Here is a 55,086-nt window from a genome sequence, read left to right on the forward strand (position 1 = left end):
GCCCTGCAAGGTCAACTTCAGGACGCCGTCGATCAGATACGTCGCCGAACCGTCCAGGGACCCTTCCGAAAAGCTGAGGTAGCGGGTCGACGGCTGCTGAGGCTGCGGCTTCTTCGATTTGCCCTGGGCATTCGCCTGACCGCACAGTCCGATCAGAACAATCGTCGCCACCAGGAACCGCATGTGACCTCCCCAGGTCCGCCGATCATGTGCAGGGCATCATGCCCGACGTTGCGGTGCACGGCCACCAGATCGCGGGCCACGCATGTCGGGACAGCTTGGGGGATAGCTTGATCGGCGACCGACGTCGGTCGTCGGATCGTCCCGGATCCTGGCTGTCGGTGCGGAGAACCTCGGCCGGGAAGCGATCCGATCGAACGCCGCCTCCAGGCGCATCTCGCCGATCGACCGGCTGTAACCGCATCGGCCGAATGCTGGAGATATCATGATTTGTGATGGCTCCGACCGCGGCTATCTATGAATGTTGGACGTCGTCGCGAGACATTAGTTCTCAATCAAAGAACTTCCCATTCCAACGAATGTAGCCTCCACCTCCGCCATGGGCATCCATATGAACCTTTCGGGATGCGCTCGCGGCCTACCTTGACGTTGGCACCCAGCATATCGTGGTCCTTCTGAAGCAATGATCCGCGACGCAGATAGAACAGTACGGAGCAAACCTGCATGCCGCAATGACTGCTCCGTGACATTTTACCGGCACATCGGATCGCCTCGTGGGATATAATCAGGTCGGGCATGCCGTCGCCATCGAGATCCCGCTCGATCAGGCCGGCGGGATCGATGCGCCCTTGACGACCATCGCACCCGTCATTGATCTCCTGCTTTGCCAAGTAGGCCGCCGCTCTTGATTCCGCCATAGCCGGCGCTGCAAAGAGCGATCCCATCAGGATCACGAAAGTCAGTCTTCCCATAAAAATCGTACGTCTCCCGATATTCGTCCCAAACAGCCCGGAGTCAGCCTTTGCATTGACGCGACAAGCTTGACTTCGCCGATGCATAGCCGTCAGTCCTTACGGGCCACTTGGTGCGTTCGTCGAAGACGATGGCCGCTTTACTGCCCGAGCTCAGTAATTCATCTATGTCCGGTCGCAACGGCCAGCTGTAGAGCTCGTTATTGGTCCTCGGCGGTACGGTCAGCTTGATCTGGCGTCCGGCAGCGGAGAGGGATAGCGTATCTCCAGCGCTTAGACCGTTCTCGACGGAGTAGATCTCGAAGGACCTTTCGCCACCGCGCCGGCACGAGACGAATATGCACAGATTGGAGGAGACGCAGGAGGTGAACGCAGGATACGGAGTTCTTTTTGCCGGCTTCCACCCCGAGTTCGCAACCTGGACGCAATACAGCATGAATAGGAGGGCAACCGCACCCGATCTGGTTGACATGATATGGTCCCTACTTTGTTGAGATCGCGTCCATTTTCACGATTTTTCCCGCTGCGCCGCAGAACAGAGCCTTGATCGTCACGATGCGGCCGTCCCGGATCAATGTGGAATATCCATCGCGGGCGATCGCTTTCTGGTGTGAATCGGGAAAATAGTACAAAGCGGGTACGTTGATGTACTGCCCGCCGCCTTTTTGGCTAAGTGTGAATCCGCGTACCGTTCCCTGCTCGAATGTTAGATCGCTGATGCGGCCGCGCGAGACCATCGGAGAACAGTCCTTCGCCGGCGACAGGTTAGACATCGAGACGATTTTGCCGTCGACGGAACGATTCACCCTCATATCCGCGAGAACGACGCTGGATCCGGCGGCATATAGCAAAAATGAACCTAGATATTTTCCTATGTAACAACTTGCGGCTCCCATCGAAAGCTCCGTAGGCGCGTATTCAAAGCAAGATTTTCGATCGCGATCCACAGCGCAAGCCGTAAATTGGCACAGGACTGATAATCATTTGGCTTAGAGGCTTCGAGTGGGAGCCGGCGTCACGAGTGCGGCTGGGCTCGGCGCATGCGGTCTGGTTGGACTTGGCGGAGGTCTTCTGCCTCTCTACAGGTCTATGGAGACTGTCCTAGTCAAAGACTCGCGCGATTGGCTTACAAAACTGACTTCCGGCCTCTGACCGTCTGAATCGTCGAGGACATGTCCGCTCGAGTGCCCGCGTGGCGCAGAAGCAGACCGGCAGCATTCCACTCCTAACAGCCCTTCCGCTGCCGACCCAACTCAGCTGTACAGGCGGCAGTGAGCGCTTCCCAGAAGCGGTCGTTCGCCGCCGGACAGGCAAATTCGGCTCTTGATGGTCAGCAAGATGGCGGCTGCTGTCTGGAAGAAGACATCCGACTGCGGACGACATAGGCCGTGCGGACACCGCGATCCCGCCAACGCCGTTCTGGACCAGACCTCCTCGCTATCCGCCAAAGCCACCATATAGTAGGCTGTTAACCAAATTTGCCCAAGCGACGGTATAGATCGACGAAAAGCACACGCCGATTAAAATGTGAGCTGGAGGAAACTGGGGCATGTCAGAGCAAGAGCGCGTGCATCTTCAGGAACTGAGCGAAAAATTCGATGCCTTGAAGGAAGAAATCCAACAACTTCGGTCTGAAGTTGGCATGCTCCGATCTGTAAGGCATGGATCTGGAGTCGATCTCGTAATCCTAGATAGTATTGTTGCGTATGTTCCAACAGCAGACAATCTGTATTCAAATTTTATACCGGACAGCAACAAGAAATATGACGTTTTTGCCAGCGGTTTGCCGGAGGTGATGCTCGGCAATCCAAGCAATACGCCCGCGAAAGTTTTTCAAGATTATATAGAGATAGCGGCAAGCGATTACTCGACAATAATTCTATACGACATTGGTGCTTGGGCTGGAGACATCGCTATCCGTCTGGCGCGTTACGCCAAAGCATCCAAAATCGATTTCCGCGCCCAATGCTTTGACCCATCAACTGCCGGGTCATTGATACCGTTCAACGCACGCCTGAATAATGTAGCGGACCTTGTGGATTTTGTGCCCGCGGGTATTAGCCTCGATGGCGGCCCACTGCTGTTTAATCAAGTGCGCGGACACTCGGACTCATCTGGACTATCCATGGTCGACAGTTTTGGCCGTGATGTAGATTCGTATATTATAAATACTTATACTTTGAAAGAAATTTTGGAAAGAAACAAGCGTCCTTCACATCAAATTATTAAGATCGACGTCGAAGGAATTGATGCACTTATCGTGGCAAACAATCTTGCAATCCTGCAAGAAAGCACTTTGGTGATCGAGTTCAATCCCCGACAGGAGCAATATAAGATTATCGATCCACGAAATTTTCTGGCGCTAATGAACCGAACGCATACGATCTATGACTTATTCTATGCGCCGAACCCAACAATGGTAAATAAAATTGATGATATTGATCAATTTATGATGGATATTTTGCAAAGAAAATGGGGATATACAGATCTATTAATGGTCCCTCGGGTCTGTAAATTTCACGATCGCTTTATTCAGCGATACAAGGACTATAAAAAAGAGCCCGATAATTATGTACTCGCGAAGGCGCATCGCACCAGGTAGGTTTTTGCCGCCTCCCACATTTTCGTATGAACCAGCACCGCCTGGATAGGCTCAGCCAAGAGCGCCAGCGTTGCCTGCAAAGACGTTGGCCATTTACACACTTCTCTCAGATACTGACAATGGGTCGCGGACTTCTGACACTCCGAAGAATTCGGATTATTTAGTCCGGGGCTCGGCAAAGGGTCGCAAGCGGAAGGGGCAGCAACGTCCGCTAAAGCGCCTTCCAAATCGTAAGTAGACCGTCCGCAAACCACCCTGAGCCGACATGTGCGTATGGGTACCAAGCGTGAGATTTGGACTTCTAGATGTTCGGTCCCGGCATCCGGCGATCCGAAAGCGGACGCGTTTTCACGGCTTCATTTTGATGCTGTCATGTTCGCGGTTGGCCGCATCAATCGCCGCACCGTTGTTGAGTGCCCACGCGCAGAGCGCCTCAAAGGGCTCGCGTAGTGAATGGCCGAGCGGGGTGATCGCATACTCGACGCCGATGGGTGCGGTCGGCAGCACCGTCCGGGTCACCAAACCATTGCGCTCCAGCCGCTTCAGCGCGTCCGCCAGCGCCTTGTGCGTGATGCCGTCGAGCCGCCGTTTGATCGCGTTGAACCGTGAAGGCCGCGGGCAAAGCACCGTGAGGATCAGGATCGTCCACTTGTCGGCGATCTTGTCCAGCACCGGGCGGACCTGCGCCATGTTGGCGAGCGCGCAAGCGGACGCGGCATCGAAGTCGGTATCGTCGGCCATATCTAGTCTACCTTAAGTGCGTTCTTGATAGCAGATACACGCTGTGTATCTGCTGCGCCATTGCAGATGAAGGGATGCCCCGATGGCTCGCATGCAAGACAAGGTTGCGCTGGTGATCGGCGGGGCGAAAGGCATCGGCCTTGCGGTCGCCGAGCGGCTGGCGGTCGAAGGCGCGTCGGTCGTCTTCACCGGGCGGCGCGCCGACGAGGTCGACGCAGCCGCTGCGAGGATCGGGCGCGGTGCGCAGGGCCTCGTCGCGGACGCAGCCCAACAAGAGGATCTGCACCGCGTCGTGGCGACGGTGCGGGAGATGCATGGCCGGATCGACGCGCTGGTCCTCAACGCGGGCATCTCGGAACCCGCGACCCTGCGCGACGGGACGCCCGAGCATTTCGACCGGCACTTTGCGGTCAACGTCCGTGGGGCTGTCTTCGGGTTGCAAGCGGCTCTGGGCGCAATGGGGCGGGGTGGGGCCGTCGTGCTGATGGGGTCGATTGCCGACGTCATGGGCGTGACGCCCTACGGGACCTACGCCGCGACGAAGGCAGCGCTGCGCTCCTACGCGCGCACATGGACGGCGGAACTGGCCCCACACGGCATCCGCGTGAACGTGGTGGCCCCCGGTCCGACCGATACCGCCATGATGGCGAGCGTATCTGAGGACGGGCGGGCCGCACTCATCGCGCCGATCCCGCTCGGCCGCATGGCGCGTCCCGAGGAGGTGGCAGCGGCCACGCTGTTCCTACTGAGCGACGAGGCGAGCTTCGTCGCGGGGGCCGAACTGTGCGTCGACGGCGGGATGCAGCAGGTCTAGCGTCCCGATAGCAGTTTCAGGGTGTCCGCTTCCGCCGGTTTGCATCCCCGAAGCGGACCATCTTGAAGCCACCCATTTTGGACGTTCAGATGGGCGCGTCGTGGTGGCAGATGCTGGCCGAAAGCGGAACAATCGCTTCGGAAAAGGCCGACCAGAGATGCGGACGGCCTTCAATCGATCCGGATCGGAAAGGAACGGAGCGAAACGCGTCACTCATAAGCTGATGTCCCGGCCTTGACCGAGAGCCTCCGGTTCCATCCCGGCGGCTCGAGCGGCCAACCGGCATAAACAAGCGTTAACCCTTAAGACAGATGTGGCGGACCATACCTCAGGTCACTGTCGCGGTGTCTTGCCAGACTGCGCCAAGGACCCTTCGCGCGCTTGCATAAGCCACCTGCAATCTCCGGCGTGAACGCAATAGAATGGCCGAGATGTTCGTCGATGAAGCTCTCGATCGAGCCAACGCCGATATCCAAGCGGGACGGCGCCAAGAAGCCAGAAATCTTCTGGAGGCGATACTCAAGGTAGAAGACAGAAACCCGCGAGCCTTGATCGGAATTTCGGTCGTCAGCTTCCAACAAGGCGACCTGCCGAAGGCGGTCAACTACATCTCGGCAATAGTCCTAGAGAATCCATTCGACAGCGACCTCCTCGGCACGTGCTCGGCCCTTCTGCGGAGCTTTTCCGTCGAGGAATTCGCCGATCGTGTCGAAGCGATAAGTGATGACGCCAAGAAGGATGCGCGGACAATAACGGCGTGCCTCGACGGTTTTCTCAACATGGCGGATTTCGGATCCTCGGGCGAGGCGATCGTGCGCGTCCCATCCGAGATCGCTAGCGCGATCCACTTCATATCGCTCGACGCTCTGTCTGTAGGCTCCAACAGATCGAAGTTCGGTCGGTACTCGCCTATCAACTGCGTCATCGCTCCTACCGCGGGAGACTATGAATTCCGCGAGAAGCACTTCATCTACGCGTCCTCACTGCTGGAGGACAAGCAGGAGATCCTTGAGGCGTTCGGCCTCCGGGATCTGGCACGGGTCAAAGCGGTTCACAAGGTCAAAGCGAAGCGCATGTCGGATGCCCTCGATGAAATCGGGGTCTCAGGTCTCGACTATTTCAAGAGCGATCTGGAGGGCATAGACGGCTTGGTCCTGCGCGACGCCCGGCAGCACATCGCCGGGGCCGCCGTCGTACAGGCCGAGCTCCGTTTCATGCCGGCCTACGAGGGGGAGCCGCACTTCGACGAGACCGTCGCCTACATGCGCGGACAGGATTTCGAGGTGCTGCATCTGACCAATGAGAATTGGCGGTACGCGACCCGGCACAGGGAGCACATGGCCAGAGGTCGGACGGTGTTTGCGGATACCGTGTTCGTGAAGAACATCGACACGTATCTATCGCTTCACGGACGCTCGACCGAGGCCGTGGTTCGATATTGCCTCGCCTGCGGCGTGTCCGGCAACGCAAACTATGCTGAATTCATACTCGAGAAGCACAAGGCACTCGTCCCTTGCGATCTCGGCGCCGCTCTCGTCAACTAACTGATACCGAAGGCCCGCTTCGGTCAGCCTCAGTTCGCCAAGACCCGACTCGGCCATGTCGCCATGTCGTGACCGGAATTCCAGCCTCACGCCCTGTAAGGCTGCGGCGGCGGGCCATCCAGGGCGATCAGATCGACGTTCCGCGCCTTGAGGACGCCGAACAGGCCTTCCAGTTCGCGATCGCAGGGATCGTCCACGATCGCGGCTTCCGGCGTGTCCTCCTCCAGCCACGCCTCCGCATCCTTGTTGGAGGAGAAACCGAGCGGGTCGTAGCCGAGTCTCTCGAGCATTCGGCACGCCCGTCGCCGCCGTGCGGCGCTACGGGAGAGGACCAGGGCCGGAGGCCGGAGCGGACGAGCGGCCATCACGCGGCCTTCCGCGGCTTCGAGGACGTCGCCTTGCCCGCGCCGCGGGTCGAATTTAGCCGCGACCGCTTCGAACCCGCCTTCTTCCGGGCAGCGGCCGGCTGAGCGGAGGATCCACCCTTCTCGGAGTCGATGCTGCGCCTGAGGGCCTCCATCAGGTTCACGACGTTGCCGGAGCTCGGTGCCGCCGCCTTCGATCGACCCTTGCCCTTCTCGGGCTTCTTCGCCTTGCCCTTGACCAGCGCGATCAGCGCCTCCTCGTAGCGGTCCTCGAACTTCGACGGATCGAACTTCCTCGTCGACCGGGCGATCAGCTCCTCGGCCAGGGACCGCATCTCGTCGGTCGGATTGCCGTCCGGCATGTCCTCGAAGTAGGCGGTGGGCGACCGGATCTCGTCCTGGTACCGCAGCAGGGTCGCCAGCAGGCCTTTGCCGTAGGGCTCGATCAGGACGATGCGCTCCCGCTTGTAGATGACGATCCGGCCTAGGCCCGCCATCCCCTTCTTCCTCATCGCATCCCGGATGACGGCGAACGCCTCGCGCGACACCTTGTCCTCGGCCGCGAGGTAGTAGGGCTTGTCGAGGTAGCGCTCGTCGACCTCCTCGCGCCTGCAGAACGCCTCGATGTTGATCGTATGCGTGCTTTCCAGCGCGATCTCGCTGAGCTCCTCGTCCTCGACGGGGACGAGGTCGTCCTTGGCGACCTCGCAGCCCTTCACCTGATCGTCGCGATCGACGGTCTCGCCGGTCACGGAGTCGACCAGCAGCTGCTTCACGCGGTTGCCGGTCTCACGGTTGATCGTGTGGCACTTCAGGTCCCGCGACGAGCTGATCGCCGGATATAGTCCGACGGAGCAGGAGACGAGTGAAAGTCGCAGGTGCCCCTTCCAATTGGCGCGCGATGCCACCGCAGCCTCCAAATTCGCACAAGTATTCGTCGCCGGCGATGAGTCGATGCGATGCCGACCACGAATTCGGCGACTCAACGAGAGTCGCTCTCGACTCGTTCCTGCACAGTTCGTCCTGTGGATAACTTGCGAGATCTTGTCTGCCCCCGCATTCGAAGCGGCATCCCGGAACCGGCGATCGGCCGCGGCGGTTTGCCGGAAGTCATGTCCGAGCTCCTCAAGCCGTACCGCGAGAAGCGGGACTTCGAGGCCTCGCCCGAGCCTCGTGGGCGCCGTGGCCGGAAGGCCGCCAAGGCGCGCTTCGTCGTCCAGAAGCACGACGCCCGACGCCTGCACTACGATCTGCGGCTGGAGATGGACGGGGTGCTCAAGAGCTGGGCCGTCACCCGCGGGCCGAGCCTATCGCCGGCCGAGAAGCGGCTCTCCGTCCGCACCGAGGACCACCCCCTCGACTACCTGCGCTGGGAAGGGGCGATCCCCAAGGGCCAGTACGGCGGCGGAACCATGATCGTCTGGGACATCGGCTCCTGGGAACCGGTCGGCGATGCGGCCGCCGGTCTCGAGAAGGGCCACCTCGAGTTCGTTCTGCACGGAGAGCGGCTCGGCGGCCGTTGGCATCTCGTGCGCATGAAGGGTCGCGGCGGCGAGAAGAGGCAGCCGTGGCTGCTGATGAAGGCCGAGGACGAGCATGCCCGCCGCGAGGGCGACATCCTCGTCGAGCACGATGCGTCGGTCCTGTCGGGCCGGACCAACCGCGATCTCGCCGCCGGCGGCGAGATCAGACCCGACCACGCGGCACGTGCGAAAGTCGCCTTGACGCGAGTGACGAAGACCGCCTCGGCCCGGTCCCCGCGCGCCCGCAAGGCCGTGCTGCCGCCCTTCGTCGAGCCGGCCTTGGCGATCCTCGTCGACGCGGCGCCGACCGGAGAGGGCTGGCTGTACGAGATTAAGCACGACGGCTACCGCATGCAGGCGCGCATCGACGGAAGTGCCGTGAAGCTGTCGACGCGATCCGGCCTCGACTGGACGGCGAAGTTCGAGCCGATCGCGAAGGCCCTGCAGAAGCTGAAGCTGCCCTCCGCCCTGATCGACGGCGAGATCGTCGTCGATAACGCGAGCGGCATCTCGAGCTTCGCGGCGCTTCAGCAGGCCCTCGCCGACGGCGACACGGGCGCGGCGCTCTTCTACGCCTTCGACTTGCTCTACATCGACGGCAAGGACATCCGCGCCCTCCCCCTGACCGAGCGCAAGGCTCTGCTGCTGCAGAGCCTGGACGATGCGGGGTCCGCCGACCGGATCCGGTTCAGTGAGCATCTCATCGACGACGGTGCGGCCATGGCCCGCCATGCCTGCCGCCTCGGGCTCGAAGGCATCGTCGCCAAGCGGGCCGACGCGGCCTACCGCTCCGGACGAAGCGATCTCTGGCGCAAGGTGAAATGCACCGGCTCCCAGGAGTTCGTCGTCGCGGGCTTCATGCCCTCAGGCACGGCCCCGAAATCCGTCGGCTCGTTGATCCTGGGAACACACCAGGATGGCACCCTCGTCCACGTGGGACGGGTAGGTACGGGGTTCGGCGACGCGGTCGCGCGCGAGCTCTGGGTGAAACTGGAGTCCCTGCGGATCCCAGCGCCGCCGTTCGACGCCGAACTGCCGCCCCTGGCGCGCCGCAATGCACGATGGGTGGAGCCTCGTCTCGTATGTGAGGTGACGTTCCGCGGATGGACCGCCGACGGTCAACTGCGGCATGCGTCGTTCAAGACCATCCGGACCGGCGTGGCGCCCGACGAGGTCGTCCGGAAGGCGGCGCCGGCGCGCTCACGGGCGCCGAAGCGGAGAACCGCGGAGTCGACCATGACGCTCACGCATCCAGATCGCGTGCTCTGGCCGGACGTCGGCCTGACGAAGGAGGGCTTGGCCGGGTACTATGCCGAGATCGCCGACCGCATCCTGCCGCACGTGATCGACCGGCCTCTGTCGCTCGTCCGGTGCCCGGCTGGCCTCGGCTCGTGCTTCTACCAGAAGCACGGCTGGTCCGGGATCGACGAACGCCTTCTCCGCGTCCTCGAAGGCGGGACCGGGAAGGCGGTCGTGATCGGCGACCCGGATGGCCTGCGCGCCCTGGTCCAGGCAAGCGTCCTCGAGATCCATCCCTGGGGCGCGACGGCCGCGGACCCGGATCGGCCGGACCGCTTGGTCTTTGATCTGGATCCCGGGGACGGCGTGGGCTGGACCGACCTCGTCGCCGGCGCGCTCGAGGTCCGCGAGCGTCTGCGGATCTCGGGGTTCGGCGCCTTCGTCAAGACGACCGGAGGTAAGGGACTGCACGTCGTCGTCCCGGTCGAACCGAAGGGTGGGTGGGATGAGGCGAAGGCGTTCTCGAAGGGGCTCGCCTCCGAGATGGCCAAGAACGCGCCCGACCGCTACGTCGCGACCGTGTCCAAGAAGTCCAGGGACGGCCGCATCTATATCGACTATCTGCGCAACCAGCGTGGTGCGACCGCGGTTGCGACCTTCTCGACCCGCGCCCGCGCGGGAGCGCCGGTCTCGGTGCCGGTCGGCTGGGACGAACTCCCGTCCCTCGGTTCCGGATCGCGCTTCGACGTCGCCACCCTGCCCGGTCGCTTGGCGGCGCTCGGCAAGGATCCCTGGGCCGGCTTCGAGCGTGCCGCGCGGCCTCTGGAGGCAGCCGGCAAGCGCGGGCGTCGACGAACCTGACTGGCCTGTCTGTATGGACTTGCCGTCGGCTCGTGCGCGGTCAGCGCGGGCCGGGCAGGCGAAGAGCGAGATAGCGGACGGTCTTGGCTCCGCCGTGAATGGTGGCTGCGCCGACCTCCTCGAAACCGAGCCGGGCGTGGAAGGCGTCCGAGCCCAGGTTGGGCGGCATCGAGTTGACTTCGCACACGATCAGGTCGTGACCGGCCTCGCGGGCCTTCCGGAAGAGATCCTCGTAGAGCCGCCGCGCATAGCCGAGGCCGCGGGCAATGCCGGCGACCACGACCCGGTCGACGTACACGAAGCGCGGGTAGCGTCTGCGGAACCATAGGTAGTTCGGGCTCGCATAGGTCGGATGCCGCTCATCGAGGGCGATCAGGAAAGCGTCGTTGCGGCCAATCCGGCGTGCGTGGAAGCTCCCCGCCACGAGCTCGGAGAGACCTTCCTCGTCGAGCAGGGAGAGCTCGGCCGCGTGCGTGTTGTTGAGGGCCAGGATCGGACTGGTGTCGGTCGATGAGATCTGCAGCAGCGATGTCATGCACTCTCGCGTGTCATCGACCGAGTGTTGTACGCCATCCCGACTGCAATCTGGATCAAGGCAGCCGTTGTGGCCCCAGCGCGGATCGCAAGCTGGGTGGCCGGGATTCGGGAGTTGCACCTCTCGCTCTGGCATGCATTATACCAGTGGCCTGACGCATGGGTCGTCCTCAACGCACCTCGCGCCCTCGTCAGAAACGTCGGGGGCGTTTTTTCTTGGGAGCGGTACGGCCGGCAGCTTCGGATGGAAGCTCGACGAGGTCTGCAGCGGCGGTCCTTCGGCCAGGAAGGCGCGATGGACGCTCTCGGTCGCCGGCGACACGATGATCGCGTCGATCGCACGCGGCTTCAAGGCCGGCGAGCCGTTCACCCTGAAGCGCTGCGCCACGAGGTAGCCGGGAAGCCGAGCCTGAGGCCCGGCCGGCTATCGCTTCCCGCCGTTCGGGTCCATCCATGGGCGGGCACGCCCCTCCCCCTGGGTGCGAAGGAGCTGCGATGAGCCCGCACGACTACACGTGGCTCCTGTTTGCGACGCCCGCGGCCGTCGCCCTGCTCGGCGCCTTCGTCTATGTCGCGATTGGTCTTCAGGACCGGATCGACGGCCGCTGCGACCGGTAGACCGGGCCGCTGGCCCTGCCCACGAATGGTGCGCCTGTGCCGGGCGCATGGGGCGGCATCCCCGGGCGGAACCCGAGGTTCCGGATCCTGTTGTGGGATCGGCGAGCGCAGATGCCACTTGGCCCATCGGACGCCCGCCCTTCGGAAGGATCCAGATCGGGCACCTCGGCACCATGAAAGCAATCGTCTGTCTGTCCGCCGTCGTCGTCGCATCGACGCCCTTCGTCGGCACGCCCGCCAGGGCCGACGATGCCGAGGCGGCGCGCCTGTGCCGAGGAGACGCATTCAAGCTCTGCCTGAGCGAGATCCCGGACCGTGACCGGATCACGGCCTGCATGGTCCGGAACAGGGCGCGCCTGAGTCCGGGCTGCCAGACGGTGTTCAACAAGCCGTCCCGGCCAGCCACCGTCGAGGCCGCCAGCCACACGATCCGCTGAGCAGATGACGGTGGAGGGTATCCTCCGAAGGTCAGCACCTGCGGCCGTAGGATCGTGACGCCCGCCTCCCCGCCCATCCCATGGCTGGATCGAAGCTGGAACTGTCGATTACCGAAGCGCGCCGCATCGCGCTGACCGCCCAGGGCCTCGGCATGCGCCCGCTATCGGACGGGATCGCCGTCTCGCGGATGCGTCGGCAGATAGGCCGCCTGGGCCTGCTCCAGATCGACAGCGTGAACGTCCTCGTCCGCGCCCACTACATGCCGCTGTTCTCGCGCCTGGGGCCCTACGACCGCGGCGCCCTCGACGCCCTGGCTGTCGCAGGCTCGAAGCGCTTCTTCGAGTACTGGGGTCACGAGGCGTCCCTCCTGCCGATCGATCTCCAGCCTCTGCTGCGCTGGCGCATGGACCGCGCCCGCCAGGGCCACGGCGTATGGAACCAGCTCAAGGCGTTCGCGGGCGAGCGGCGCGCGGAGGCGGACGCCATGCTCGCCCGGATCGGGCAGGAGGGCCCGCTGGCTGCCTCCGACGTCTCGGGCCCGAAGGCGTCCAAGGGCATGTGGGTCTGGAGCGATGCCAAGCACGCGCTCGAATGGCTCTTTTGGGCAGGACTCGTGGCGTCGACGCATCGGAGGGGCAGCTTCGAGCGCGTGTACGACCTGCCCGAACGGGTGCTGCCCCGCTCCGTCCTCGCCCGACCGACCCCGGCTCCGGTGGACGCCCGGCGCGAACTCGTCGCGCGATCCGCGGAGGCGCTCGGCGTGGCGACCGCGAACGACCTGCGCGACTACTACCGCCTTTCGCCGACCGAGGCGCGCCTGCCCATCGAGCAGCTCGTCGAGGAGGGCGTGCTCATTCCCGTGACCGTCCGCGGATGGCAGCAGCAGGCGTACCTGCACAGGGATGCCCGGCCCGGCCGCCGTCACCGCGGCGCGGCCCTCCTGTCGCCGTTCGACCCGCTCGTCTGGCACCGGCCACGGACGGAGCGCCTCTTCGGATTCCGGTACCGCCTCGAGATCTACACGCCCGCCCACAAGCGCGAGCACGGCTACTACGTGCTGCCGTTCCTCATGGACGGCGCGCTGGTAGCCAGGGTCGACCTGAAGGCGGATCGACGGGCCGGGGCGCTGATCGTCCTACGCGCGCATCAAGAGCCGGGTGCGCCGGCGGCTACGATGGAGCGGATACTCGCGGAGTTGCGATTGATGGCCTCGTGGCTCGGCCTGTCCGACGTCGTGATTTCGTCGACAGCCGGGCTGGAGAGCCGCGATCACCGGGTCAGTTCCCGGATGAGCGACCGGGCGGCGATGGAATAGCCGGCGGACCCCAGGCTACGCGTTGCGCCGGGCCGCGGACACCGCCTCGGCCAATGCCGGGAAGCCGCCGCGCAGATCGGCCGCCGTCATCCAGTAACCGGACCGCCCGAAGACCCGATTCAGTTTGGCCCTGCGGCGCGCCCCCTTCGTCCAGGACAGATGCGCGTCGGCCGTCGGGTCGATCTCCAGCACCAGCATGCGCTGCCGCTGGATTTGCATCGGGGTCACGCTGCGGATCGTCTCCCAGGGGATCCAGTCGGTCGACAGCCTGCGATCGTAGATCCCACGCGGCCCGACGGACACCACCGGTTTCGACTGGAACAGCTTGGGGAAGATCAGCACCGTGCAGAGGCCGAAGAACGCGACGCCGGCATAGGCCTCGAACTCGGCGAAGCTTCCGGGCGTCACGGCCGTGCGCCCGATTGTCGGGTGCGCATAGATCAGCCAGCCGGCGAAGGCCGCGAAACCGACGGAGGCCAGGAAGAGGCCGATGGTCCGCCACGGCGAGCGATGGATCTCGACGACATCCACGTAGGCGAACTCCGCAATGCGATGGGCTGACCTGCGCCAGGTCGCTCCTCGGGAGAGCGACTATCGCGCGCCCGAAGGCGATACCGTAGCCGATGTTGGGCGACTTCCTGCATGACGCGGTCCCAGAACGCCTCAGCGCGGGCGCGTTCGGGTTGATTCTCCACCTTGTTCAGGCAGGCCCGAATGAAGACGCATCCGCCGCGACGGCCTCAGCGCGGATCAGCGGGGCGGCATTCCTGGCCTGGATCTTCTCGACAATCGAGAGCAGGTGCGCGCGATCCACCGTCTTACGCGTGGCGCTGCCGGAGCGTCCGCTTCGGAGAACACGGCGGTGTACCCCGAATGGCCGGGTTGAGCGCGAAGCGAAACGGTCGGTCCTACGTGCCCCGACGATCCGGCGAGACGTAGTCTGGCCGTAAGCGGCCGATCCGCTTCAGAGCATGCCCGCTGTGGAATTGGACACTAGCGACAGGAGCGATGTCACGACCGCGTGCCGAAGTCGCAGCCCGTGTTTATTGGCTTTGATGACAGAGGTCTTTCAACCAAACGCGGCTTGCGGAGGGAGAGAATAGCCATTCCGCCGGTGGCAAGGACGAAAGCGACGAGACCCGTCGAGACGGCGAGACCGCCCGTCAGGCTCGTGAAAAATCCGAACGCGATTGGCGCCGCCAGGCTTCCGACCTGCCCCATGCTGCTGATGAAGGCGAGACTTCCCACGGCTTCGGCTTCGGTCAGGAAGCGCACCGGTATGGTCCAGAACAGGGCGGTCGCCGACAGATAGCCGATGGCGAGCAGGGCCAGGCAGGCGATGGCCGCCGCAACGTTCTGCGCGACGAGGGAGATGGCGAGGGCGGCCGTCGCGGCCAGGAAGGCGGATAGGGCGAAATGCCACCGCCGCTCGAGCCGCCGGTCCGAACTACGGCACAGCAGGAGCATGCCGACGGCACCCACGGAATAGGGGATCGCCGACAAGAGCCCGACGCTGAACACGTCGGCTACGCCCGATCGCTGGATAATCGTCGGCGCCCAGAAGTTCAGAACGGTCCCCGCCCAGGTGATGGAGAAATATCCGAAGGTCGCGATCCACAGCTTCGGATTTCGCAGGGCCGACAGGAAGGCCCTCGCTGGCGCGTGTCCCTGTTCGAAGGTCCCGGATGAGAGATCGGCCGCCACGATCGCCTTCTCCCGTGGCGTCAGCCAGGCGGCATCCGCGGGTCGGTCACTCAGCACAAAGAACGCGCCGACTCCGACGAGTACCGGCAGCGCCCCCTCTACGAGAAACAGCCATTGCCAGCCCTTGAAGCCGGCCGCGCCAGCGAGGTGCTGGATGATCCAACCGGAGGCTGGTCCGCCTACGATGCCCGACACCGCAATGGCGAGGACGAACAGCGACATCACCCGCCCGCGTAGGCGATGGGGGAACCAGAAGGTGAGGTAGAGGACGATGCCCGGGAAGAAGCCAGCTTCGGCCGCACCGAGTAGGATCCTGGCCAGGTAGAAGGTCGCCGGGCTCGTCACAAACGCCATCGAGCAGGACACGAGGCCCCACAGACACATGATACGTGTCAGCGTCTTGCGCGCGCCAATGCGGCCAAGGAGAAGATTGCTCGGCACCTCGAAGAGGATGTACCCGACGTAGAAGATGCCGACGCCGAAGCCGTAACTCGCGTCCGACAGGCCGATGTCACTCTGGAACGTCAACTTGGCGAAGCTGACGTTTACACGGTCGATGTAGTTCAGGACATAGCATAGAAAAATCATCGGGATCAGCCGGAGGCTGATCTTCCGATAGATCCTGGCTCGTTCGTTCTCAGACGCTTGCTCGATAGCAACGCGCGTCTTGGACGCATCGGCCATTCCAAATCCCCCATCGCGAGCTTGGCTTCCGCGGCGCGATCCTGTTCGAATAATTCGCGTCGTCCCGACCGAGCCAAATCTCGCTACGAAGCATAGCAGGCCATTTTGCAGTGTTGCGATGATATATTTTCGTCGTTTCAATCGATGCCATCGATCGATGATGCCGGCAGATCTGTCGCACGCCCTGCGAGGGTGTGCCGATCAATCGGCCATGAAGTCCGGAGACATCGACACAGTCCGTCCCGCTTCGGTCAAAATCACCGACCTCGGAATCGCCTGCTCGAAGGTCGCTCCAAGATCTGTCAGACGTTGAAGCAGCTCAGGCAACCGGACGAGGCATCCAGCCTCGATGTCATGAATGACCACGACACTCCAGTCCTGCTCCCGCACCTGGGCCATCGCGGTCTCGACCCAGCCGTCCGCGTCCTTCCAGTCACCGGGGACGCTGTTCCAGGTGATCGTCGTGTAGCGTTCGGCGAGGAGGTGATCGAGCGCCGCCCGACTCAACAGATGCCGGCCGATCAGTCCGTCGTTCCCGTAGGGGCGGAAGAGCTTCTCCGGTCGCGTCAGCGAACCGATCCTTTGCTGCGTCTCCTCGATCTCTCGGAGCGCATAGTCCCGGTCCGTCCGGTCCCCGAGTGCCACCGAATGCGTAAAGGTGTGATTTCCGATCCAATGCCCCGCTGTATGAGCAGCCCGCATGAGATCGGCTGCAGCGGGGTCGTCGAGCCTCTGCCCGATCACGAAGAAGGTGGTCTTGATTCCGGCCCGGTCTAGGATCCCCAGGATCTGATCCGTCACATGTGGTGTGGGGCCGTTGTCGAAGGTGAGGGTGACCTGCTTGGCTGCCATATCTGACTCCAATTCGGGCTCGTTCGCCGTAGCGGTCGTGGACACACTGGCGAGCTCCCGCGACGACATCCCCGCTACAACCGACGCGACGAATGAGAAGTCTTATCGCAGGCTCGTCGGAGCGTGTGCAGGAAGGATGCGACGTGCGGAGGCAGGACCTCGTTCCGGCGCAATAGCACGCCAGGGCTCCGCATGGGCGTGGGAGTTTCGAGAGGAACCGACAAAAGCGTCCCATCCTCTGGGACGGCCTGTCTCGACAGGATCGCGACGATGTTCATACGCCGAACGAGGCCGAGGATGGGACCGATCGTGTTCATCTCTGCGACGAGGTGCGGGACGGCGCCGCATTGCCGGAAGCAGTCATCCAGCAGCCTGCGGGTGGTGAATTCCGGTGAGAGCAACACGACCGGCTGATGGTGGAGTTCCGCCATGCGGACCCATTTCCGGGCTGCCCACCGGTGTTCAGGCGAAAGCACGAGATCCAGAGGCTCGTCATAGAGGGGTTCGAAGGCGAGATCCTGCTGGTGGTCCGGCCTGTAGGAGATACCGAGATCGAGGGCACCGGCCAGGAGCCGCTCCTCGATCACGCTAGCGGCGAGTTCCTCCACGACGACGCGCATCGAAGGATTGCGGGTGAGGAACTCGGTCAGGCAGGCGGGGACGAGATTGACGTTAAAGGTGTGCGTCGCGGCGATCCTAAGCCAACCGGTCAGGACCTGATCCTGGGGGGACAGCGCCCGAAGGCCCTCGTCCAGTTCGCCAAGGGCCCGTAGGACACGGGGCAGCAGGTTCTGCCCGGCTTCAGTGAGGAACACGCGCTTGCCGACGCGGTCGAACAGGCGTTGCCCGACCTGATCCTCCAGTTGCCGGATCTGGTGAGACAGGGTCGATTGGGTGATGTGCGTCTGCCGCGCGGCCCGGGTGAAGCTCAGGTGCTCAGCCAGAGCCACGAAGTAACGCAGGTGACGGAGTTCCATCGGTCTGCCCGTTCGATCGACGGCATCGATCAATTGAATGCATCGATATCATTATATCGATGCAACCCGGCGCGCTATACGATGCTGACGCTGGGCTGACGGCTTCTACCTTCACGGTCCGCCACTCCGCGCAAACGCCCTGATTGGGAGCTCGAAGTGCCGAGGATTGGGAACGCGAGCCGGGCCAGCGTCGGACCAGATCACCAGGGATTGTTCGACCGCCTGGAAGCGCTGCGGGGAAAGCCGGTCGAGAACGTCTTTCTCGCCGTCGCCAACGCGCCTGCGCTGTGTGACGGGGTTCTCGCGATGGCGATGTCGCTGCGCCAGAGCACTCTGCTCGACCGGCAACTTCGCGAACTAGCCGTCCTGACGGTCGGGCTTGAGACGCGGGCTGACTACGAGGTCGCGCATCACTGGAACTCGGCGGTGAAGGCCGGGCTGTCCCAAGCCAAGCTGGAGCAGCTTGCGCAGTTCGAGACGGATGACCGGTTCACCGCTTCCGAACGCGCCGTCATGCGCTTCGCTCGCGACGTGACGCGGACCGGCCGTGTCGATGACGGCCTCTGGGCCGAATTGTGCGGGTTCCTGGACGAGCAGGAGCGACTAGAACTGGTCCTGACGACGGCTTGGTACAACTGCGTCGTTCGCATCCTCCTCCCCCTCAATATCGAACTTGAGGACTGGTTCTCACGTCTCTGAGGGCGAGCGCGAGAGAACTTGCGCCCGGCGTGCCTTCGAACCGGACGGAAGTTCCGGAACAGAATAGGGAGATCATGAAAATGGACGTGACGCCCGGAGGTGATCCGCCCGTGCTTGGCCGACCGCCGGCTAAGTCATTCGAGACGGATGATGTGGATAGCGCCGCACTCTATCGAAAATTGCAGTGGCGGCTGCTGCCGTTCCTCTTCGCATGCTACGTGGCTGCCTATCTCGACCGGGTGAATATCGGCTACGCGCAGTTGCACATGCGCGCGGAGCTGGGCTTCAACGACGCGGTTTACGGCCTCGCCGCCGGACTATTTTTCGTCAGTTACTTTCTGTGCGAAGTCCCGAGCAACTTCGTCCTTCAGCGCGTCGGCGCCCGGCGAACGCTGGCGCGCATCCTAATCCTGTGGGGGCTCGCCTCCTCGGCAACGATGTTCATCACCGGGCCCCATTCGTTCTACGCGCTGAGGCTGATCCTGGGAGCGTTCGAGGCGGGCCTCGCCCCCGGGGTGATGTACTATCTGACGCTCTGGTATCCGAACCGCCGCCGGGCGGAAATGACTGCAATTTTTCTGAGCGGCAGCATGCTCGCCGGTGTGATCGGTGCACCTATCTCAGGCTTCATCCTCGAAGGCATGCAGGGCGTCCTCGGCCTCAGGGGCTGGCAGTGGATGTTCCTTCTGGAGGGCATGCCGGCCGTGCTTCTCGGGCTCGTCGCGCTCCGGATCCTCGTCGACAAGCCTCAAGATGCTCCCTGGCTGACATCATCCGAGAAGATGCTCCTTTTGGCAGAGATCAACCGGGACGGGAACTTGGCTGCCGGCGGCCATGCATTCGGTGCGGCGTTCCGCGACCCACGAATCTACGTCCTCGCGCTGGCGTACTTCACCCTCGTCTGCGGGCTCTATGCGATCACCTTCTGGATGCCCGTGATGATGCAGGCCGCCGGTGTCCAGGGAGCCGCCGCAATTGGCCTATGGTCCGTAATCCCCTATGCGATCGGCGGCATCGGCATGGTGTGGCTGTCCCGACGCTCTGACCGACGGCAAGAGCGGCGGTGGCACTACGCCGTCTGTGTCGGTGTCGGTGCCTGCGCGCTGATTGGGGCGTCCCTCGCCGGCGCGAACCTTCCAGTCGTCCTGGCACTGCTCTCCGTCGCGACCGCGACGCTCTTCGGCGCGATGCCGATCTTCTACGGCATCCCGATGGCCTATCTCCCCGAGCGTTCGGCCGCGGGCGGCTTGGCGCTGATCAACTGCCTTGGCCTCACGGGTGGCTTCGTGAGCCCCTTCCTGCTGGGCTGGATCCGGAACGCGACGGGGAGCCTGACGCCCGGCCTGTGGTTCATGACTGGCCTGATGCTGACGGGCATCGTGGTGCTACTCCTGGCGACACGCCGCCCGTTCACGCGAGTCACGCCCCACCCCGCCAACTCCGGGCTCAGTTTCGGGTCGGAGGCAGGCCGGTGAGCCTCGATAGCTTGGCCCACCGCTGGTATGCGTCGGAAGGGAGCCGATCGCCGCTCCTCCTGCTGCACGGCACCGGAGGTGACGAAGACGAGCTTGTGCCCTTTGCCCAGGCAGCGGCCCCCGGCGCGCCGATGCTGGCCGTCCGCGGAGCCGTATCGGAAGGTGGCAAGCTGCGCCACTTCGCTCGCCATCCGGACGGTCGTTTCGATTCATCCGAGGTCGTCCGCCGAGCCGATGAACTGGCGGCCTTCGTCGCGGCCGCCCGCGACCGTTACGGTTTCGGGCCCCCGCTTGCCCTCGGCTTCTCGAACGGAGCCAACATCGCGGCCGCACTCATGCTTCTGCATCCTGCTCTTCTGACGGGCGCGATCCTGTTGCGCGCCGTTCCACCGCTGACTGGTACCGCGGCCGCTGCCCTTGTCGGGCAGCGCGCCGTCGTTGTCTCGGGCGAGACGGATACGATCGCGCCGCCGGCACTCGGGGCCGATCTGGCACTTTGCCTGACCGAGCTGGGCGCCGAAGCGACCCACCATGTCCTACCCTGCGGCCACGACCTGACACCGGCCGATGTGCCCCTCGCCCGCGACTGGCTCAGCTCTCTCGCCGAAGGGGCACCCGCTGGACCGGCTTCCTCCCACTTGATTCGCCCTTGATCCGGAGATGATCGATGAAGCTCTGTCGTTACGGTGAGGTTGGGTCCGAGCGGCCTGCTCTGGTCGATGCTGCAGGCGTCCTCCGCGACCTCTCGTCGATGTGCCGTGATCTTGGTCCGTCCGAACTCGCGCCCGACGGTCTCGCCAGGATCGCACAGACGGATCCGACGCGGCTGCCCCGGGTAGAAGGAAGCCCCCGCCTCGGCGTTCCCTTCACAGGCCTCTCGAAGTTCATCTGCATCGGGCTCAACTACTCGGACCACGCGGCCGAGGCCGGCATGGCCATCCCGAGCGAGCCAATCATCTTCCTCAAGGCTCCGAGCGCCGTCTGCGGGCCGAACGACGACACGATCCAGCCCCGCGACTCAACCAAGCTCGACTGGGAAGTGGAACTCGGCGTCGTGATCGGATCGACGGCGCAGTACGTCACCGAGGAGCACGCCCTCGATCATGTTGCCGGATACTGCGTCGTGAACGACGTCTCGGAGCGGGCCTTCCAGCTTCAGTCCAGCCAATGGGACAAGGGCAAGGGATGCGATACGTTCGGTCCAATTGGACCCTGGCTCGTGACAAAGGACGAGATCCACGATCCGCAGCAGCTCGACATGTGGCTCGACGTGAATGGAACCCGCCGTCAGACGGGCAATTCGCGCACGATGATCTTCGGCGTTCGCGAGATCATCGCGTACTGCAGTCGGTACATGACGCTCCTGCCGGGCGACATCATCGCGACGGGCACGCCGCCGGGCGTCGGCATGGGGATCAAGCCCAAGCCCGTCTGGTTGCAGCCGGGCGACACGGTCTCGCTAGGGATAGAGGGCCTCGGGCAGCAAAGCCAGCGCATCCGGCGGACCGATCACGGCTAGGGCGCCTGTCGGCCGGCTCAGGGTCGGGAGGGCGACCCGCCATCCAATCCGGGCTGAGCCGGCGGCCTGCTCGGATCATGCATTTCGCAGAATCGCGATCTTAGGCCCGTAGGTCCGCTTCAATGTGCGGCAGGTGCAGAACTTTGCAACGGCATTGCACGTGCTGACCACGAACGCAGTGAAATGCGGAGCACTACGGGCTGTGTTGGCCAATTCGCCGTGACGCGGGAGGTAGTGGCCGAAGATGGCGTGGCATAGCAGCATGATTTAGGCCTCACACCTGAACGAACAAATGGCGCTCACCTCAAGCAGGCCAATGCCTGGCTTCCCTCGTGAGTATGCATGTGGCCGACGTTCGCTTTCATGCCTTGCTGGCCGAAATTCGATAGACAGAAAACCACTCATCGAAGACGTTCACAGAAGTGCTTCGTGATGGAAAATGCTGGCCGGAAGCGGAAAGGCGATTTGCGGAAGTGCGGGACATATAGCGGACGTGGCGTTTCCGCCTCTCGCAGAATCGCGAACTGAAGATGTGCTTCTGTTGTCGGAGACAGCTCCGTCATTCATCATAGCGCCGTCAGGATTGTGTAGGTCCTTAGCCTGGTTCGTCTTTCAGGACATACTCGACGAAAGCCGAGATGAGAGCGACCGTGTCCGCGAAAGCTTCGCGATGTGGTTCATGACCGACACCCGGCATCTCACGGACTGTGAGCAGGCTGGGTGGACATGATCTGCGGGCTGCAGCGATCTGGGCTTGCGTCCCGTAGGCGTCCTCGGTTCCCTGTATAAGTGTCACGGGGACGGTCAGGCGTGTCAGCGCAGCCTCGATCGTCCATCCGCGCCGGGCCGGATCCAGCCATGCGTCGTTCCAGCCACGGAAGGCCCCTTCGACATCGGTGTGCCAGCGGCCGAGGCGGGTCCTCAAGAGCCCCCGCTCGTAGGCGGCTCGGGTTCGCCGGATCGCGGACAGCGTGACCTCCTCCACGAAGAAATGCGGTGCCATCAGCACACCGCCCCGCAGGCGGGCATCGCCTTCCGCCAAGGCGAGAGCGGCGATCGAGGCGCCGTCGGAGTGGCCGATCATCACGCCGCTCCTGAAATCTGCGGCGTCGAGTAACCGCGGGAGGACTGTGCGGGCCTCGTGCTCGAGATAATCGGCCGGGCGAGGCAAGGGCACCGGGCTCGACGCGCCATATCCCTGGCGGGAGACGGCCAGGACACCGCACTCTGTCGTTTGGGCGAGGGTCTCGGGCAGGGCGCCCCATTGCATCGCCGAACCGAGGCCTTCGTGGAGCAACACAAGCGTGGGGGCCACCTCCGGCTGTCGACCGACGAAATGATATTCCAGTCGACCATCGCCGAGATCGAAGAAGCCGGAGGATTGCAGACGAGCCATTTCATCGCTCCCACCGGGATTCGACCAGCACGTATCGTCCTTCCCTCGGAATAGGGAAGGACGGACTGGTCAAGGGCGTGCAGGCGGAGGACCAGCAGAACGCTCGCCCTGGGAGGTGGCTCCGCCTGCATGGGGGGCCGTCACGCCCGGTCGAGGTTGCCCTGCGTCTCCGGAGTGATAACGGCGCCAACGAGATAGACTAGCGTGACGCATGTCATCACGACCGTCAGCACCATCGGGATCTGCGTCGGCCCATCGGCGATGAGGGAGACGAACGTCGGCAGCATGCCGCCCAGCGCGAAGCCGATATTCCAGGTCAGGCCCGTCCCCGTGGCCCGTACCGCCGTCGGGAATTTTTCATTGAGGAAGATCAACAGCGGCGCGTAGCTGGCGTTGGCGATGAGCGAGAGAAGGAAGGCACAGGCCGCGACCCCCATGAGGCTCGTCGTGTTCGCCATGGTCAGGAAGAGAACGGGAAAGGCGAACAGGCGGATGACTCCCATCAGCAAGAACGACCGCTTGCGCCCGATATGCTGGCTCAGTTCGCCCATGCCGCAGGCGCCGATCGCCGCCGCCACGTTGGCGCCGATCAGGATCATCGAGGCGGTGGCGTTCGGTACGCCGTTCACGAGCTTGAGGAGGGTCGGCAGGTAGCCGGACGTGAGGTAGTAGGCCGCGCCGCCGCCGAAGGAGATGAGCGTCGCGACCGCGAAGCTTCCCCGGTTGGACGGCGAGAACAGCGAGCGGATCGGCGAGGCCTTCGTCGGAGCACCCTCCCGGAGCGCGGCCTTGCGGGCCTGCAGTTCCTTGAAGATCGGGGATTCCTCGAGGTTGCGGAAGAGGATCAGGCCGATCACCGAGGTCAGTAGGCCCGAGAAGAACATCACCCGCCAGCCCCAGTCGGCGAAGGCCTCGCCCGGCGCCATGAGCGAGACGAGATAGAAGACCAGGGAGGCCAGGAGGCCGCCGATGGCCGAGCCCCCGCTGCCGACCGCCCCGGACATCAGCCCCCGCCACCGCTCCGGCACAGATTCCGTACCGATCGTGTGGGATGCCGCAACGACACCGCCGACGAAGACGCCCTGGACGAGGCGGAAGAATAGGAAGATCGCGGTGGCGAGCCATCCGATCTGGCCGACCGTCGGCAGGAGGCCGAAGACCGCCGTCGACAGGCCGACGCCGATCACCGCCACCATGAGGGCGCGGCGGCGGCCGAAGCGGTCCGCATAGGAGCCGAACAGGGCGGAGCCGAGGGGCCGGATCAGCAGCGTGACCGCGAAGGAGGCATAGGCTCCGGCCAGCGACAGCATCGGCTTGTCCGCCGGGAAGAACAAGGTGCCGACGACCGGCGCCACGTAGAGCAGAATGAACAGGTCGAAGAGATCGAGCCCCCAGCCGAACAGCGAGGCCATGGCGGCCGTCGCCGTCTGCCGACCGGTGGGCCTGGCGAGGGCGGGGGGATCGGATGCGAAGGTGGCGGCGGTCTGCATGGGGTTCCTCCGGGGGATGCGGTCGTTGCCGCGGTGGGGCCGGTTCGGGCTCTGGGTCTGGATGGGAGCCATTCGGGCGCGCGCCGTCGTTTCCCGCCTGGGCGGGATCGAAGCGATGCGGTGAAGGTCACGGGATGGGGGGAGCCGCTATGCAGCCCCCCGGCGTGGCCGGGCTATGAGCCGGTGAAGCGCGGCGCGCGCTTGGCGTGGAACGCTTCGACGCCCTCGCGGAAGTCATCGGCCTGCCGCAGGCGGCTGTAGCAATGCCCTTCGAGCTCGATGGCGATGGAGAGGCTCGCATCCTCGGTGTCGTTGAGGAGCTTCTTGGCGGTGCGCTGGGCGATGGGGGAGAAGGCGCGCAATTCGTCGACCAGCGCGTCGGTGGCCTTCTCCAGGTCCGCGTCGGCCACGCATTCGGTGGCGATGCCCCAGTCGAGGGCCTGCCGTCCGGGGATGCGCTTGGAGCGCATCACGATGTCCTTGGTCCGGGTGATGCCAACGATCTTCTGGAGACGGGCCGAGCCGCCGGAGCCGGGAATCTGCCCGAGCTTCTGCTCGGGCAGGGCGTAACGGCAGGTCTCGGAGACGATGCGGAAGTCGCAGGCCAGCGAGATCTCGAAGCCGACGCCGAACGTATAGCCCCGGTTGGCGGCGATGACGGGCTTCGAGCAGCGGGCCGGCGCCGCCATGTTCCAGGCGAGCTTCGAGACGTGCTCGGGCGAGGCGTCGAGGAAGCCCTTGATGTAGCCCCCCGACGAGAAGTGTTCGCCCTCCGCCCGCAGGACGATGACCCGCACGCGGGGATCCTCGTCCAGCGCCTCGAACACCTTACGGATCTCGTCGCGCTGGGGCATCGCAATGACGTTCATGGGCGGCCGCGCCAGGATCACGTCGGCGCGCTCGCGCTCCGAGTCGATCTCGACGCGGAACCCGTCGAGGTTCGTCAGGCGCGGGTCGATGGTGTGGGTGTCGCTCGTCATGGGTTTGGTCTCTCGCTTGTGATTCGGAGTGGGGGCGGGACCGTCAGGCAGCCTCGTGACCTTCGGCATGGGGCTCGGCCCCGCCTTCCAGGACGTACTCGCCGGCCACGAGTTGGCGGCGCAGCAGCTTGCCGACCGGCGATTTCGGGATCTCGTCCACGAAGACGTAGCGGCGCGGCAGCTTGTGACTCGGCAGGCCGCCGGCCCGGCAATGGGCGTCGAGCGCCGCCGCGTCGGTGCTGCCGCTCCGCTTGATGAAGGCCGCGACGATCCGGCCCCAGCGCTCGTCGGGCAGGCCGACGACGGCGACTTCGGACACCGCCGGATGCAGGGACAGGCGGCTCTCGATCTCGACGGGCGAGACGTTCTCGCCTCCGGTGATGATCATGTCGTCCACCCGCCCGGTGACGTAGAGGTCGCCGTCGGCGTCGGCGAAGCCGGTGTCGCCGGTGAAGTACCAGCCGTCGCGGAAGGCCTTGGCGTCGGCCTCGGGGCGATGCCAGTAGCCCTCGAAGGCTTCGTCGCCCTTGGCGATGACGGCGATCTCGCCCTCCTCGCCCGGCGCGGCGGTCCGGCTAGGATCGCCCCCCAGGGACACGACACGTACCATGGTGTTGAGGCCCGCCCGCCCGGCCGAGCCGGGCTTAACCGCCGCCTCGTGGTTGATCGTGAAGGTGTAGACCTCCGACGAGCCGTAATGATTGACGAAGAGGTCCGGCCGGAACGCCTCGGTCAGGCGGGCGAGCAGGCCGTCCGTCATCGGTGCCCCGGCGAAGCCGAGCTTGCGCACGGAGGTCGTGTTCGTCGCCTGGAAATCCCGGTGGTGCACGAGGTCGTGGTAGAGGGTCGGCACGAGGTAGAGGTTGGTGATCCGCTCGGCCGCGATCAGCCGCAGCGCCCCCGCCACATCGAACCGGGGAAGGCAGACGAAGGTCCCGCCGATCAGCGACATGGCGAGGAGCGAGCGCACCCCCATCGTGTGGTAGAGTGGCATCACGCCGAGCGTGCGCTCGCCGCGCCCGTAGAGGTTTTGCGCTACATGGGCCACGGCCGCCGCGCGCTCCGCCCGGTGTCGCCGTGGGACCCCCTTGGGCTTGGCGGTGGTGCCGGAGGTGTAGAGCATCAGCGAGATCGCCTCCGCGTCGGCCCGGGGCGTCGCCGACGGCTCCTCGGTGGCGGCGAGGTCGGCGAAGGCCGTCTCGCCGGGGCCGGGTGGCGTGCCGACGGCGATGCGCGGGATCAGCTGCGATGCCGCGCTCTCACGCAGGCTCGCGGCCGAGACCGGTTCGTAGGCGATGGCGCGGGCTTCCGCGTTCTCGATCGCGAAATCGATCTCCTCGGCCTTGGCCCGCCAGTTGATTGGCGTGATCACGACTCCCGAGAATTGGCAGGCCCAGTGCAGGGTCGCCGCCTCGTGCCGGTTCTGAAGGACCGTGACGAGGTGGTCGCCGGGCTTCAGCCCGAGCCGGTCGAGCCCGGCCACGGTCGCGGAAATGACCCCGAACCACTCCGCGTAGGTCAGCCGGGTCTCCCCGTCGACGAGGGCCAGGGCCCAGGGATCGCGGGAGACGCTCGCGAGGAAGCTGGTGCCGAGATCAAGCATGGGCGGCCTCCGGGGATGACGGGGCCGGGATGTCGCCCCTGAGTTCCGCAGCCGCCTCCAGGGCGGCCTCGATGATCGGCGCGTAGCCGGTACAGCGGCAGAGATGGCCCCCGATCACTTCCGTGATCTCTCGTCGTGACGGGTTCGGCCGGAGCGCGAGATAGGCGTCGAGTGACATCAGGATGCCGGCGGTGCAGAAGCCGCATTGCAGGGCGTGCCGCCGCCGGAAGGCCACCTGCAGCACCCCGAGGCGGCCAGGCTCCGGGGCCAGACCCTCGACGGTCCGCACGGCACAGCCCTCGACCCCCACCGCGAGGGTCAGGCAGGCCCGGGCGGGAACCCCGTCGATGGACACCGTACAGGCGCCGCAGACGCCGTGCTCGCAGCCGACATGCGTGCCCGTGGCCCCAAGCCCGTGGCGCAGGGCGTCGGTCAGCAGGGTGCGGGTCTCGACTTCGACCGCGGTCTCGCGCCCGTTGAGGGTGAAGGCGACCGTGTGACGGTCCTGCGCGTCTAGCTGTGGCATGGCACGGCCTCCTGATGGGTGTCGCCGCGGGCGACCTTGGCGGCTTGTTCCAGCACCCGGCGGCCGAGGCTGCGCACGAGGTCGCGGCGGTAGCGGGCGGTGGCGTGGAGGTCGTCCCCCGCGCCGAGGTCCCAGGCGAAGGCGTTGAGGGCATCGTCGAGCGCCGAGCCGTCGAGGTGGGGGAAGTCGCGGGCTGTGGGCCGGTCGGCGACGCCGCCGACAGCGAGCCGCATCCGGGTGCCGTCCACCACGGCGGCGCAGGCGACGATCGCGTAGTCGCCGTGTCGCCGCCCGATCTCAGCGAAGGCCGTGCCGGTGCCCTCCCGCCGCAGCGGATAGGCGATGGCCTCGATCATCTCGTCGTCGGCCCGGTCAGTGGCCATCATGCCAGCGAAGAAGGTCTCCGCCGCGACGCGCCGGACCTTTCGCCGGTTGCGCAGATGCACCTCGCCCTGGAGCGCCACGAGGCAGAGGGGAATCTCTGCGCTCGGGTCGGCATGGGCGACGGAGCCACACAGTGTCCCCCGTGCCCGGGTCTGGATGTGCCCGACCCACGGCAGGGCGGCGGCCAGCAGCGGCAAGTCCCGGGCGAGCCCCGGCCGGTCGAGCAGGATCGCCTGCCGCACGCCCGCCGGGATAACGAGGGCCCCCTTGTCGAGGCGAGGCTCCTTGAGAGCGGGGATGCGCATCACGTCGACGAGCACGGCGGGCTTCGTCAGCCGCATGTTGAGCATCGGCATCAGGGACTGGCCGCCCGCGATGATCCGGGCCTCGGGGCCGTGCTGGCGCAGGGCTTCGAGGGCGTCGTCCACGGACGTGGCGCGCAGATAGGCGAAGGGCGCGGGTTTCATGCGGACACCCCCAGACGCGCGAGGAGCCATCGCAGGGCGGCCGGGAGGCGGAGCCCGCGCTTGCCGGACCCGCCGGCTCGCCGGGCGAGGGCCGTGAAGAACCCGCCGATGATCACCCGCGCGGCCCCGTCGAGGAGGCGTCCGCCCACCGCCGCGACCTTGCCGCCCACCGCCGCCTCGTAGACGTAGGCGATCCGCGTGCCCCCCGAGCCGTCGGGCTCCAGGGTCAAACGGCCGGTGCCGCCGCCGCTGCCGAGGCCGCCCGTCACCGTGCCGGTGAGCGTCACCGCCCGGGGCTCATCGAGATCGGAGAGGATCACCTCGGCCTTGTAGCGACCCTTCACCGGACCGACGCCGAGGGTGACGTCGGCCCGGAACCTTGTGTCGGAGAGCTTCCGCACCCCATGCGAACCGGGAATGACGGAGGCGAGCACGTCCGGGTCGAGGAGCATCGCCCAGACCGTCTCCGGCGGGGCAGTGACGGTGGCCGCGCCGTCGCCGCGCAGGGTCCGGTCGCCCGCCTTCGCGGCGGCCTTCGCGGCTCGACCGGCCGGCGGCGCCGGCTCGTCGCCCCCTGCCGCGAGGGCGGCGAGCTTGGCAGGCGTCAGGGGCAGGTCGATGGCCTCGAGGTCGAGGGCGTCGGCCACCGCGTTGGCGAGGCAGACCGGCGTCGACATGCAGTTTCCCTCACCGACCCCCTTCGCGCCGAGCGGCGTGAAGGGAGACGGGCTCTCGACGTGCAGGATGCGCAGGTCCGGCACCTCGGTCGCGGTGGGCAGGAGGTAATCGGCGAAGGTGCCGGACAGGAAGGCGCCGTCGTCGCCGTAGGCGAGTTCCTCGTAGACTGCCGCGCCGAGCGCCTGCGCGAAGCCGCCGCGCACCTGGCCCTCGACCATGCCCGGGTGCAGTACGCGCCCGCAATCGTGCATCGAGACGTAGCGGTCGATGGCGATTTTCCCTGTGACCCGGTCGATCTCCAGGCCGCAGATGTCGAAGATGAAGCCGTGGCAGAGGGAGGAATTGATATGGTCCTCCGCGTCCGGAGCGGTCAGCTCCGGGGGCGTCCAGAACACCGTCTCGCGGATCACCGCGCCGAGATCCTCGGGCACGAGGCCCGGCGACCAGTGGCTCGTGGCGGCCACCCGCGCGAAGGGCAGGCCTGCATCCGGGTTCAATCGCGAGGCGATGCGCCCATCCGCGAAGAGCAGGTCCTCGGGACGTAGGTTCAGCTGCGCCGCCGCGATCCGCGCGAGCCTGTCGCGCAGGCGGGTGGCGGCGAGGTGCGCGACCCCCGCCACGGCGGCGGCGAAGCGGCTCGCATAGTTGCCGGAGGCAATGGACCATGCGTCCTTGGCGGTGTCGAGGTCGGCCGTGACCCGGACCTGCTCCATCGGGAGGCCGAGGACGTCGGCCACCACCTGGGCCAGCACTGTCCGGTGCCCTTGGCCCTGCGGCACCGAAGCGACCTGCACCGTCACCGAGCCGACCGGATCGAGGGTGATGGTGGCGGTCGATTGCGCGCCGTTCTTCGGCCCGGCCTTGGTGCGCTCCTCCGCCGTCAGGACGGTGGTGATGTAGCCCATGTTGGAGACGCTGGGCTCGACCGCCGCCGTCAGGCCGATCCCATAGAGGCGGCCCTCGGCGCGGGCGGCGTCCCGTCGCCGCTTCAACTCGACGAGCCCGCCATCCCGGGCGGCTTCGTCGAGGGCGCGCTGGTAATTGCCGGAATCGTAGAGAGCGCCTGTCGCGGTGCGGTAGGGAAAGGCGTCGGCCGGGATTAGGTTTGCCCGGATCACCGCGAAGGGATCGAGGCCCAGCGTCACGGCGATGCGCTGCATCAGCCGTTCGAGCGGATAGTAAACCTGCGGCCCGCCAAAGCCGCGCACGAGGCCGGTCGGGGTCTTGTTGGTGAGCACCACCCGGTTGCGTACGGCGACGTTGCGGATGGCGTAGGCGCCGGTGAGGTTGCCGTGCATCCGGTAGAGCGTGGCGGGTTCGGGCGCCCGCAGGTAGGCGCCGCAATCCTCGACCTGATCCCAATCGAGAGCGGTGACGCGCCCGTCCGCCTCGAAGGCGGCCCGGAGGGTCGTGACCCGGTTCGTGGCGGAGACGGAGGCCGAGAGGTGCTCCAGCCGGTCCTCGATCCACTTCACCGGCCGTCCCACGAGGCGGGCCGTGGCGGCGATCAGGACCGCGTAGGGGGCGACGCCCTGTTTCACCCCAAAGCTGCCGCCGGAATCCGGGGGCGTGCGCAGGCGCAGGCGGTTGCCCGGCACCTTGAGCGCCCGGGCAACGACCGCGTGAATGCTGAACGGCCCCTGGAAGTTCGCGAGCACGTCGTAGGAGTCGTCGGTGGGGTCGTAGGAAGCGACGACGCCGTAGGTCTCCATCGGCGAGCCGGTGTTGCGCGGGTAGCGCACGGTCACGGACAGGCTGTGCGGGCTATCTGCGAAGGCGACCTCGGGGTCACCGTAGCGGAAACGCCGGTCGCTCACGAGATTCGCGCCGACACCCTCGTGCAGGATCTCGCTGTCGGGGGAGAGGGCCGCCAGCGGGTCGACCACCGCCGGGCGGACCCGGTACTGAACCTCGATCAGGTCGCAGCCGTCCTCCGCGAGGTAGCGGTCGCGGGCGACGACGATAGCCACCGGCTCGCCGACATAGCGCACCCGGTCCACCGCGATGGCGCGGGCATCGACGGCCGCCCGCAGGGCGGGGACGAGACCGGTGGTGACGGCATCAAGGTCGCGGCCCGTGATCACGGCGGTGACGCCGGGCAGCGCCTTGGCCGCCTGGACGTCAATGGCGAGGATGTCCGCATGGGCGTGGGGCGAGCGCAGGATCGACGCGTGCAGCGTGCCGGGCCGCGTGCCGAGATCGTCGATGTAGCGGCCGAGCCCGGAGAGCAGGGCGGCGTCCTCAACGCGCTCTACGGACCGTCCGACATAGCTCGTTGACACGATGCCCAAGCCGCTTCCTCCACCGGACCTCTCGATGGGGTCCTTGTCGCGGGCAGAGTGACGGATCCGGGCGGGCGCCACGATGCCGAGGCATCTCGCGACTTACCCAAACGTCTCATTTTCGACGTGGCGGAGGGCCTTTGGCTTCACACGGCGGGTTGGCCGCTTCGCCGGACAATGCTGCGGAATACGCTTGGGGGCACGCTGACATGATCCCGGAAGAAGCGCGAGAAATGGGCAGGCGCGGCGAAGCCGAGGCGCGTGCCGATCGCCGCCAAGGATTCCTCGCTGCCCACGATCGACTCGACGGCCTGCTCGATGCGGATCGCGTTGAGGAAGACGTGGGGCGGAGCTCCGGTGGATTGCTCGAACAGGCGATAGAATTGCGCTCGGGAAAGGCCCGGCTCACGGGCCAGGGCCTCGATCCCCAACGTGGCACCGGGCTCGGCGCGCACTCGCGCGATAGTCCGCCGGATGCGCCAATCGCTGGCGTTGCGCCTGGCGGCGGCGCGGAGCGACTCGGCCTCCTCACGCCACGCGGTGAACCGCTCGATTACCGCGATCATCAGGCCCGACAGCAACTGATCCTGAATGTGCGAGGAGTGCGGCGCGTAGACCATCTCCGCAGCGAGGTCGTGCGCGAAGCGGCGGATCGTCGGGGTCACGCCGCCCAAGGGCTTTCCAAAGAAGCCAGGCGCCCCGCTCGCCGCCCAATTGCGCCGGAAGGCCCCCAGCCAGTCCGGCTCGATATAGAGGGCCAGGATCATCGCCTTGGCGCGGCGCGGATCATGGAGATAAGCGTGCGTTTCCCAGGCATTGACGAGCACGGCCTGTTCGTCGGTCAGCGCAACGACACGGTCCCCGACGAGGAACTCGGTGTCGTCCCCTTCGACCTTCAGAAGAACGTGGCAGTGCGGATGCGCGTGCCGAACAAGGCTCCGGTCCATGTCGAGGAGCGCCACGCGACCAAAGGTGCCATGAGCAATCTCGAGAGCCTCAGACATGCCTGCAAGTAGCATGATTCCGACGGCACAACCAGTTTCTGGCCGGCCGGCTGATCGCATAAAATACGCCGTGTCATCGCTCCGACGATCTTACGGGATAGCTGATTTCCGTTCCGAGCCTACCCATCAGTGCTATGGCACCATCGACTTTCAGGACATGCAATGTTCTCCGGCGCCAGTATCGATCGCTTCATTGCGGCAAACGACAGTTCCAGTTGATGCCGACACTGTCTGCTTGCCGCGAGGCAGGCAGCGCGCTCCAGCGGCGGGTATGGGCGCCAAGCCGAATGTCTGGTTTTACCCGCGATTGCGATCCAGCGTGTCGTAGTCTGGCCGATAATGGAACGGCTGCTTTGGAAATGGGGGGCAGAGAAAGCAGATGGGGTGGATGGCTCCCGCTCCGACTGACGGCATCTCGGTGCCAAGATGTGGTCGCTGTCGAAGCAGCAGCCACGCTCATGCAGGAGCCATCCCCATGGAGATCACCACCGTCGGCATCGATCTGGCCAAAAGCATCTTTCAGGTTCACGCCGTCGATGCAGCTGGGCACGTCGTCGTTCGGAAGGCGCTGCGGCGGGCGCAGGTCACGCCGTTCTTCGCCAAGCTGCCGCGGTGCCTGATCGGCATGGAGGCGTGCGGCACAGCGCACCACTGGGCCCGGGAACTCATAAAGCTCGGCCATGACGTGCGGCTGATGCCGCCGGCTTACGTGAAGCCGTACGTCAAGCGCGGCAAGACCGATGCGAACGATGCCGCTGCCATCTGTGAGGCGGTGACGCGCCCCAGCATGCGCTTCGTGCCCGTGAAGGCGACCGAGCAGCAGGCGGCGCTGGCGCTGCACCGGACGCGCGACCTGCTGGTCAAGCAACGCACGCAGCTGGTGAACATGATCCGAGGCCTGCTCGCCGAGTTTGGGATCGAGATGGCGCGGGGCCTGCGGCACGCGCTCGAACTGGCGGCCCGGCTCTCGGCCGGAGACGCGGCCGAGGTGCCGCCGTTAGCCCAGCGCGTGGTGACCGGGTTGGCCGATCAGATCGGTGCCTTGCAGATTCAGCTCACCCGACTGGAGAAGGAGTTGCTCACCTGGCATCGAGACAGCGACCTGTCGCAGCGGCTTGCGACGATCCCGGGTGTCGGCATCGTGTCGGCAACCGCGCTGGCCGCCTCGGTGAGCGAGCCCGAGCGCTTCCGTTCCGGTCGGCAGTTCGCTGCCTCGTTGGGCCTGACACCGCTGCAGAACTGCAGTGGCGGCAAGGAGCGCCTGGGCCGGATCTCACGCATGGGCGACCGCTACCTGCGCCGGCTGCTCGTGGTCGGCATGACGTCTCTGATCCGGCGCGCGAAGACGACACCGACCTCGGTCGACCCGCGGCTGCCGGCGCTGCTGCAGCGTAAGCCAGTGCGCGTGGTGACTGTGGCGGCGGCCAATCGCACGGCGCGGGTCGCCTGGGCGATCATGACCCGCGGCGGCACCTACCGCGCACCGGCGGCCACGGCCGCCTGACAGCACGTAGAGGAGACGTTTCCAGGTTGCGAGGACGATGAGAGTTGATGGCGAACCGGTCAGACCGGGAGCCGGGACACCCCGCCGGCTGTCCAGGGCGTCATAGCCCGCAAAGCAGAGTGGGACCCAGCTCACGGATACCATCAGGGCCAGCAGTCAACATGAACGACTGCATCGACAGGCCGGACACAAGACTGCACCCGACCAACGCGTCAGAAGCTCAATTCGCCACTTGCAATGCGGGAGCCATCCACACAAGACGGCCGCCGACGCGACGAGTGCCTGAACGCGAACTGCGTCCCTGTCGCTGGCCGACATGAGGAACAAGATCGAGACGAGGCGGCGGCACTACAACGAGAGCGGTCCTCAGACCGCCCTGGGGTGGCCAACGGCCCAGGAATGGCCCGGGAAACGGCCTTGCAAGCCGCCCAATGAGACTTGGAAGCTCACCTTCCGGCCGGATCAAGATCTGGGCGACCCTCAGGAACGTCGTCGCCCATGTTAGGCAATTTGTGATGCATCCCGGCCCGATTGCAAGCGAGATGGTCGACGATCTTTAAGCGTTTGCAGCGCCTTAGCTAATTGGTGGTGGGCCCGGCAGGACTCGAACCTGCAACCAGACCGTTATGAGCGGCCGGCTCTAACCATTGAGCTACGGGCCCGGGAGGCGCCGACGGATAGCCGATCTCCGGCCGGCCGTCACCCGGATTTCGCCGTGCCGCGGGGGCGCCGGGCCCAGGGCGCCGGTTCCGTTCGGGTCGGCAGGTCCGCCGGTAGGTCCGCCGGTGCGGGCGCCGTGTCCTTGATCCGCCACAGGTAGCGGGCCAGGATCGAGCGGTACGGCGCGAAGGCGGCCGCCACCGCGGCGGTGTCGGCCTGTGCGGTGAGGCGGCGCAGGCAGCCCACCGCCGCCACGTCGCCCGCGGGCCAGATGTCCGGGTCGTGGAAGTGGAAGATGCCGACCATGTCGGCCGTCCAGGGGCCGACGCCGCGGATGCCGCACAGGATCGCCGACCGCTCGGGATGCGGCAGGGCGGCGAGGCCCGGCCCGAGGAGGCCCGCCGTCTCGGCCGCCACGATCGACTGGAGCGCCCGCACCTTGTTGCCCGAGATGCCGCAGGCCCGCAGCAGCGCCGCGTCCCCGGCCTCGAACAGGCCCCTCGGGCTCGCGCCCACCGCCGCTGCCGCGGCCTCGATCCGGGCCCAGATCGCCGCCGCCGCCCGGACGGAGAGCTGCTGGTTGACCACCTCGACGAACAGGCGGTCGGCGACGCACGGATGCGCCGAGGGCTCGATCCGGATCGGACCGGCCCGCTCCAGGGCGGCCCGCAGCGGCGGATGTGCGCGCGCCGCGTTCAGGAGATGGGCATAGATGGCGGGATCCAGCATCGCCGCAGCCTTACCGGCCCGTGCGGCTTCCCGGAAGCGGGCCCGAGTCGGGCTGGAAGCGGGCCCGAAGCGGCGGTGCGGCCGCGCGCCCCGCGCCGGCCGGCCTGGACGGGACGCGCCCGCGGCCCAGGTCTCGACACCATGGCGATCTTCTTCACCGCGGACACGCATTTCGGCGACCCGCACATCCTCCGCCACCGCGGTGCGCGGTTCGGCAGCGTCGAGGCCCACGACGAGGCCTTGGTCGCCGGCTGGAACGCCGTGGTCGGCCCGGAGGACGTCGTCTGGCACCTCGGGGACTTCGCCGCCCATGCCAGCCGGGCGCACTGCGCGGCGATCTTCGCGCGGCTGAACGGCACCAAGCGCCTCGTCCGGGGCAACCACGATTCGAACCGTGTCCTGGACCTGCCCTGGGCCGAGCCGCCGGTGGAGAGCGCCCGCCTCTCCGTCGCGGACGCGCGCGGGCGGCCGCACCGCCTGTTCCTGTCGCACTACGCGCACCGGGCCTGGCCGGGCCTGTGGCGGGAGACGCGCCACCTCTACGGGCACAGCCACGGCTGGCTCGCCGACACTACGCGCTCCTGCGATGTCGGCGTGGATGCCTGGGACGACCGCCCGGTCACCCTCGACGCGATCCTGGTGCGCCAGGACGCGGCCGCTTGCGTGCCGGAGGAACTCGCGGCCCACGGCCTGCGCTGATGGGCGGGGACCGGCGCGCTATATCGTGCGCCGGAGCATCGACAGCCCGGCAGGAGGCCGCATCGCCATGACCGACATCCCCGCCCCGCCGCCGGGCCCGGCCGACGCCGCGACCCGGGCCGCGACTCAGGCCGCCACCGAAGCCGCCACCGAACTCGGCCTCGGGACCGACTGGGCCGCCCTCGGCGCGCCGGACTGGGACCGGGTCTGCCGCCGGGCCGGCGCGATCCTCGTCGGGCAGGGCCAGGCGCCGGCGCCCGGCTGGGACGGGGCCCTGGCGCGGGCCCTCGGCCGCCCCGATCCCGCGGCCGCGCGGGACGAGCTGGCCCGCGACGCGGCCAACACCGTGCTGGCCGAGAAGGGCGAGGTCTTCGCCCCGGAGGACGATGCCTGAGGCGGACGACGAGACGCCGCCGGTCGTGCCGCCGGTCGTGCCATCGGGCGGACCGGTGGTTGCCGCGGCGGGGGTGCGGGCCGATGTAGGAGGCATGCCTTATCCCGAACACCGGCCTGAACCGCGGCCCGAGCACCGGCGTGCCGCCCCGAGACCGACCGAGCGCTACGCCCCCGGCGCGGCACCCGCCGCCCTGCGGGTGATCCCCATCGCGGGCGGCCCGACCCTCGACGCGCAGACGCGCGTGCGGCTCGGCCACCAGATGCGGGCGATGTATGATCCGGTGATCGACGAGGCGCTGGATCCCCGGCTGGCGGAGCTGCTGCAGCAGCTCGATGCGGATCGGGGCGGCTCGACCTGAGATCGGGGGCGGGGGTGTCCGGCCCGCACATCCGCTGCGGCTTCCGGTGAAGAGGCTCCCATCGGTGGATCGGGGGGGTGTCACACCGATGGGAGCCCGGCCGAGTCGACGGATCGACCCAACCCGCCCCATATCGCCCAGGCGGCGGCCCGGGCGCTTTCACCTAAGTCAATTTGCTTGCGAATACGGCCGTCGAAGTGTCGAATTGGCGTATTCGATCGTGAGAATCGTAGCGATCAGGCCGAGGTGCCGGTCACCGAGAGCATGACCCCGTCGCTGCCGATCTCGTCGCCGCCGTAGCCGAGCATGCGCGCGAGTTGCTCGCGGGCGCGCCAGACCCGGCTCTTCACGGTGCCGATCCGGCAGTTCATGACGACGGCGGCCTCCTCGTAGCTCAGGTTCTCGATCGCCACGAGGACCAGCGCCTCCCGCATCACCGGCGCGAGCCGATCCAGGGCCGCGCGCACGTCCTGCAGGTCGAGATGGCCCCCCTGCTCGGGGATGCTGGTCAGCCGGTCGGCGTAGCTGCCGTCGGTGTCGGCGACCTCGCGGCCCTGCTTGCGGTGCTGGCTGTAGAAGACGTTGCGGAGGATCGTGAACAGCCACGCCTCCAGGTTGGTTCCGGGGGTGAATCCGCCGCGGCCGCGCCAGCCGCGCAGCAGGGTGTCCTGCACGAGATCGTCCGCCGCGGCCGGGTCGCGCGTCAACGAGACCGCGAACCGGTGCAGCGCCGGCACCACCTGCAGCAGGCCCGCGCGGAACGTTCTGTCGCGCTCGCCCTCGGCCTGCGCGAGGGCGGTCTCCAGGCGCGCGAGCAGGTCGGCGAAGGGGTTCGCATCCCTGTCCGAGTCGAGGTCGATCCGGTCGTAGGCGCGACCGAGGAGCGTGCCGAGATGGGCGCGCACGGCCTCCGGCAGGCCGAAGCGGGTCTCGTCCCCGGCCTCCTCTGCGACATCCGCGATGGGATCGAGGAGCGATGGGCCTTCGGTGTCGGGCATTCGGTCCGGTCGTCGGCGGGCGGGCCGGTCAAGCCCAGAAGACCGGTTGTGGCGCGCCCCGGCCGCCCATGCCGCAACATGGGTTAACGCCTGTCCCGAACAGGGCTCAGCCGCGGGCGCCGAACCGCCGCGCCGCCGCGAGACCGGCGAGGACGGCCGCGCAGGCCCCTGCGGCGGTGAGCCCCGTGCCGAGGGCCGTACTCAGGGTTCCGGCATCGGGGACGCCCTTGCGGGCGCGCCAGCCGCCGTCGGCCCGCGTGCCCTCCGGCGTCGGCGCGCGCAGGGCCCCGTGCGTGCGCGGCCCGGGTTCGGCCCGGTCGAGGGCCCACCGGAACCCGGCACCCATCAGGTGCTCGGTCGGGTACGGAGCCAGCGCGTAGCCGACCTGCGCGAGGCGGGCCGGCCAGCCGACCGCGACCTCGTCGCGCGGGTGGCGCGTGAGGCGGAGATAGGTCTCCGCCACGGCCTCGGGCGCGTAGTACAGGTGCCCGGGATTGAGCCGCCGGCCGCTGACATTGGCGCCGTGCTCTAGGCCCGGCGTGTCGACGATGGCGGGAAATACGGCGCAGACGCGGATGTGGCGGTGCCGGGCGAGTTCCTGGCGCAGGCTCGCCGAGAAGCCGCGCAGGCCGAACTTGCTGGCCGTGTAGGCGGCGGCGAAGGGCGTCGGCGCCCAGCCGCCCATCGAGACCGTGTTGATCAGCGTCCCCCGGCCGCGGTCGAGGAAATGCGGCAGCACCGCGTAGGCCCCGTGCACGGCGCCCAGCAGGTTCACCGCGATCGTCTGCCGGTGCAGGTCCAGGGGAGCGTCCAGCAGGGGGCCGAACACCCCCACCCCGGCATTGTTGATCCAGACGTCGATGCCGCCGAAGGCCCGGAGTGCCGCCCGGGACAGGGCGTCCACCGCCTCGGGCTCTGTGACGTCGGTGGGGACCGCGACGGCCTCGGCGCCCGACGCGCGCAGGTCGCGGGCGATTCCGTCGAGCACGTCGGCCCGCCGCGCCGCCAGCACCACCCGGGCGCCCCGCGCCGCGAAGGCCTCGGCCGCCGCCCGGCCGATGCCGCTCGAGGCCCCGGTGATGACCACCGTCCCGCCGTCCAGGCGTGCCATGCCGGTTCTCCGCGTCGTGTGTCGTCGAGTTGCAACTGCACGGCGAACCCTTCCCCGCGCCGCGGCGTTCCCCCTCGCAGCTGCGGCCATTCGGACGCGCCGTCCCGGGCGCGCCGACCCGGACGCTGCGACGCGCGGCCCCGAAGGCCCGCCCCCGTCTGCCCGAACCCTGCCGAGGTCGCCGATGCCTGCCCCCGATCCAGCCCCCGCCAGGGCCGCCGCGCCCGAGGGAGGCGCCTCGACGGTCTGGACGCTCGCCCTCGCCACCGCGCTGATCGGCCTCGTCGCCCTCCCCCGCCGGTCGGCGCGCGGCGCGGTCGGTGCCTCGGTCGACCGTGCGCCCGGCCGGTCCGCCGACCGGGACGGGGCGCGCCGGACGTCGCCCGCGCATGCGGGACGGGAGGCCCACGCCGTGGCCCGGGCCGAGGCCGATCGCGGGCGGCAGGCCTCGACGCCGACCGAGATCCCCGCCAAGGGCTGGAAGGACATCGCGCTGCGCGCCTATCACGACATCGGCGAGAACCGCCTGTCGCTGATCGCGGCCGGCGTCACCTTCTTCACGCTCCTGGCGATCTTCCCGGCGGTGGCGGCCCTGGTCTCCTGCTACGGCCTCGTGGCCGACGCCTCGACCATCAACGACCAGCTCGCCAGCCTCCAGGGCATCCTGCCCCAGGGCGCCCTGGAGATCGTCGGCGACCAGGTGAAGCGGCTGAACGAGCAGGGCAACACCACCCTCGGGTTCAGCCTGCTCATCAGCATCGCCCTGTCCGTGTGGAGCGCCAATGGCGGCGTGAAGCACGTCTTCGACGCCCTCAACCTCGTCTACAACGAGCGCGAGAAGCGCAACTTCCTCGTCCTCAATCTCGTCTCCCTCGCCTTCACGGCGGGGGCGCTCCTGTTCCTCCTCCTGGCGCTGGCCGCGGTGGTGGTGGTGCCGGTGGTGCTGGAATTCGTCGGGCTCGGCGCGGACGCTTGGTGGCTGGCGCTGCTGCGGTGGCCGGTCCTGCTCCTGGCGGTGCTGCTCGGCCTCGCCCTACTCTACCGCTACGGGCCGAGCCGGGACGCGCCGCGCTGGCGCTGGGTCACGCCCGGGGGCGCCCTCGCGGCCGTGTTGTGGATCGTCGCGTCGCTGCTGTTCTCCTGGTACGTCGGCCATTTCGGCAGCTACAACAAGACCTACGGCTCGCTCGGCGCGGCGATCGGCTTCATGACCTGGATCTGGCTCTCGACCATGATCGTGCTGGCCGGCGCCCAGGTGAACGCCGAGATGGAGCATCAGACCGCCGAGGACACGACCGTCGGCGAACCGCAGCCCCTGGGTACGCGCCGGGCGCGGATGGCCGATACGGTGGGCGCCGCCGCTGAGTAGCGCGGCGCCCGGACCTCACCCGGGGCACGGCCTCCTGAGCGAGGGGGGCTCGCGGAGCGCGTCGCCGGCGAGAACGCCGACTTAACACAGGTTGGCGCGCGTTTTTCTGCTGCAGGCACAAGCCGATCAAGAAGATCCGGACTTCGATGTTCGGGCGACGGTTTGGCCCCCTGCCGATAGAAATATCCGTGCCTCATTATTTGACCGATACCCATGGCGGCGCCGTCGTTCGGGACGCTTCGGATGGGCGCGACGTCGCCCGATCCCCCATGGCCCCCCGCTTCGGCGACCTCCCCGGCGCCTGTCCCGGCGACTGCCCGGCCGCCGGCACGCCGGCGCCCCGGTGATCTGACCGGAGGCGGACGTGGACAACCCGTTCGTACGGAAGATGGAGCGGCATGTCAGGCTCGCGCCCGAGGACCGCGCGATCCTCGACGGGTTGGGGCGCCTGCATGTCCGCCACGTCGCGGCCCGGCAGGATATCGAGGGGCAGCAGAGCGACCCGTACCACACGCACCTGATCCTCGACGGCTGGGCCTGCCGGTACAAGCAGTTCCCGGACGGGCGGCGGGCGATCGTCGCGCTGCTCCTGCCGGGCGACCTGTGCGACCCGTTCGTGTTCCGCCGGGCACGCATGGACCACGCCATCGGCGCGCTGACGCCCGTCACCGTCGCGCGGATCGCCCCGGAGCAGATCGGCGACGCGGTCCGCGGCCGGCCCGCCGTCGAGGAGTGCCTGTGGCGGGAGCTGCTCGCCGCCACGGCGATCCACCGCGAGTGGATCGCCAGCGTCGGCCGGCGCTCGGCGATCGAGCGGCTGGCGCACCTGTTCTGCGAGCTGCACCTGCGGTTGACGCGCGTCGGCCTCGCGGACGGGACGACGCTGCCGATGCCGGTGACCCAGCCCGACCTCGCCGACGCCCTTGGCCAGACGAGCGTGCACATCAACCGCACCCTGAAGGAGCTGCGCACCGGCGGCCTCGTCGCCCTGCGCAGCCGCCGCCTGACGATCCGCGACCTCGACGGGCTGCGGGAGCGCGGGCTGTTCGATCCGGCCTACCTGCAGCTCTCCTGAGCGGCGCGGGCGATACGCCGCGGCACCGGAGGCCGCGTGCGCCTTGCCGCGGGGCGGCCGCGGCCGATCTGAGGCGGACCCGTCACCCGCCACCGGCGCCCGCGCGACACACGATGCACATCCACCTCGACGCGCTCGGCGGCGTCGCCGGCGACATGTTCGCCGCCGCCCTGCTGGACGCCTTCCCCGAGCATCGGGCCGGCGTGTACGCCAGCGTCCAGGCGGTCGACGCGCGCATCGCCTGCGCGGTCAGCGCGCACAACGATGGGATCCTCACTGGCGCGCGCTTCACCGTGTCGGCGCCCGTGTCGGAGCCCACGCCGCACCGGCACGCGCATACCGGGCACCACGACCATCCGCATGCTCACGATCACGGCCACGATCATGCCCACGATCATGCCCACGACCACGGCCACCGTCCCTGGTCGGAGATCCGCACCGCGCTGGAGGCGGCGGATCTCGCGCCTTCGGTGCGGGCGCACGCGCTCGGCATCTTCGGGCATCTGGCCGCGGCGGAAGCCCGCGTCCACGGCATCGCGGTCGACGCGGTGGCGTTCCACGAGGTCGGCGCCGCCGACTCGATCGCCGACATCGTCGCCGCCGCCCACCTGATCGCCGCCTTGGAGGCGCGCAGCTGGAGCGTCTCGGCCCTGCCACTGGGCTCCGGCCGGGTGCGGACCCAGCACGGTCCCCTCCCCGTCCCGGCCCCCGCCACGACGCTGCTGCTGGCGGGCTTCGCGACCCTCGACGACGGGATCCCCGGCGAGCGCGTCACCCCCACCGGCGCGGCGATCCTGCGCCACCTCTGCGGCGACGATCCCGGGCGGGGTCGCCCCCGGGGGATCCTCGGGCGCACCGGCATCGGCTTCGGCACGAAGGTCCTGCCGGGCCTGAGCAACTGCCTGCGCGCCCTCGTGCTTGAGGACGGCGCCGCGTCCCGCCCGGGCCAGCGGGATCTCGCGGTGATCGCCTTCGAGGTCGACGACCAGTCCGGCGAGGATCTCGCCACGGGCCTCGACCGGCTGCGCGCCGAGCCCGGCATCGTGGACGTCGTGCAGATGCCGGTCATCGGCAAGAAGGGCCGGATGATGGCCCGGATCCAGGTCCTGGTCCGTCCGGAGAGCCTGGAGGCGGCGGTCGCGGCCTGCTTCCGGGAGACCACGACCATCGGCCTGCGTTACCACCCCGTGGAGGGCGCGGTGCTCGCGCGCGCCGCCCGCACGGTCGAGCACGAGGGCCGGTCGATTCGCGTGAAGATCGTGGCGCGACCGGGCGGGCGCACCGCCAAGGCCGAGGCCGACGACGCCCGCGACCGTCCGGACCACGCGGCCCGGGCCGCCCTACGCCGCGAGGCCGAGCGCCTCGCCCTGGAACAGGAGCAGGAGGAGCGGTGACGCGCCAGCATCTGGAATCCGTCCTCGCCGGGCTCGGCCCTGTCGCGGTGGCGGTGAGCGGCGGGGTCGACAGCCTGACGCTCGCCACCCTCGCCCACCGGCTGGCGCCAAGCGCTACTCTGGTGGTCCACGCGGTCTCGCCGGCCGTGCCGGAGGAAGCGACCGCGCGCGTGCGCGCCGAGGGCGCCCGCGAGGGTTGGTCCTTACGGGTGATCGAGGCCGGCGAGTTCGCCGACCCGGCCTATCGGGCAAACCCAGTCAACCGCTGCTTCTTCTGCAAGACCAACCTCTACGGCGCGGTCCGGCGCGTCACCGACCGCCAGATCCTGTCGGGCGCGAACCGCGACGACCTCGGCGAGTACCGCCCCGGCCTCGACGCCGCCCGGGAGCACGGCGTGCGCCACCCTTACGTGGAGGCCGGGTTCGACAAGGCGTCGGTCCGGGCGCTCGCCCGCGACCTCGGCCTCGGGGCCGTGGCGGAATTGCCGGCCGCGCCCTGCCTGTCGAGCCGGGTCGAGACCGGCATCGCCATCGAGCCGGAGACCCTGACCTTCATTCACGCGGTCGAGCGGCTGGTCGGCGGAGCGCTGGCGACCGACGGAGCCGGACGGGCCGTCCGCTGTCGGGTCCGCGCCGAGGGCGTGGTGGTGGAACTCGATCCGGCGAGCCTCGCCGCCCTCGACGCCGAGGGTCGCGAGACGCTCGGGGCGGGCATCCGGGACATGGCGCCGGCCCGTCTCGCCGGCCCGGTCCGCTTCGCCCCCTACCGGGTCGGCAGCGCCTTCCTGGTCGAGCCGCGGGAGGGCCGGGCGTGAGCATCTCCGAAGAGTTCACCCTCGATTTCGCCCGGCCCGAGCGGATCGGGCTGGAGGAGGCGATCTTCTGCGCCGGCAAGAGCCCGGAGCAGATCGACGCGATCCTGGACGCCGCCCGGGCGCGCAGCGCCTCGCTGCTCCTCACCCGCCTCGACCCGGAGAAGCGCGACCGGCTCCGGGACGCCGCGCGGCTCGACTACTGCCCGGTCTCGCGCACGGCGGTGTTCGGCGAGGCCCCCCGGATCACCGGCCCGGCCCGGGTCGCGGTGGTGGCGGCCGGCACCTCGGACGTACCCGTCGCCCGCGAGGCCCTGCGAGTGCTGGCCTATGCCGGACGGGCGGCCTCGCTCTTCGCCGATGTCGGCGTCGCCGGCCTGTGGCGGCTGACGACGCGGATCGAGGAGATCCGGGCGCACCCGGTGGTGATCGTCGCCGCCGGCATGGACGCGGCTTTGCCCAGCGTCGTCGGCGGCCTCGTGGCCGGCGCGGTGATCGCGGTCCCGACCTCCGTGGGCTACGGCGTCGCCGCGGGCGGGCGCGCCGCCCTCGACGCCGTGCTGGCGAGCTGCGCGCCGGGCATCACGGTGGTCAACATCGACAACGGCTACGGCGCCGCCTGCGCCGCCCTGCGCCTGCTCCACGCGGCGGGACGCCTCGCCACGGGGACCGAACGATGACGCGGCCCGACGCATTACCTCCCCTCACCAGGACATCCTCGAACGGAGACAGCCGATGGAACGCCGCAGCTTCCTCCAGGGCGCCGTGCTCGGCGCGGGCCTCGCTGGCGCCGGCAGCGCGGGTGCAGCCGTGAACGCCCCCGTCCTCCCCGGCAACCGCCCGCAGGACCCCGCGGACCTGCCCTTCGTCACCGATCCCGGCGAGCGTCGGGGCGAGATGCTCTACCGGTCGTTCGGGAAAAGCTCCGAAAAGATCTCGGCGATCGGCATGGGCGGGTTCCATCTCGGCAAGAGCGCCGTGACGGACGACGAGGCGACGCGGCTGATCCATGCCGGGATCGACCGCGGCATCACCTTCCTGGACAATTGCTGGGACTACAACGACGGTCGCTCCGAGCTGCGCATGGGCGCGGCCCTGGCCCAGGGCGGCTACCGCGACAAGGTCTTCCTGATGTCCAAGATGGACGGGCGGACCAAGGAGGAGGCGCTCAAGCAGATCGACCAGTCGCTCCTGCGCCTGCGCACGGACCGGATCGACCTCGTCCAGCACCACGAGATCCTGCGCTACGACGACCCGGACCGGGTCTTCGCCGAGGGCGGCGCCATGGAGGGCTTCCTAGAGGCGAAGAAGCAGGGCAAGCTGCGCTACATCGGCTTCACCGGCCACAAGGACCCGCGCATCCACCTGCAGATGCTGGAGGTCGCCGCCGAGCGCGGCTTCCACTTCGATGCCGTGCAGATGCCGGTCAACGTGATGGACGCGCATTTCCGCTCGTTCAGCCACCTCGTCCTGCCCTACCTCGTGCAGAACGGCATCGCGCCGCTCGCCATGAAGACCTTCGGCGACGGGGTGATCCTGAAGGCGGTCGCGCCGATCAAGCCGCTCGAGTACCTGCACTTCTCGCTGAACCTGCCGGTCTCGGTGGTGATCACCGGCATCCAGAACCAGCGCGACCTCGACCAGGCCTTCGAGGCGGTGAAGACCTTCAAGCCGATGGACAAGGCCACGGTGGCCGAGCTGCTGTCGCGCTCGAAGCCCTACGCGCTGGAGGGCAAGTACGAGCTGTTCAAGACGAGCGCGACCTTCGACGGCACCGCCAAGAACGCGGCGTGGCTCGGCGAGGACGTGGCGAGCGTGAAGAAGCTCGCGCCGACGATGGAGTAGTCGGCGGGCAAGCGCGTCCGATATTCCCCTCCCCCTTGCGGGGAGGGGTTAGGGGTGGGGGTGGTTCAGAAGGAACCGCCGAGCCCTTTCCGGCCCCACCCCCACGCGGGATCTGCGATCCCCAAACTCCTCCCCGCAAGGGGGAGGAGAGTCAGCCCCTCACGCCACGTCCTCCAGCCGGATCGGCAGGCTGCGGATCCGGCGGCCGGTGGCGTGGTGGATCGCGTTGGCGATGGCCGCGTTCACCCCAATGATCCCGAGCTCGCCCAGGCCCTTCAGGCCCAGCGCGTCGACCTGATCGTCGGGATCGGGCACCAGCAGCGCCTCCACCTCCGGCGCGTCGGCCGCCGTGGGGACGAGGTACTCGGCGAGATCCGGGTTGCGGTAGGCGGCGCCGTCCACCACCGTCTCTTCGAGCAGCGCCGAGCCGAGGCCCCAGATCATCCCGCCCGTGAGCTGGCTCCGCGCGGTCAGCGGGTTGAGGATGCGCCCCGCCGCGAAGGCGCCGGTGAGCCGGGCGACGCGGATCTCCCCGGTCTCGGCGTGGACGTGGACCTCGGCGAACTGCGCGCCGAAGCCCCAGGAGACGGCCTTCCCGCCCCCACCGAGGGCGAGCCCGATATGGCCCTGCCGCAGGCCCGCGAGCGCCTTCTCCCGGTCGCCGCCCTCGGGCACGAACTCCGCGACCGTCTCGACGCCTTCCGGGCCGACGACCTCGCCGAGCGCGATCCCGGCCCCGTCCGGCGCCGCGAGCCGGCCGCCCGCGAGGCGCAGGCTGCCCGGATCGCGGCCGGCGAGGCGCCCGCCCTGCCCGGTCGCGGCCTGCGCCAGGCTCTCGCGGATCTGGCGGCAGCCGAGCGCCAGGGCGCTCATCAGGCTGGTGGTCGTGCTCGACCCGCCCGAGATCCCCGCCGCCGGCAGGTCGGTGTCGCCGAGCCGGACGGTGACCCGCTCCACCGGCACGCCGAGACCGTCCGCCGCGCCCATCGCCAGCAGCGTGGTGATGCCGTTGCCGATCTCGTGGTGCGCGCAGGCGACCTCCGCGGCGCCGTCCGGGCCGAGCCGGACCCGCAGGGTCGCGGCCGCGATCTTGGTGGGCCGCACCGAAGTCGCGCAGCCGAGACCCACCCGCCAGGGCCCGTCGCGCATCGCGCCCGGGCGCGGCACCCGGCGCGACCAGCCGAAGGCCTTCGCGCCGGCGTCGAAGCAGGCAATCAGCGGCCGGGTCGAGAACGGTTTTCCGGAGACCGGATCGACCGCCGTGTCGTTGAGGCGGCGCAGCGCGATCGGGTCCATGCCGAGCGCGACCGCCATCTCGTCGACGGCGCTCTCCAGGGCGAACAGGAACGGCCCCTCCGGGGGCGCCCGCATCGGCCCCGGCGTGTTGCGATCGACCCGCACGGCCCGCTCCTCGGTGCGGATGTTCGGGCAGGCGTAGAGGCTCGCCGTCACCTCCGCGCCCTCCATGACGAAGGGATCGAAGCGCGACGTCACGGTCTCGGCCTCGTGGACCAGGGCGGTGAACCGGCCCGTCCGGTCGGCGCCGAGTCGGATGCGGTGGCGCGATTCCGGCCGATAATTGGCGATGGTGAAGCACTGTCGCCGGCTGGGCACCAGCGAGACCGGCCGGCCGAGGTGCCGCGCCGCGAGCGCGACCAGCGCGGTGTGCTGCGACAGGGCGAATTTCGCGCCGAAATGGCCGCCGATCAGCCCCGCCACCACCCGCACCTGCGCGGGATCGAGCCCGAGCTGCGCCGCGAGCCCGTGCTGCACGGCGCCGACGTAGCGGGTCGGCTCGTGGACGGTGAGCCTTTCGCCGTCCCAGGCGGCCCGGGTGGTGAACAGCTCGATCGGGTTGTGGTGCTGGACCGGCGTCGCGTAGCGCGCTTCGACCCGGACGGTGGCCTCCCGCAGACCCGCCTCGGCGTCGCCCCGGGCGATGTCCGCGTGGTGGGGCTTCAGGTCGGCGAGGCGCACGGTCTCGGCCCCGGGGGCGTCGAAGCCGCCGGCGGCGGGCTCCTCCGCGTAGGCGACCTTCACCGCACCGGCCGCCGTATCGGCGGCGCCCAGGGTCTCGGCGACCACGAGGGCCACGATCTGGCCGGCATAGGCGACGGCGTCGGAATCGAGCGGACGGTGCGAGCTGTTGGCGTACCCGCCGGCCATCAGGTGCTTCACCGGCGCCACCGCGCCCGCGAAGTCCCGGTGGGTGAAGATCCGGAGGAGTCCCGGCACCCGCGCGGCCGCGGCGAGGTCGAACCCGGTGATCCGGCCCCGGGCGATGGTGCTGGTCACCAGGGCGGCGTGGGCCGTGCCCCGATCCGGGCCGGTGAGGTCGGAGCTGTAGAGGGCCCGGCCGGTGACCTTGTCGGGGCCCTCGACCCGGGGGTGGGAGCGGCCGAGATGGTCGTCCGTTTCCAGCGCGCCCGCGTCCATGCCGCCCTCCCCGTCATCGGCCCCTCGGGCCGCATCGCAAAGGAAAAGCGCCGTGGAGACTTTACGGCTCCCCGAACGGTGGAGCGACAGGATGCAGCAACCGAACGGACCCAGGCGTCATCGCGAGCGGAGCGAAGCGACCCAGGGCAGCGCGCCCTGGATAAGCGTGGCGCTGCCTGGATTGCTTCGCTCCGCTCGCAAGGACGGAGCGGGCTGCGGCAGCCTTCACCGCCGCAGCCCTAGATCTCAGTTCAGGACCTTGCCGTCCGGTCCGACCTTGACCTCCTGCTCCTTGTCGGCGCCGGCGACCTTGATCTCGTACTGGACCGAGGAGCCGTCCTTCTCGACCTCGGCCTCGTAGGCCTTGCCGCCGCCGGCCTTCTGCTCGGCGATGGCCAGCGCGTCCTTCAGCGAGGTCTTGGCGTTCTGGAAGTCGGAGGCCTTCAGCCGGGTGAAGTAGCGCTCGAACGGCTGGTTCTCGGTCTTGTAGAGGGCGCCGGTATCGGCGTTTATCCCGTACTCGACGAGCTTGCCGCTCGGGTAGACGACCTTGATCGCGTAGTGGGCCGGATCCTTGCTGCCGGCCTTCTCGAAGTCGGCGTCGATGGCGCGGCCGCCCTTCTCGTCGCCCTGCGACTCGGCGGTGGCCAGCGCCTGGGCGAGGCCGACCTTGGCGACCTTGGCGACCTGCCACTCCTTCATCTTGCTGTCGGCCTTCGTGGCCGGCTCGGCGGGCGTCGCGGTGGGCGTCTGGGCCAGGGCGAGGCCGGTGGAGAGGGCGAGGAGGCCGGCTGCGGCGGTGAGACGGGTGATCATGGCGGTGTGTCCCTTCGCGGGTTCGTTCACGGATGCGTGAAACGTCGGGTCCGGAAATCCGGTTGCCCGCGATCGGGAAAAAATTCGGGTCCCGTCGCCCGGGCGGGGCCGGGTCGGCGCCTGGGGCTGCGCGGGGTCGAAGCCCGGCGAGACGGACGGCCGGCGCCCCTGTATGACACGCGGGCGATCCGGCGCGCCCTCGGGGACGGCGGACGTCCCCCCGATGGAGCAGGCCATGACCGCGCACGAGCCCGAGCCCCTGGACGAGTTCACCCGCCTGCACGCCAAGCTGTCCGCCCTGGAGATCGTGCTCGGCGTCCTGATCGGTCGGCTCTCCGAAGAGAACCCGGAGATCCGCGAGGACGTGAAGCGCGACGTGGCGGCGATCCTGTCGGACCTGCCGATCGACGGCCCGAGCGAGGAGATGATCGCCGCCGAGGTCCGCCGCGCCGCCGAGGTGCTGACCAGCGTGTCGATCGGCTGAGCCGTCAGCGCGGCGGCATCCGCAGCGCCCCGTCGAGCCGGATCGTCTCGCCGTTCAGCATCGGGTTCTCGCAGATGTGCCGGACGAGGTCCGCGTATTCCGACGGGCGGCCGAGGCGCGGCGGGAACGGCACGCTCTGGCCGAGCGTGTCCTGCACGTCCTGGGGCAGGCCCGCCATCATCGGGGTCTCGAAGATGCCCGGCGCGATGGTCACCACCCGGATGCCGTGCCGGGCGAGCTCCCGGGCGATCGGCAGGGTCATGGATACCACCCCGCCCTTCGAGGCCGCGTAGGCGGCCTGCCCGATCTGGCCGTCGAAGGCCGCGATCGAGGCGGTGTTCACGATCACGCCCCGGGCGCCGGCCGCGTCCGGCGCCTCGCGGGCGATGGCGTCGGCGGCCAGCCGGATCATGTTGAACGTGCCCACGAGGTTGACCGAGACCGCCCGCGCGAAGGTCTCGAGCCGGTGCGGCCCGTCGCGGCCGACCACCTTCTCCCCCGGCGCGATGCCGGCGCAGTTCACCAGCCCGTGGAGGTGCCCGAACGCGTCGAGCGCCGTCCGGACCGCCGCCGCGCCGTCCGCCTCGCGGGTGACGTCCGTCTCGGCGAAGCGGGCCTGCGCCCCGAGGTCCGCCGCCACCCGGGCGCCGGCCTCCCGGGCGATGTCGGCCACGACCACCCGCGCCCCCGCCGCCGCGAGGCCCCGCGCCGTCGCCTCCCCGAGGCCCGAGCCCGCGCCCGTGACGATGAAGACCCGGTCCCTGATCATCGCGCTCGCCATCCTGGCTCCCCGCCGCTCCCGGGCGGCCGACGGCGCCCCGCGAGTCCCGAGGTAGCGCGGCGCCGCGGCCGCCGGAAGGTGTCCGGCCCGGCACATGCGCCCGATCGCGCCCGCGCCGCGATTGACGTGTGATTTTTTCCCACATATACGAGGTGAAGATGATCCGATGTACGGGATCATATCAACGCGTGTATCTGCGAATTTTATCCGGTGATCCGTCGCGCGGCGGCAAGTCGTTCGGCCGCGCGTGACCTGTCGTCCCCTGTATCCGGGCTGCGGACCGGCCCGCGCCCGTCATCCTCCGGTCCCGGCCGTCCGGGAGCGGCCGCTCCCTCACGCCTGATCAGGACAGCCATGGGCGCCCACTGGATCGAGAATGCGGCCCGGCACTGGCGGCACGGGCGGATCGTCGGGCACCGCTTCGCCGAGCGGCGTCCCGGCATCCGCGCGGCCCTCCGGGCGGCCGCGCCCGGCAGCGTGCTGCTCGCCGGCAATTCCCACGCGGAGCTCGTCGGCGCGCCGGATCTCGGCGGCCGGCCCTGCATCAACGTCGCGGTCGGCGGCAGCACCGCGGCCGATTGCGGCCGCCAGCTCGCGGCGCTGCGCGTCCCGGTCCGCTGCGCGGCCGCGGTGCTGATCATCGGCACCAACGACATCCAGCGCTGGCGCCATCCCGAGCGGGCCCGGGTGGTCGACCGGTTCGAGGCCGATGTCCGGGATATCCTGCGCCGCCTGGAGGCCTGGGCCGCGCAGGTCTTCGTCGCGGCGATCCCGCCGATCGGTGCCGGGGCGACCGGGCGCGATCCCGCCGCCGTCGCGGTCTTCTCGGATCGCCTCGCGGCACTCTGCGCCGCGGGGGGCCGCACCTTCTTCGACCCGTTCGCGCCGTGGCGATTCGGCACCGGCGGCCTCGCCGGTCCGGGCCTCCACCGGGACGGCGTGCATCTGGCCGACTACGCGCCCCTGGCCGCGGCGCTCGCCAGCGCGGTGGTGCTTGATGCGCTCCCGCTCGCGCCCGTCCGGAGGCCCGTGCCGGCCGCGCCCCTGCGGATCCTGCGCGCCGCCTGGATCGGCCGGCCGTGAGGCTCCGCGCGCGCCTCGCCGCGGCCCTGCGGCCGCCCGCGCGCGCCGGCGTGCAGCACCTCCCCCGGCGTGTCTGGCCCGGCGAGGAGGCGGCTTGGCGCGACGAGAACGGCGTCCGCCACCCGCGAGCGGTGCGCCGTGCCCTCGCGGCGCTGGCCGCCCTCGAACCCCGCGGTCGCTACGGCGCCCGGATCGAGGGACGGGGCAAGGTCGTGACCGGTCCGGCCAGTGCGCTCGTCCTGCGCGACGCGGAGGCGGAGATCGGGTTCGTCCTCGGCCTCACGCCCGACGGGTACGGCGCGGAGCTGTTCTGAGCGGGTCCGGATCAGGGCGGGGTCGTGCACAGCAGGGTCGGCGCGCAGGCCGTCCGGAAGCCTGCCCGCGCGTAGAGGGCCTCGGTCCTGCCGTCGGCGGGGCATTGCAGGAAGACCTGGGCGGCCCCCCGCGCCCGCGCCTCGCGCAGGGCAGCGACCGTCACGGCGGTGCCGAGGCCGCGGCGCTGCCGGTCGGCCCGCGTGCTGACATTGTACAGACCCGCCGTCTCGCCGCGCAGGTAGAGGCTGGCGCAGGCCGCCGGGCCGGCGGCGTCGCGCAGGACGAGGTGCAGGGTCACGAGGCCGTGCCGGCCCCGGGCCGCGCGCCGCGCCGGGATGTAGTAGCGGCGCAGATGCGTCCGCACGCCCGGCGCGTCGGACAGGTGGGCGAAGACCCTCTCGAAATCCGGCCCCGGCGCGGGCGTCGCCTGCACGGTGACGGCGCTGCCGGCCGGGGCCGGCGCCGGAAGCTCCCGCGCCACCATCCAGCGCGCCGGGTAGAGGATCGCGGGCTCGAACAGGGCGCGCAGAAGCGCGATCTCGCCGTCGTCCCGGGCCAGGAAGGCCGGCGCCCGCGCGCGCCCGAGGGCGGCCGCGCCCGCCCAGGCGAACTGGTCGGGACGGTGCACGCCGAAGGCGAAGTTCACGGTCGGGTCCGGGATGCTGCGCGACCAGACGTAGCCGGCGCCCCCGGGGCCGTGCTCGACGCCGTCGATCAGGGAGCCGGTGAGCGCGGCCACATGGGCGTCGCGCAGGGTCTCGAAGGTCGGTTCGGGCGCCTGCATGTCAGGCGGCCGTCCGAGCGGAGGCTCGCGCGGGGGACGGCGCCCGGGCCTCGGCGGTGTCCCTGGCTGTGTCCCCGGCCGTGCCCGGACTTGCCTCCGCAGCCGTGTCCGCGCCCGCCTCCTGGCCGTGCCTGTCCATCCGCTCGCTCCTGCGCCGCTCGGGCTTCGACGGAGTGACGGTTGAGGCGGGGCGCCGTTCATGCTGTCGCACCCGGTGCCGGCGGACGGCGCCCGCACGAAACCTCTGAACGCCGGACGGGCCCATCCGTCAGGGAGGTGCCGGCGACGCGGAGGTGCCGGCGACGCGCGGAGGACGGATGACGGACGCTTCGAGCCAGCGGATGCGCGACGCGGGGGCGCATCCCCCGAAGCCGCGCGATGACGGGGGGCTGGAAACCGCGCGGGACGCCGCGCCGGTGTCCCTCACCCTGGAGGGGACCCGCGAAGTGCCGGTGATCCGCCTCGCCGAGCCGGTCGCGCCGGCGGCGGCCGCGGAGGCGATCCTGGCGCGCGCCGAGGCGCTGACCGCCCAGGACATGCAGGTCCTGCGCATCGTCGTCGCGGCCGATCCGGCGACGTCCGGACGGCTGCTCGACCTCGGCGCGGCCCGGGCCCTCGGTGACGGCGACGGGGTCGAGATCCTGCCGGGGCTCCTCTGGCAATGCGCCGCCCGCTGGCTCCCGCGGGCCCGGCCGCCCTTCCCCGAGCTGTTCACCGCCACGGCCGGCCGCCGCCACCCGCTGCGGCCCCGGACGCCCGCCGGCACGGTCTACGCGCGGGCGATCCCGTGGCTCGATCGGCGTCTGAGCTTCCGCACGATGACGGAGCCCGGCGACGTCGCCCTGTTCTCGACCTGGATGAACGACCCCCGCATCGCCGCGATCTGGCAGGAGACCGGTACCCTGGAGGCGCACGCCGCCTACATCGCCGGGCTCCAGGCCGACCCCGCGACCCTGCCGCTGTTCGGCTGCCTCGACGGCAGGCCGTTCGGCTATTTCGAGCTGTACTGGGCGCGGGAGAGCCGCCTCGGGCCGCTCTACGAGGCCGGCCCCTACGACCGCGGCTGGCACGTCGCGATCGGCGACGCGTCCGTACGCGGGCGGCCCGCGCTCTCGGCCTGGCTGCCGTCGCTGATGCACTACCTGTTCCTCGACGAGCCGCGCACGCAGCGCGTCGTCGGCGAGCCGCGGGCCGATCACGCCCAGCAGATCCGGAACCTCCACGGCTCCGGCTTCGCGACGATCGCGACCATCGACTTCCCCCACAAGCGCGCGGCCCTGGTCGCGCTGTCGCGCGGGCACTTCGTGCGCGACCGGCTCTGGGTGCCGGGGGCGGCCGCCGCCGACGCCGTGCCGCGGCCTCCCGCGGTGCCCGCCTAGACCGCCCTCCGCGAACAGGGATGAGCGTCCGGTGACGCCCCCGCCCCCGCCTACGGGCCCGTCGCCGGCGGGCTGATGATCGCCTGCGCCGGGCCGCGGCCGAGGTCCTGGCCGACGGGCGCGGTCCGGCGCCGCTGCCGGCCTGGGGCCTCGGCGCGCGCCGGGCAGGCGGCGCAGCGCCGGTCGAGGGCCGCGAGGCAGTGCAGGTGGCCGCGGCGCACGAGGCCGCATACCAGGGCGCGCGAGACCCCGAGCCGGGCCGCGATCTCGATCTGCGGCACGCCCTCGACCCGGTGGAGCTGGAAGGCCGTGCGCACCGGCTCCGGCAGCTCGGCCACCGCGGCCTCCACCTGCCGTAGGGATTCCCGCGACGCCGCGGCCGCCTCGGGAGTGCCGGTGCCGGGATCGGCCGGGTCCGGCGCGGCGTCGAGGCCGGTGAACAGGCGCCGCTCGAGGCCCTGCCGCCGCGCCCGGTCTAGGGCGAGGTTGCGCACCATCCGCCCGACATAGGCGGCCTGGATCGCGGTCTCGGCCGGGGGCGGATCGGCGATCAGCCGGAGCAGCACGTCCTGGACGACGTCCTCCGCCTGGGCCGGGCAGCCCAGGATGCGGCGCGCCCGCGCCAGATAGGCCGCGCGATGGCGCTCGAACGCCGCGAGGTTCCATGATCCGCCGGGCGGAGGGCGGCCGGGCCGGCCCGGCGGGACCGCGGCGATCCCGTGGCCGGAGGGACCGGCGTCGCAGTTCCAGGTCGCCACTGTCCCGCTCACAATGTCCCATCGGCACGGCGCGTGCGGGTGGGACGCGTAACACGCGGCTCTTCTGTGTAACAACGTCTATCTTCGTGGATTGGAATTATTAAAACTCGAAATATCGACCTCCGTTCGAGGGAATAGATGAAAGATCTGGACGTTCGCCCCGGCGCGGGGCGGGAAATCGTTCCGGACTCTGCATTCCACGGTGACACGCCCGAGATCGGGCCGGCGGCCGCGCCGGATTTCCGGTCGCGCCAGGGTCCGTCGGCGCGTGTATGCTGGCGCTTCCTCGATTCGGCGCGCGGTGCGCGCCGCCGAACCCGTCCCCGCAGGATCGCGGCAGGAGAGCCAGGGCCGCGATGCCGTCCGTCGATACGCTCGTCCCGGTGGGTGCCTTCGCGCTGCTGGTCCTGGCGTTCGCCGTGAAGCACCTCGCGGCGGACTTCTTCCTTCAGACCAACTGGATGGCGCAGGGCAAGCAGCGGTCGTCCGCCTGGCTCGCGCCCCTCTGCGCCCATACCGGCCTGCACGGCCTCGGCACGCTGGCGATCGCGCTGGCGGTGAAGCCGGCCCTGTGGTGGCTGGCGCTCGTTGATTTCGCGATCCACACGGGGATCGATCGCGGCAAGGTGCTGGTCGGCCAGCGGACCCGCCTGCCGGCCACGGACGCCCGGTTCTGGTGGCTGATCGGCATCGACCAGTTCCTGCACCAAGTCACCCATCTCGGGCTCGCCGTGGTGCTGGCGGCGGCCTGACCCCTGACCGGGAGAGCGGGCGCCGCCGGGCGCCTCACTGCATCTCGGCCTCGAGCAGCCGGTTCGTGTCGGAGACCTTGCCGGCCAGTTCCAGGATCAGGAAGCGCTGGAAGGCGAGCGCGAGGTCCGGGCGCTCCCGCTCCATCCGCGCGAGGGCGGCACGGTCGATGACGACCACCCGGCAGGGGCTCTCGGCGACGGCGGTGGCGGTGCGCCGCCCGCCCTGGACCAGCGCGATCTCGCCGATCACCGTGCCGGCCGTGGTGGTGCGCAGGCGCAGGTTGCCGCGGCCGGGGACCTC

At 68.7% G+C, this 55,086-nt stretch carries 54 protein-coding genes, 1 tRNA gene and 1 pseudogene (2 of these 56 cut by a window edge); 27 read left to right on the forward strand and 29 right to left on the reverse strand.

The genetic code is table 11. From position 1 onward, the window contains the following. The 3 genes from ACX9MN_RS18495 to ACX9MN_RS18505 all read right to left on the reverse strand — a co-directional run. Window positions 1-183: the 5' portion of a hypothetical protein gene (locus tag ACX9MN_RS18495; protein WP_354456020.1), read on the reverse strand. Its footprint begins 1,014 nt before the window's first position; 183 of the gene's 1,197 nt are visible here — the first part of the coding sequence; the start codon lies at window positions 181-183; the stop codon falls past the left edge of the window. Window positions 184-515: 332 nt separating this feature from the next. Beyond that, window positions 516-914 (reverse strand): hypothetical protein, encoded by a 399-nt coding sequence (locus ACX9MN_RS18500; protein ID WP_489725029.1) that lies wholly within the window; start codon window positions 912-914, stop codon window positions 516-518. Between the two features lie 500 nt (window positions 915-1,414). Beyond that, window positions 1,415-1,738, reverse strand: coding sequence for a hypothetical protein (locus ACX9MN_RS18505; protein ID WP_139237873.1), 324 nt, complete (start codon window positions 1,736-1,738; stop codon window positions 1,415-1,417). 743 nt (window positions 1,739-2,481) lie between these two features. Here ACX9MN_RS18505 and ACX9MN_RS18510 point away from each other — a divergent pair. Beyond that, entirely contained in the window at window positions 2,482-3,534 is a 1,053-nt protein-coding gene (locus ACX9MN_RS18510) for an FkbM family methyltransferase (protein ID WP_489725030.1), read from the forward strand. 348 nt (window positions 3,535-3,882) lie between these two features. Here ACX9MN_RS18510 and ACX9MN_RS18515 read toward each other — a convergent pair whose 3' ends face one another. Continuing rightward, window positions 3,883-4,275: a winged helix-turn-helix transcriptional regulator gene (locus ACX9MN_RS18515; protein ID WP_020096271.1), complete on the reverse strand. Its 393-nt coding sequence runs from the start codon at window positions 4,273-4,275 to the stop codon at window positions 3,883-3,885. Between the two features lie 82 nt (window positions 4,276-4,357). On the opposite strand from ACX9MN_RS18515, the gene ACX9MN_RS18520 reads away from it, so the two are divergent. Further along, window positions 4,358-5,089 carry an SDR family NAD(P)-dependent oxidoreductase gene (locus ACX9MN_RS18520; protein WP_020096270.1) on the forward strand — a complete coding sequence of 244 codons (732 nt, stop codon included), beginning with the start codon at window positions 4,358-4,360 and terminating at the stop codon, window positions 5,087-5,089. 422 nt (window positions 5,090-5,511) lie between these two features. Continuing rightward, window positions 5,512-6,633: a tetratricopeptide repeat protein gene (locus ACX9MN_RS18525; protein ID WP_489725031.1), complete on the forward strand. Its 1,122-nt coding sequence runs from the start codon at window positions 5,512-5,514 to the stop codon at window positions 6,631-6,633. An 86-nt stretch (window positions 6,634-6,719) separates the two neighbouring features. On the opposite strand, the gene ACX9MN_RS18530 is transcribed toward ACX9MN_RS18525, so the two are convergent. Continuing rightward, entirely contained in the window at window positions 6,720-6,923 is a 204-nt protein-coding gene (locus ACX9MN_RS18530; RefSeq protein WP_091980590.1) for a hypothetical protein, read from the reverse strand. Between the two features lie 74 nt (window positions 6,924-6,997). Further along, a complete protein-coding gene (gene ku, locus ACX9MN_RS18535; RefSeq protein WP_091980592.1) occupies window positions 6,998-7,906 on the reverse strand; it encodes a non-homologous end joining protein Ku in 909 nt (302 codons plus the stop codon). Window positions 7,907-8,110: 204 nt separating this feature from the next. Between ku and ligD the strand changes: the two genes are divergently transcribed. Continuing rightward, the gene (gene ligD / locus ACX9MN_RS18540) at window positions 8,111-10,621 is read left to right on the forward strand and encodes a DNA ligase D (protein WP_354456022.1); all 2,511 of its coding nucleotides are present in this window, start codon (window positions 8,111-8,113) and stop codon (window positions 10,619-10,621) included. Window positions 10,622-10,661: 40 nt separating this feature from the next. On the opposite strand, the gene ACX9MN_RS18545 is transcribed toward ligD, so the two are convergent. Next, entirely contained in the window at window positions 10,662-11,156 is a 495-nt protein-coding gene (locus ACX9MN_RS18545; RefSeq protein ID WP_489725032.1) for a GNAT family N-acetyltransferase, read from the reverse strand. A gap of 494 nt (window positions 11,157-11,650) precedes the next feature. Here ACX9MN_RS18545 and ACX9MN_RS18550 point away from each other — a divergent pair, with 494 nt between their 5' ends. From ACX9MN_RS18550 to ACX9MN_RS18560, 3 genes are all read left to right on the forward strand, one after another. Next, complete coding sequence (locus ACX9MN_RS18550; protein WP_280142567.1) at window positions 11,651-11,773, forward strand: hypothetical protein; 123 nt, start codon at window positions 11,651-11,653, stop codon at window positions 11,771-11,773. Window positions 11,774-11,946: 173 nt separating this feature from the next. Then, window positions 11,947-12,210, forward strand: coding sequence for a hypothetical protein (locus ACX9MN_RS18555; protein WP_020096262.1), 264 nt, complete (start codon window positions 11,947-11,949; stop codon window positions 12,208-12,210). A gap of 80 nt (window positions 12,211-12,290) precedes the next feature. After that, complete coding sequence (locus tag ACX9MN_RS18560) at window positions 12,291-13,526, forward strand: winged helix-turn-helix domain-containing protein (RefSeq protein WP_020096261.1); 1,236 nt, start codon at window positions 12,291-12,293, stop codon at window positions 13,524-13,526. Between the two features lie 15 nt (window positions 13,527-13,541). Here the strand turns inward: ACX9MN_RS18560 and ACX9MN_RS18565 are convergent, their stop codons facing one another. The 4 genes from ACX9MN_RS18565 to ACX9MN_RS18580 all read right to left on the reverse strand — a co-directional run bounded on the left by ACX9MN_RS18565 (window position 13,542) and on the right by ACX9MN_RS18580 (window position 17,776). Further along, on the reverse strand, window positions 13,542-14,057 hold the full coding sequence (locus tag ACX9MN_RS18565) for an STM3941 family protein (RefSeq protein ID WP_020096260.1): 516 nt from the start codon (window positions 14,055-14,057) through the stop codon (window positions 13,542-13,544). Between the two features lie 480 nt (window positions 14,058-14,537). Further along, window positions 14,538-15,914, reverse strand: coding sequence for an MFS transporter (locus ACX9MN_RS18570; protein WP_056531145.1), 1,377 nt, complete (start codon window positions 15,912-15,914; stop codon window positions 14,538-14,540). Between the two features lie 201 nt (window positions 15,915-16,115). Then, window positions 16,116-16,766 (reverse strand): polysaccharide deacetylase family protein, encoded by a 651-nt coding sequence (locus ACX9MN_RS18575; protein WP_354456023.1) that lies wholly within the window; start codon window positions 16,764-16,766, stop codon window positions 16,116-16,118. A gap of 74 nt (window positions 16,767-16,840) precedes the next feature. Continuing rightward, window positions 16,841-17,776: a LysR substrate-binding domain-containing protein gene (locus ACX9MN_RS18580; protein WP_246757388.1), complete on the reverse strand. Its 936-nt coding sequence runs from the start codon at window positions 17,774-17,776 to the stop codon at window positions 16,841-16,843. Between the two features lie 177 nt (window positions 17,777-17,953). On the opposite strand from ACX9MN_RS18580, the gene ACX9MN_RS18585 reads away from it, so the two are divergent. The 4 genes from ACX9MN_RS18585 to ACX9MN_RS18600 all read left to right on the forward strand — a co-directional run bounded on the left by ACX9MN_RS18585 (window position 17,954) and on the right by ACX9MN_RS18600 (window position 21,436). Continuing rightward, window positions 17,954-18,442, forward strand: coding sequence for a carboxymuconolactone decarboxylase family protein (locus ACX9MN_RS18585; RefSeq protein ID WP_020096256.1), 489 nt, complete (start codon window positions 17,954-17,956; stop codon window positions 18,440-18,442). A gap of 80 nt (window positions 18,443-18,522) precedes the next feature. Next, window positions 18,523-19,917, forward strand: coding sequence for an MFS transporter (locus tag ACX9MN_RS18590; RefSeq protein WP_489725033.1), 1,395 nt, complete (start codon window positions 18,523-18,525; stop codon window positions 19,915-19,917). After that, on the forward strand, window positions 19,914-20,570 hold the full coding sequence (locus ACX9MN_RS18595; protein ID WP_056531139.1) for an alpha/beta hydrolase: 657 nt from the start codon (window positions 19,914-19,916) through the stop codon (window positions 20,568-20,570). Before ACX9MN_RS18590 ends, ACX9MN_RS18595 begins: the two co-directional genes overlap by 4 nt. Window positions 20,571-20,584: 14 nt before the next feature. Continuing rightward, window positions 20,585-21,436 (forward strand): fumarylacetoacetate hydrolase family protein, encoded by an 852-nt coding sequence (locus tag ACX9MN_RS18600; RefSeq protein ID WP_205833530.1) that lies wholly within the window; start codon window positions 20,585-20,587, stop codon window positions 21,434-21,436. A 595-nt stretch (window positions 21,437-22,031) separates the two neighbouring features. Here ACX9MN_RS18600 and ACX9MN_RS18605 read toward each other — a convergent pair. From ACX9MN_RS18605 to ACX9MN_RS18640, 8 genes are all read right to left on the reverse strand, one after another. After that, complete coding sequence (locus ACX9MN_RS18605) at window positions 22,032-22,832, reverse strand: alpha/beta fold hydrolase (RefSeq protein ID WP_100253854.1); 801 nt, start codon at window positions 22,830-22,832, stop codon at window positions 22,032-22,034. Between the two features lie 140 nt (window positions 22,833-22,972). Continuing rightward, complete coding sequence (locus ACX9MN_RS18610; protein WP_020096251.1) at window positions 22,973-24,322, reverse strand: MFS transporter; 1,350 nt, start codon at window positions 24,320-24,322, stop codon at window positions 22,973-22,975. Between the two features lie 173 nt (window positions 24,323-24,495). Beyond that, window positions 24,496-25,302, reverse strand: a complete 807-nt coding sequence (locus ACX9MN_RS18615) for an enoyl-CoA hydratase/isomerase family protein (RefSeq protein ID WP_020096249.1) — start codon at window positions 25,300-25,302, stop codon at window positions 24,496-24,498. Window positions 25,303-25,345: 43 nt separating this feature from the next. Next, on the reverse strand, window positions 25,346-26,905 hold the full coding sequence (locus ACX9MN_RS18620) for an AMP-binding protein (protein WP_020096248.1): 1,560 nt from the start codon (window positions 26,903-26,905) through the stop codon (window positions 25,346-25,348). Continuing rightward, the gene (locus ACX9MN_RS18625) at window positions 26,898-27,431 is read right to left on the reverse strand and encodes a (2Fe-2S)-binding protein (RefSeq protein ID WP_042669571.1); all 534 of its coding nucleotides are present in this window, start codon (window positions 27,429-27,431) and stop codon (window positions 26,898-26,900) included. The genes ACX9MN_RS18620 and ACX9MN_RS18625 overlap by 8 nt, the downstream gene beginning before the upstream one ends. Further along, window positions 27,419-28,282, reverse strand: a complete 864-nt coding sequence (locus ACX9MN_RS18630; RefSeq protein ID WP_042669572.1) for an FAD binding domain-containing protein — start codon at window positions 28,280-28,282, stop codon at window positions 27,419-27,421. Before ACX9MN_RS18630 ends, ACX9MN_RS18625 begins: the two co-directional genes overlap by 13 nt. Next, window positions 28,279-31,251: a xanthine dehydrogenase family protein molybdopterin-binding subunit gene (locus tag ACX9MN_RS18635; RefSeq protein WP_489725034.1), complete on the reverse strand. Its 2,973-nt coding sequence runs from the start codon at window positions 31,249-31,251 to the stop codon at window positions 28,279-28,281. Before ACX9MN_RS18635 ends, ACX9MN_RS18630 begins: the two co-directional genes overlap by 4 nt. A gap of 137 nt (window positions 31,252-31,388) precedes the next feature. Then, entirely contained in the window at window positions 31,389-32,246 is an 858-nt protein-coding gene (locus tag ACX9MN_RS18640; RefSeq protein ID WP_489725035.1) for a helix-turn-helix domain-containing protein, read from the reverse strand. Window positions 32,247-32,721: 475 nt separating this feature from the next. Here ACX9MN_RS18640 and ACX9MN_RS18645 point away from each other — a divergent pair, with 475 nt between their 5' ends. Both ACX9MN_RS18645 and ACX9MN_RS18650 read left to right on the forward strand, forming a co-directional pair. Then, entirely contained in the window at window positions 32,722-33,750 is a 1,029-nt protein-coding gene (locus ACX9MN_RS18645; protein ID WP_091980604.1) for an IS110 family RNA-guided transposase, read from the forward strand. Between the two features lie 180 nt (window positions 33,751-33,930). After that, window positions 33,931-34,153, forward strand: a pseudogene (locus ACX9MN_RS18650) (integrase core domain-containing protein); the annotation flags it as partial. Window positions 34,154-34,336: 183 nt separating this feature from the next. Here ACX9MN_RS18650 and ACX9MN_RS18655 read toward each other — a convergent pair. Together ACX9MN_RS18655 and ACX9MN_RS18660 are read right to left on the reverse strand one after the other, a co-directional pair. Then, window positions 34,337-34,412, reverse strand: a tRNA-Ile gene (locus ACX9MN_RS18655). Between the two features lie 37 nt (window positions 34,413-34,449). After that, the gene (locus ACX9MN_RS18660) at window positions 34,450-35,139 is read right to left on the reverse strand and encodes a DNA glycosylase family protein (RefSeq protein WP_489725036.1); all 690 of its coding nucleotides are present in this window, start codon (window positions 35,137-35,139) and stop codon (window positions 34,450-34,452) included. A gap of 141 nt (window positions 35,140-35,280) precedes the next feature. Here ACX9MN_RS18660 and ACX9MN_RS18665 point away from each other — a divergent pair, with 141 nt between their 5' ends. The 3 genes from ACX9MN_RS18665 to ACX9MN_RS18675 all read left to right on the forward strand — a co-directional run bounded on the left by ACX9MN_RS18665 (window position 35,281) and on the right by ACX9MN_RS18675 (window position 36,593). Next, on the forward strand, window positions 35,281-35,838 hold the full coding sequence (locus ACX9MN_RS18665; RefSeq protein WP_091682574.1) for a metallophosphoesterase: 558 nt from the start codon (window positions 35,281-35,283) through the stop codon (window positions 35,836-35,838). A 67-nt stretch (window positions 35,839-35,905) separates the two neighbouring features. Continuing rightward, entirely contained in the window at window positions 35,906-36,232 is a 327-nt protein-coding gene (locus ACX9MN_RS18670; RefSeq protein ID WP_056527173.1) for a hypothetical protein, read from the forward strand. Between the two features lie 94 nt (window positions 36,233-36,326). Continuing rightward, the gene (locus ACX9MN_RS18675) at window positions 36,327-36,593 is read left to right on the forward strand and encodes a hypothetical protein (RefSeq protein WP_020094806.1); all 267 of its coding nucleotides are present in this window, start codon (window positions 36,327-36,329) and stop codon (window positions 36,591-36,593) included. Between the two features lie 236 nt (window positions 36,594-36,829). Here ACX9MN_RS18675 and ACX9MN_RS18680 read toward each other — a convergent pair whose 3' ends face one another. After that, on the reverse strand, window positions 36,830-37,591 hold the full coding sequence (locus ACX9MN_RS18680; protein ID WP_020094805.1) for a sigma-70 family RNA polymerase sigma factor: 762 nt from the start codon (window positions 37,589-37,591) through the stop codon (window positions 36,830-36,832). 106 nt (window positions 37,592-37,697) lie between these two features. Further along, the gene (locus ACX9MN_RS18685) at window positions 37,698-38,702 is read right to left on the reverse strand and encodes an SDR family oxidoreductase (RefSeq protein WP_489725037.1); all 1,005 of its coding nucleotides are present in this window, start codon (window positions 38,700-38,702) and stop codon (window positions 37,698-37,700) included. A gap of 184 nt (window positions 38,703-38,886) precedes the next feature. On the opposite strand from ACX9MN_RS18685, the gene ACX9MN_RS18690 reads away from it, so the two are divergent. The 6 genes from ACX9MN_RS18690 (at window position 38,887) to ACX9MN_RS18715 (ending at window position 45,197) form a co-directional block, all read left to right on the forward strand. Beyond that, the gene (locus tag ACX9MN_RS18690; protein ID WP_056527178.1) at window positions 38,887-40,071 is read left to right on the forward strand and encodes a YihY/virulence factor BrkB family protein; all 1,185 of its coding nucleotides are present in this window, start codon (window positions 38,887-38,889) and stop codon (window positions 40,069-40,071) included. 364 nt (window positions 40,072-40,435) lie between these two features. Beyond that, window positions 40,436-41,146, forward strand: coding sequence for a Crp/Fnr family transcriptional regulator (locus ACX9MN_RS18695; protein WP_042672072.1), 711 nt, complete (start codon window positions 40,436-40,438; stop codon window positions 41,144-41,146). 113 nt (window positions 41,147-41,259) lie between these two features. Then, window positions 41,260-42,540: a nickel pincer cofactor biosynthesis protein LarC gene (gene larC, locus ACX9MN_RS18700; protein ID WP_056527181.1), complete on the forward strand. Its 1,281-nt coding sequence runs from the start codon at window positions 41,260-41,262 to the stop codon at window positions 42,538-42,540. After that, window positions 42,537-43,355 (forward strand): ATP-dependent sacrificial sulfur transferase LarE, encoded by an 819-nt coding sequence (gene larE, locus ACX9MN_RS18705; protein WP_091980619.1) that lies wholly within the window; start codon window positions 42,537-42,539, stop codon window positions 43,353-43,355. The genes larC and larE overlap by 4 nt, the downstream gene beginning before the upstream one ends. Then, window positions 43,352-44,032, forward strand: coding sequence for a nickel pincer cofactor biosynthesis protein LarB (larB, locus tag ACX9MN_RS18710; RefSeq protein ID WP_091980621.1), 681 nt, complete (start codon window positions 43,352-43,354; stop codon window positions 44,030-44,032). The genes larE and larB overlap by 4 nt, the downstream gene beginning before the upstream one ends. Before the next feature lie 55 nt (window positions 44,033-44,087). Continuing rightward, window positions 44,088-45,197, forward strand: a complete 1,110-nt coding sequence (locus tag ACX9MN_RS18715; protein WP_489725038.1) for an aldo/keto reductase — start codon at window positions 44,088-44,090, stop codon at window positions 45,195-45,197. 159 nt (window positions 45,198-45,356) lie between these two features. On the opposite strand, the gene ACX9MN_RS18720 is transcribed toward ACX9MN_RS18715, so the two are convergent. Together ACX9MN_RS18720 and ACX9MN_RS18725 are read right to left on the reverse strand one after the other, a co-directional pair. After that, on the reverse strand, window positions 45,357-47,633 hold the full coding sequence (locus tag ACX9MN_RS18720; RefSeq protein WP_489725039.1) for a xanthine dehydrogenase family protein molybdopterin-binding subunit: 2,277 nt from the start codon (window positions 47,631-47,633) through the stop codon (window positions 45,357-45,359). A 246-nt stretch (window positions 47,634-47,879) separates the two neighbouring features. Further along, window positions 47,880-48,449: a PepSY domain-containing protein gene (locus tag ACX9MN_RS18725; protein ID WP_489725040.1), complete on the reverse strand. Its 570-nt coding sequence runs from the start codon at window positions 48,447-48,449 to the stop codon at window positions 47,880-47,882. A gap of 235 nt (window positions 48,450-48,684) precedes the next feature. On the opposite strand from ACX9MN_RS18725, the gene ACX9MN_RS18730 reads away from it, so the two are divergent. Beyond that, on the forward strand, window positions 48,685-48,933 hold the full coding sequence (locus ACX9MN_RS18730; RefSeq protein ID WP_026605197.1) for a hypothetical protein: 249 nt from the start codon (window positions 48,685-48,687) through the stop codon (window positions 48,931-48,933). Window positions 48,934-48,937: 4 nt separating this feature from the next. Here the strand turns inward: ACX9MN_RS18730 and ACX9MN_RS18735 are convergent, their stop codons facing one another. Continuing rightward, complete coding sequence (locus ACX9MN_RS18735; RefSeq protein WP_091682588.1) at window positions 48,938-49,714, reverse strand: 3-hydroxyacyl-CoA dehydrogenase; 777 nt, start codon at window positions 49,712-49,714, stop codon at window positions 48,938-48,940. 354 nt (window positions 49,715-50,068) lie between these two features. Here ACX9MN_RS18735 and ACX9MN_RS18740 point away from each other — a divergent pair, with 354 nt between their 5' ends. Both ACX9MN_RS18740 and ACX9MN_RS18745 read left to right on the forward strand, forming a co-directional pair. Beyond that, window positions 50,069-50,797: an SGNH/GDSL hydrolase family protein gene (locus ACX9MN_RS18740; protein ID WP_489725041.1), complete on the forward strand. Its 729-nt coding sequence runs from the start codon at window positions 50,069-50,071 to the stop codon at window positions 50,795-50,797. Next, entirely contained in the window at window positions 50,794-51,111 is a 318-nt protein-coding gene (locus ACX9MN_RS18745) for a hypothetical protein (protein WP_091980634.1), read from the forward strand. Before ACX9MN_RS18740 ends, ACX9MN_RS18745 begins: the two co-directional genes overlap by 4 nt. Before the next feature lie 11 nt (window positions 51,112-51,122). Here the strand turns inward: ACX9MN_RS18745 and ACX9MN_RS18750 are convergent, their stop codons facing one another. Further along, a complete protein-coding gene (locus ACX9MN_RS18750) occupies window positions 51,123-51,896 on the reverse strand; it encodes a GNAT family N-acetyltransferase (protein ID WP_489725042.1) in 774 nt (257 codons plus the stop codon). 317 nt (window positions 51,897-52,213) lie between these two features. Here ACX9MN_RS18750 and ACX9MN_RS18755 point away from each other — a divergent pair, with 317 nt between their 5' ends. Beyond that, window positions 52,214-53,275 carry a GNAT family N-acetyltransferase gene (locus ACX9MN_RS18755; protein WP_489725043.1) on the forward strand — a complete coding sequence of 354 codons (1,062 nt, stop codon included), beginning with the start codon at window positions 52,214-52,216 and terminating at the stop codon, window positions 53,273-53,275. Window positions 53,276-53,325: 50 nt separating this feature from the next. Here the strand turns inward: ACX9MN_RS18755 and ACX9MN_RS18760 are convergent, their stop codons facing one another. Then, window positions 53,326-54,045: a sigma-70 family RNA polymerase sigma factor gene (locus tag ACX9MN_RS18760; RefSeq protein WP_244540019.1), complete on the reverse strand. Its 720-nt coding sequence runs from the start codon at window positions 54,043-54,045 to the stop codon at window positions 53,326-53,328. 344 nt (window positions 54,046-54,389) lie between these two features. On the opposite strand from ACX9MN_RS18760, the gene ACX9MN_RS18765 reads away from it, so the two are divergent. After that, window positions 54,390-54,785 (forward strand): DUF3307 domain-containing protein, encoded by a 396-nt coding sequence (locus ACX9MN_RS18765; RefSeq protein WP_091682595.1) that lies wholly within the window; start codon window positions 54,390-54,392, stop codon window positions 54,783-54,785. Between the two features lie 34 nt (window positions 54,786-54,819). Here the strand turns inward: ACX9MN_RS18765 and ACX9MN_RS18770 are convergent, their stop codons facing one another. Next, a protein-coding gene (locus tag ACX9MN_RS18770) for a cyclic nucleotide-binding domain-containing protein (RefSeq protein ID WP_489725044.1) crosses the window boundary here: on the reverse strand, window positions 54,820-55,086 show its 3' portion. The gene runs 1,989 nt beyond the window's last position; only the last 267 of its 2,256 coding nucleotides appear in the window; its start codon lies off the right edge, out of view — the gene reads right to left on this strand; its stop codon occupies window positions 54,820-54,822.

The sequence above is a fragment of the Methylobacterium sp. 1A genome (assembly GCF_058072805.1).

What these genes read in the sequence shown, in the direction of transcription:
- ACX9MN_RS18510 (WP_489725030.1), top strand. Translation starts at nt 2,482, where the DNA reads ATGTCAGAGCAAGAGCGCGTGCATCTTCAGGAACTGAGCGAAAAATTC.
- ACX9MN_RS18515 (WP_020096271.1), bottom strand. Translation starts at nt 4,275, where the DNA reads ATGGCCGACGATACCGACTTCGATGCCGCGTCCGCTTGCGCGCTCGCC.
- ACX9MN_RS18520 (WP_020096270.1), top strand. Translation starts at nt 4,358, where the DNA reads ATGGCTCGCATGCAAGACAAGGTTGCGCTGGTGATCGGCGGGGCGAAA.
- ACX9MN_RS18525 (WP_489725031.1), top strand. Translation starts at nt 5,512, where the DNA reads ATGGCCGAGATGTTCGTCGATGAAGCTCTCGATCGAGCCAACGCCGAT.
- ACX9MN_RS18530 (WP_091980590.1), bottom strand. Translation starts at nt 6,923, where the DNA reads ATGCTCGAGAGACTCGGCTACGACCCGCTCGGTTTCTCCTCCAACAAG.
- ligD (WP_354456022.1), top strand. Translation starts at nt 8,111, where the DNA reads ATGTCCGAGCTCCTCAAGCCGTACCGCGAGAAGCGGGACTTCGAGGCC.
- ACX9MN_RS18545 (WP_489725032.1), bottom strand. Translation starts at nt 11,156, where the DNA reads ATGACATCGCTGCTGCAGATCTCATCGACCGACACCAGTCCGATCCTG.
- ACX9MN_RS18550 (WP_280142567.1), top strand. Translation starts at nt 11,651, where the DNA reads ATGAGCCCGCACGACTACACGTGGCTCCTGTTTGCGACGCCCGCGGCC.
- ACX9MN_RS18555 (WP_020096262.1), top strand. Translation starts at nt 11,947, where the DNA reads ATGAAAGCAATCGTCTGTCTGTCCGCCGTCGTCGTCGCATCGACGCCC.
- ACX9MN_RS18560 (WP_020096261.1), top strand. Translation starts at nt 12,291, where the DNA reads ATGGCTGGATCGAAGCTGGAACTGTCGATTACCGAAGCGCGCCGCATC.
- ACX9MN_RS18570 (WP_056531145.1), bottom strand. Translation starts at nt 15,914, where the DNA reads ATGGCCGATGCGTCCAAGACGCGCGTTGCTATCGAGCAAGCGTCTGAG.
- ACX9MN_RS18575 (WP_354456023.1), bottom strand. Translation starts at nt 16,766, where the DNA reads ATGGCAGCCAAGCAGGTCACCCTCACCTTCGACAACGGCCCCACACCA.
- ACX9MN_RS18590 (WP_489725033.1), top strand. Translation starts at nt 18,523, where the DNA reads ATGGACGTGACGCCCGGAGGTGATCCGCCCGTGCTTGGCCGACCGCCG.
- ACX9MN_RS18600 (WP_205833530.1), top strand. Translation starts at nt 20,585, where the DNA reads ATGAAGCTCTGTCGTTACGGTGAGGTTGGGTCCGAGCGGCCTGCTCTG.
- ACX9MN_RS18605 (WP_100253854.1), bottom strand. Translation starts at nt 22,832, where the DNA reads ATGGCTCGTCTGCAATCCTCCGGCTTCTTCGATCTCGGCGATGGTCGA.
- ACX9MN_RS18610 (WP_020096251.1), bottom strand. Translation starts at nt 24,322, where the DNA reads ATGCAGACCGCCGCCACCTTCGCATCCGATCCCCCCGCCCTCGCCAGG.
- ACX9MN_RS18615 (WP_020096249.1), bottom strand. Translation starts at nt 25,302, where the DNA reads ATGACGAGCGACACCCACACCATCGACCCGCGCCTGACGAACCTCGAC.
- ACX9MN_RS18620 (WP_020096248.1), bottom strand. Translation starts at nt 26,905, where the DNA reads ATGCTTGATCTCGGCACCAGCTTCCTCGCGAGCGTCTCCCGCGATCCC.
- ACX9MN_RS18625 (WP_042669571.1), bottom strand. Translation starts at nt 27,431, where the DNA reads ATGCCACAGCTAGACGCGCAGGACCGTCACACGGTCGCCTTCACCCTC.
- ACX9MN_RS18630 (WP_042669572.1), bottom strand. Translation starts at nt 28,282, where the DNA reads ATGAAACCCGCGCCCTTCGCCTATCTGCGCGCCACGTCCGTGGACGAC.
- ACX9MN_RS18640 (WP_489725035.1), bottom strand. Translation starts at nt 32,246, where the DNA reads ATGTCTGAGGCTCTCGAGATTGCTCATGGCACCTTTGGTCGCGTGGCG.
- ACX9MN_RS18645 (WP_091980604.1), top strand. Translation starts at nt 32,722, where the DNA reads ATGGAGATCACCACCGTCGGCATCGATCTGGCCAAAAGCATCTTTCAG.
- ACX9MN_RS18660 (WP_489725036.1), bottom strand. Translation starts at nt 35,139, where the DNA reads ATGCTGGATCCCGCCATCTATGCCCATCTCCTGAACGCGGCGCGCGCA.
- ACX9MN_RS18665 (WP_091682574.1), top strand. Translation starts at nt 35,281, where the DNA reads ATGGCGATCTTCTTCACCGCGGACACGCATTTCGGCGACCCGCACATC.
- ACX9MN_RS18670 (WP_056527173.1), top strand. Translation starts at nt 35,906, where the DNA reads ATGACCGACATCCCCGCCCCGCCGCCGGGCCCGGCCGACGCCGCGACC.
- ACX9MN_RS18675 (WP_020094806.1), top strand. Translation starts at nt 36,327, where the DNA reads ATGCCTTATCCCGAACACCGGCCTGAACCGCGGCCCGAGCACCGGCGT.
- ACX9MN_RS18680 (WP_020094805.1), bottom strand. Translation starts at nt 37,591, where the DNA reads ATGCCCGACACCGAAGGCCCATCGCTCCTCGATCCCATCGCGGATGTC.
- ACX9MN_RS18685 (WP_489725037.1), bottom strand. Translation starts at nt 38,702, where the DNA reads ATGGCACGCCTGGACGGCGGGACGGTGGTCATCACCGGGGCCTCGAGC.
- ACX9MN_RS18690 (WP_056527178.1), top strand. Translation starts at nt 38,887, where the DNA reads ATGCCTGCCCCCGATCCAGCCCCCGCCAGGGCCGCCGCGCCCGAGGGA.
- larC (WP_056527181.1), top strand. Translation starts at nt 41,260, where the DNA reads ATGCACATCCACCTCGACGCGCTCGGCGGCGTCGCCGGCGACATGTTC.
- ACX9MN_RS18715 (WP_489725038.1), top strand. Translation starts at nt 44,088, where the DNA reads ATGGAACGCCGCAGCTTCCTCCAGGGCGCCGTGCTCGGCGCGGGCCTC.
- ACX9MN_RS18720 (WP_489725039.1), bottom strand. Translation starts at nt 47,633, where the DNA reads ATGGACGCGGGCGCGCTGGAAACGGACGACCATCTCGGCCGCTCCCAC.
- ACX9MN_RS18725 (WP_489725040.1), bottom strand. Translation starts at nt 48,449, where the DNA reads ATGATCACCCGTCTCACCGCCGCAGCCGGCCTCCTCGCCCTCTCCACC.
- ACX9MN_RS18730 (WP_026605197.1), top strand. Translation starts at nt 48,685, where the DNA reads ATGACCGCGCACGAGCCCGAGCCCCTGGACGAGTTCACCCGCCTGCAC.
- ACX9MN_RS18735 (WP_091682588.1), bottom strand. Translation starts at nt 49,714, where the DNA reads ATGGCGAGCGCGATGATCAGGGACCGGGTCTTCATCGTCACGGGCGCG.
- ACX9MN_RS18740 (WP_489725041.1), top strand. Translation starts at nt 50,069, where the DNA reads ATGGGCGCCCACTGGATCGAGAATGCGGCCCGGCACTGGCGGCACGGG.
- ACX9MN_RS18750 (WP_489725042.1), bottom strand. Translation starts at nt 51,896, where the DNA reads ATGCAGGCGCCCGAACCGACCTTCGAGACCCTGCGCGACGCCCATGTG.
- ACX9MN_RS18755 (WP_489725043.1), top strand. Translation starts at nt 52,214, where the DNA reads ATGACGGACGCTTCGAGCCAGCGGATGCGCGACGCGGGGGCGCATCCC.
- ACX9MN_RS18765 (WP_091682595.1), top strand. Translation starts at nt 54,390, where the DNA reads ATGCCGTCCGTCGATACGCTCGTCCCGGTGGGTGCCTTCGCGCTGCTG.